Origin of the sequence: Micromonospora sp. RTP1Z1 (assembly GCF_033804685.1) — a bacterium.
Lineage (GTDB): Bacteria > Actinomycetota > Actinomycetes > Mycobacteriales > Micromonosporaceae > Micromonospora.
The window spans coordinates 1-57,671 of sequence record NZ_JAPFQV010000040.1 but is presented as its reverse complement, the minus strand read 5'-3'; the positions used below and the strand labels follow the sequence as shown (position 1 = coordinate 57,671).

The window sequence follows — 57,671 nt, the reverse complement described above, 5'->3', positions numbered from 1 at the left end:
ACGTCGACCTGCTGATCCGGGGCATGTGCACGCTGCGGCCCGGGGTGCCGGGGCTGTCGGAGAACGTCCGGGTCCGCTCGATCCTCGGCCGGTTCCTGGAGCACTCGCGGATCTTCCGGTTCGGCAACAACGGCGACGCCGAGTTCTGGATGGGCTCGGCCGACCTGATGCACCGCAACCTGGATCGCCGGGTGGAGGCGCTGGTGCAGGTGAGCGACCCGGTCGCCCGGGCCGAGCTGGACCACGTGCTGACCACCGCGATGAGCCCGGAGGTGGAGGCGTTCGAGCTGGCGGGGGACGGCACCTGGACCCGGCGTACCGGCACCGACGACGCACCCCTGACGCACCTGCAGGAGTTGCTGCTGCAACGGGTCGGCGGGACGGCTGGCTGAGCGGGCCACGGCGGGCACCGGCCGGGCTTACGGTGGGCGGATGACGGACGAGGAGCCGGTGGGCATCCGGGCGGCCGGCGGGGTCGCCTGGCGGCCGGGTGCCCGTGGCGTCGAGGTCTGCCTCGTGCACCGGCCCCGGTACGGCGACTGGTCGCTGCCCAAGGGCAAGCTGGAGTCCGGCGAGCACCCGCTCCTGGCGGCGGTCCGCGAGATGGCCGAGGAGACCGATGTCCGGGCGGTGCCGCAGGTCCGGCTGCCTACCGTCCGCTACCGCAGCGAGGGCCGTCCCAAGCGGGTGGACCACTGGTCTATGCGGGCGGTGACCGCCGGCGGTTTCCAGCCGGACACCGAGGTCGACGAGGTGCGCTGGCTCCCCGTCGACGAGGCGATACGCCTGGTCAGCTACCCGCACGACGCCGAGGTGCTCGCCGCGTTCGCGGCGCTGCCGCCGGTGACGGCCACGGTGCTGCTGGTCCGGCACGCGCACGCCGGCAAGCGGGGCACCTGGTCCGGGCCGGACACCGGCCGGCCGCTGGACGCCACCGGGTGGGCCCAGGCGCAGGCGCTGGCCGGGCTGGTGGCCCTGGTCCGCCCGGTACGCCTGCTGTCCGCCTCGGCCCGCCGCTGCCTGCAGACCCTGGATCCGGCCGCCGCTCTGCTGGACCTGCCGATCGAGGTGGTCGGCGACTTCGACGAGCCGAAACCCGGCCAGCAGCCGGAAGAGTGCGCGCTGGCCGCCGCCGCGTGCCTCGCCGCGCTGGCCGCCGCCGGGGAGCCGGTGGCGGTGTGCAGCCAGGGCAGGGTGCTGCCGGCGGCCCTGGAACGGCTGGCCGGGCGGGCGGGCGACTTCACCACCCCGAAGGGCGGCGGGTGGCTGCTCGCCTTCACCGGTGACCGCCTGCTCGCCGCCGACCGGCTCTGAGCCGCCCCGGCCGCCTGGCGGGACCGGCGGCGCGGTCAGGGCAGGGTCAGGGTGACCGCGACCGGGAGGTGGTCGCTGGCCGTACCGCCGCCTTTTTTCGGAACCGACGGGGGTGTTCGGCACGGCGATTGTGCGTGCGGCCCGGGTCGTCGGTCAACGGGGGCGCTGCGGTCGTACGCGAAAAGGGCGCCCACCACGACGGTGGGCGCCCTCCGGGTCGGAGCCGGTCAGCGCCGGGCGGCCGCCTTCTTGGCCGGCGCCTTCTTCGCGGGCGCCTTCGCGGGCGCCTTCTTGGCCGCCGTGCTCTTGGCGGCGGTGGTCCTCTTGGCCGCGGGCGCCTTCTTGGCCGCGGGCGCCTTCTTCGCCGCGGGCGCCTTCTTGGCCGCGGGCGCCTTCTTGGCCGCGGCCTTGGTCGCCGCGGCGGTCTTCTTCGCCGGGGCGGCCTTCTTGGTGGCTGCGGTGGTCTTGGCGGCCTTCGCCGCGGTGGTCTTCTTGGCGGCGGCAGCCGTGGTGGTCTTCTTCGCGGCGGTCACCTTGGCCCCGGCCGCCTTCGCGGCGGTGGTCTTGGCGGCGGCCGCGGCGGTCTTCTTGGCGGCGGCCGTGGCCTTCGGCGCCTTGCCGCTGGCCACCATCTCCTTGAAGCCGGCGCCCGGGCGGAAGGTCGGTACGGAGGTCTTCTTGACCTTCACCGCCTCACCGGTCCGCGGGTTACGCGCTGTTCGGGCGCCCCGGACGCGCTTTTCGAACGCTCCGAATCCGGTGATCGCCACCTTCTCGCCCTTGGTGACCGCCGCCTGGACCTCAGCGAGAACCGCGTCGAGCGCGGTCGACGCCGTCTTCCGGTCCCCCAGGCGAACGGCGAGCGCCTCGATGAGCTCGGCCTTGTTCACGACTTCCTCCCGACGATTGTGCAACTGACTCGACGCGAGCCATTCTGCGCGCACGGTATGCCCGATGCTGCCTGGACACAAACATTCGGTGGAAAAAAGCCCTTGCGTCGTAACGGATTCGCCCCTACCGGCCGGGCCGGTAGGGGCGAAAACCGATGTGGGGTCCGGCGTACGGCTATGCCACCGACGGCAGGAACGACGGCCGGGACGCCTCGAAGGCACTGATCTCGGCCGAGTGCCGGAGGGTGAGTCCAATGTCATCCAAGCCCTCGATCAGCCGCCAGCGACTGTGGTCGTCCAGGGGGAACGCCCAGGTGGCGTCCCCGGCCCGGACCTGGCGGGCGGTGAGGTCGACGGTGATCGGGGTGGTCGGGTCGGATTCCACCAGACCCCAGAGTTCCTCGACGGCTTTCAATTCCAGCTCCACCGGAAGGAGTCCTTCCTTGAGCGCGTTGCCGCGGAAGATGTCACCGAAGCGGGGAGAGATCACGGCGCGGAAGCCCCAGTCCCGCAGCGCCCAGACGGCGTGCTCCCGGGAGGAGCCGGTGCCGAACTCGGGACCGGCGATGAGAATCGACGCACCGGAATGGGCGGGATCGTTGAGCACGAATGCTCGGTCCTCCCGCCACGCGTTGAAGAGCCCGTCCGCGAAACCGGTCCGGGTCACCCGCTTGAGGTACACGGCGGGGATGATCTGGTCGGTGTCCACGTTGGAGCGGCGCAGCGGCACGGCGGTGCCGGTGTGGGTGGTGAACTTGTCCATCGCGAGCAGCTGCCCTTCTACAGGTCGGCGGGGGCGGCCAGCCGGCCGACCACGGCGGTGGCGGCGGCGACCGGCGGGGACACCAGGTGGGTACGCCCGCCCCGGCCCTGGCGGCCCTCGAAGTTGCGGTTGGAGGTGGAGGCCGAGCGCTGGCCCGGCGACAGGGTGTCCGGGTTCATCCCGAGGCACATGGAGCAGCCGGCGAAGCGCCACTCGGCGCCGGCGTCGGCGAAGACCTTGTCCAGCCCCTCCGCCTCGGCCGCCTCCCGCACCGCGGCCGAGCCGGGGACCACCAGCATCCGTACGCCGTCGGCGACCCGGTGCCCGCGCAGTACGTCGGCGGCGGCGCGCAGGTCCTCCAGCCGACCGTTCGTGCAGGAGCCGACGAAGACCACGTCCACCGCCAGGTCGCGCAGCGGGGTGCCCGCCTTGAGGTCCATGTACTCCAGCGCCCGCCGGGCGGCGGCCCGCTCGGACTCGGTGACGAACTCCTCCGGGTCCGGCACGGCGGCGCCCAGGGGCGCACCCTGCCCGGGGTTGGTGCCCCAGGTGACGAAGGGGGTGATCCGGCTCGCGTCCAGGGTCACCTCGGCGTCGAAGGTCGCGCCCTCGTCGGTGGGCAGCGTCCGCCAGTAGTCGACCGCCGCGTCCCAGTCCGCGCCCTGCGGCGCGTTCGGCCGCCCCTTCAGGTACCCGAAGGTGGTCTCGTCCGGCGCGATCATGCCGGCCTTGGCGCCCCACTCGATGGACATGTTGGCGATCGTCATCCGCCCCTCCATGGAGAGGTTCCGGATCGCCTCGCCCCGGTACTCCACGATGTGGCCCCGCCCACCGCCGGTGCCGACCTGGGTGATCAGCGCGAGCACGAGGTCCTTGGCCGTCACGCCCGGGGCGAGCTGGCCGGTCACGGTCACCGCCATCGTCTTCGGCCGGGCCTGCGGCAGCGTCTGGGTGGCCAGCACGTGCTCCACCTCGCTGGTGCCGATGCCGAAGGCGAGCGCGCCGAACGCGCCGTGGGTGGCGGTGTGCGAGTCGCCGCAGACGATCGTCATGCCGGGCTGGGTGAGGCCGAGCTGCGGGCCGATGACGTGCACGATGCCCTGGTTCTCGTCGCCCAGCGGGTGCAGCCGTACGCCGAACTCGGCGCAGTTGCGGCGCAGCGTCTCGATCTGGGTGCGGGAGGTGGGGTCCGCGATGGTGAGCAGGTCGCCGCGCCGCTCGCGGAACGCCGGGTCGGCGTACCCGGTCGGGGTGTTGTGGTCCTCGGTCGCGATCGTCAGGTCGATACGACGGACCGGGCGGCCGGTCAGCCGCAGCCCGTCGAAGGCCTGCGGACTGGTGACCTCGTGCAGGAGGTGCAGGTCGATGAAGAGCAGATCCGGCTCGCCGGCGGCGGATCGTACGACGTGCGCGGCCCAGACCTTCTCGGCCAGGGTCCTCGGCTCAGGAGTGACTCCCACCATCTGGACATCCTAAATTCTGGGAGGTAAGTTTCGGCTTGTGGGACACAGTATGAGCGGTGTCGGCGTTCTCGACAAGGCGGTGGTCATCCTGGCCGCCTGTGTCGACGGCGCCAGCCTCGCCGAACTCGTTGAACGGACCAAGCTGCCCCGGGCCACCGCGCACCGGCTGGCACAGGCGTTGGAGATCCACCGGATGCTGGTCCGGGACACCCAGGGGCGCTGGCGCCCGGGGCCCCGGCTCGGGGAGCTGGCCAACGCCGCGCCGGACGTGCTGCTGACCGCGGCGGAGCCGCTGCTCTCCGCGCTGCGCGACGCCACCGGGGAGAGCGCGCAGCTCTACCTGCGCCGGGCCGACGAGCGGATCTGCGTGGCCGCCGCCGAACGGGCCAGCGGCCTGCGGGACACCGTGCCGGTCGGCTCGGTGCTGCCGATGACGGCGGGCTCGGCGGCGCAGATCCTGCTCGCCTGGGAGCCGCCGGAGGCGGTGATGCCGCTGCTGCCCCGCTCGAAGTTCACCGGCCGCACCCTGGCCGAGGTACGCCGCCGCGGCTGGGCGCAGAGCGTCGCCGAGCGGGAGGCCGGTGTGGCGAGCGTCTCGGCCCCGATCCGCGACCGCACCGGCCGGGTGATCGCCGCGGTCAGCATCTCCGGCCCCATCGAGCGCCTCGGCCGCCGCCCCGGTGAACGCCACGCCATGGCCGTCGTACGAGCCGGCCAACGCCTCTCCGGCCTCTGACCCCCACCCCCGCACCCCTGGGATATTCAGGGCCGGGCGGGAGGCGAGGGGTTGGTAAGGCGAACGGCCCGCCTCGCGGAGCGAGACGGGCCGTTCGAGCTGTAGCCCCGACCGGATTCGAACCGGCGCTACCGCCTTGAGAGGGCGGCGTCCTGGGCCACTAGACGACGGGGCCAGGCACTTTTCCTGCTTTACCGCGCTGACGAGCAGCGCGGCAGTAGTCTAGCCGCACCGGATCCCCGCGGCGAAGACGGGGTGGACAGCCGCGACCACGGGAAGACGGGGGATCCGAGCCACAGCCAGCCCGGACATGAAGAAGCCCGCCCCACCGAGATGGGACGGGCTGTCAACGCTGTAGCCCCGACCGGATTCGAACCGGCGCTACCGCCTTGAGAGGGCGGCGTCCTGGGCCACTAGACGACGGGGCCAGAACTTTTTGCTTCCTCGCTCTGGTGGCGAGGAAGCTGCACTCTATCAGAGCTCGACCGCTGCCCCTCGCGAGGAGGAACGGAGCGGAACTCCGCCAGAATCCAGCGACCCGGGATTCTCGCGAACCCACGGCTGCGCTGGGGTACCAGGACTCGAACCTAGACTAACTGAACCAGAATCAGTCGGGCTGCCAATTACCCCATACCCCATTGGCCCCTTGCGGCGCCGGGAGTGAACTTTACCCTCCCGGTGCCGACAGGCCAAATCCAACCCCCCGAACCGCACGTGACCTGCGAAAACGAGGCGTCGGACGGATCAGACGACGGGCACCACCGGGTTGGTGAGCTCGCCGATCCCCTCGATCCGCACGGTGACCGTATCCCCCTCGGTGAGCGGGCTAACCCCCGCCGGGGTGCCGGTCAGCACCACGTCGCCGGGGAGCAGCGTCATCACGTGCGAGATGTACGACACCAGGGCCGGCACGTCGAAGACCATGTCCTTGGTCCGACCGAGCTGGCGTACCTCCATCTCCTCCGGGTCGCGGCCCACCTCACACCGGATCTCCAGATCGGAGACGTCCAGCCCGGTGGTGATCCACGGACCGATCGGGCAGAACGAGTCGAAGCCCTTGGCCCGCGTCCACTGCCCGTCCGAGCGTTGCAGGTCCCGGGCGGTGACGTCGTTGGCGCAGGTGTACCCGAAGATCGCCCGCTCGGCGGCGGCCCGGTCGGCCCGGCGCGCGCCCGGGGCGCCGATCACCACGGCCAGCTCCGCCTCGTGTTCGACCTGCTTGGAGAAAATCGGCAGCCGGATCGCGTCGCGCGGCCCGATCACCGACGTGGACGGCTTCAGGAAGAGCAGCGGCTCCTTGGGCACCTCGCTGCCGTGCTCGGCGGCGTGCTCGGCGTAGTTGCGGCCCACGCACACCACCTTGCTGGGCAGGATCGGCGAGAGCAGCCGGACGTCGGAGAGCGCCCACCGGGCGCCGGAGAACTGGACCTGGCCGAACGGGTGCCCCTCGATCTCGGCGATGGTCAGGCCCTGCAGCCCGACCCCCGACTCGCCCTCGACGACCCCGAACGACATTCCCTTGGCATGAGCAAAACGAGCGATACGCACCCGGCCAATCTATCCCCGACCACGGGCGCGGCACGCCCGCGTGCGACCACCGGCACGTTGCCGGGCCCAACCGGAGCGGCCGGCGGCAGGGTATGCGGTCGGCCCGCCGGCCGGGCGGGAATGCCGACTTCGTACCCGCCCGGCGGTCCCGGCCCCATAGCTTCGGGTCCGGAGGTGCGTTCGTATGCCTGCATCGAGACGACACCACAGAGCCCTCGCAGTGTTCGTGAACTGCCTCGGCGTCCTCGCCGCCGCGCCGGCGCTGACCGGCACGGCACCCCGAGCGGCGGCCGCACCCGGCGCGCCGCCACCCCGGGCGGTGGCGCAGGTCGCGCCGGCCGCCACCGGGACACCCGCGGTGCCGGCCGGCACCGGGATCCCCGCGGCGCCGCCCGCGGTGGCGCCGACCTCGGCGGCGCCGGTCCCGCAGTCGATGCCACCGGTCACCGTGCGGGTGGCGCCGGCCGGCACGCCGATGCCGGCGTACCGGATCGAGGTGCGCAACGGCGGGAGCAGCATGGTCGAGACGACGGTACGGCAGGAGCTGCCGGCCGGGACGTCCGCGACCACCGTCACCGGCGGTGGCCGGGCCAGCCGCCTGACCGGGGCGTCCACCGCCGGCGAGGTGACCTGGCGGCTCCGCCTGCCGGCGCGGAGCACCACCACGCTGAACACCGCGCTCTCCATGACCGCGCCCGGCCGCCCGGTCACCGCGCCGGCCTGCGCGTACGGCACCGACGGCACCCGGCCGTACGACTGCTCGACCGCCACCTGGAGCGCGGCCCCGGTACCGGCTGCGAAGGTGACCGCGGCGCCCGTCTGGCGCCGGCCGCCGGTGCTGCTCGCGGCGCTGGCCGCGGTCCTGGTCGTCACCGCCGGCGTGCTCTGGTGGTGGTGGCAGCGCCGCCGGCAGCGCTCCGCGACGCCGGTCGGCACTCCGCCGGGCGGCACCGCGCCGACCAGGACCGCGGCGCCGGCTGGCGACCCGGCGGACGGCGGGAAGCTCTACACCCGCGCGGCGCTGCCCGCGCCGGCGGGGGCACGGCGCCGCAGACCGCCGATCTGGCTGGTGGTGGGGGTGGCGGCGGTGGTGCTGGCCGGCGTGGTGGGCGCGGCGGCCTGGACGGCCACCCAGCGGGTCGCCGCGATCGACACCACCAAGCAGCCGACCAGCGGCGCCTGGATGGGCCGGAGCGTCACCGGCACGGTGGGCGTGCCGCTGCGCGAGTCGGCGTTCGAGTTCACCGTCTACCGGGTCGCCTGCGCGGCAACCGGCCAACTGCCGGCCGCCGTCTCCGGGGGCCGGCAGTGCCAGGCCACCGTCGGGGTGCGCAACCTCACCCCGGAGCAGCAGACCTGGCACGGGCAGCTGCAGCGGGCGTACCTGGCGGGGGGCAACTGGGTCAGCACCGACGAGACCGCCACCCGGGTCGCCAACCTGGGGCGGGACGTCTTCGCCCAGCCGGTCGCCGGGGGCAGCCGGGTGGTGCTGCCGCTGGTCTTCACGGTCGACGGCAGCCAGCCGCCGAAGCAGTTGGAGCTGCGCAGCGGGGTCTTCTCCGCCGGGGTCCGGGTGGACGTGCCCTGACCGGCGGCCGGGCGGCGGTCGTACCCTGGGGTCCGTGACCGCCGCCCTCGCCCCCGCCGCCGCGCTCGACGTGGCCGACTGGCAGGCCCGTCGGCGCGCCCACGAGCAGCGGGTGGACGCCTGGCTCGCCCCGCACCTGGCCCGCCGGCGCACCGGGGTGAAGCACCCGGTGGAGGACTTCCTCTTCACGTACTACTCGCACCGCCCCGCCCAGCTGCGCCGCTGGCACCCGGGCGCCGGGGTGGTGCTGCGCGACGCGGACCCGGCCCAGTTCGGCCGGGACTACCGGGCCACCGCCGCCGGCCTCACCCTCGACACCGATCGGGTACGCGCGCGGCGTGCCGAGTCGGTCGACTGGATCCGTACGCTGCTCGCGGCGACCGCCGGCCGGCCGGCGCACCTCGGCTGCTTCGGCATGCACGAGTGGGCGATGGTCTACCGGCAGACCCAGGACGAGGTACGCCACAACGCCTGGCCGCTCCGGCTGAGCCCGGCTGCGACCGCCGCCGTCGTCGAGGAGCGGGGCGTGCGGTGCAGCCACTTCGACGCGTACCGGTTCTTCACCGCGCCGGCCCGGCCGTTGAACCTGCTCACCCCGACCCGGGAGAGCCAGCACGCGCTGGAGCAGCCGGGCTGCCTGCACGCCAACATGGACCTCTACAAGTGGGCGTACAAGCTCTCCCCGCTGGTGCCGGGCGAGCTGGTCGCCGACTGCTTCGCGCTGGCCCGGGAGATCCGCACGCTGGACATGCGGGCCAGCCCGTACGACCTCGCCTACCTCGGGTATCCGCCGGTGCGGGTGGAGACCCCGGACGGCCGGGCCGAGTACGCCGCCGCGCAGCGCGGTGTCGCCGACCGGGCCGGCACACTGCGGGCGCGGCTGCTGGCCGCCCTCGACTGAGCGACTGGGCCGGTCAGCCGGCCCGCGTCCCCCGCGGCCGTAGAGCCGGCGGGCGCGCGGGTTGAAGGCGACGACGGGACCGCCCGCACGCCATTTTTCCGGTCAGTCGCCGTCGACGCGGCGGTCGCGTTTGCGCTGGGCCTGACGCTTCTTGTCGGTCAGCCGCCGCTCCTTGGCGCGCCGGGACGGGCGGGTGGGGCGGCGCGACTTCGGCGGCGGTGCGATCGCCTCCCGCAGCAGGGCGACCATCCGCTCCCGGGCCGCCTCCCGGTTCGCCAACTGCGCCCGGTGCTCGCTGGCGGCGATGGTCAGCACGCCGTCGACCAGCCGGCCGGCCAGCCGTTGCAGCGCCCGGTCCCGCAGCGGCTCGGGCAGGCTGGGCGAGGCGGCCAGGTCGAAACTGAGCTCTACCCGCGAGTCGGTGGTGTTGACGCCCTGCCCGCCCGGGCCGGAGGAACGGGAGAATCGCTCCCGCAGCTCGCCGCCGGGGACCACCACCCGGTCGGTCACCCGCAGTCCGTCGTCCACCCCCCGAGGCTATCGTCCGGCGGGTCGGGTCGGGGCGGGGGTCAGGGTCGGCGTGGGAGTCGGGCCGGCCCGCTCGTGGTCCGAGCTCGTGGCCGCGTACGCCGCGGCGCCCACCAGCAGCAGCGCGATCACCCCGACCTTGGTGAAGACCGCACGGATCGCCAGCCAGGCGGTCCGCCGGGCACCGGGAACCGTGCTCTTGATGACCTTGTAGTCCGTCCACCCGCGCTTCGCGCGGGCGTACGCCGCGCCGACTCCGCATCCGATCAGCAGGCCCACCAGCAGGAGGGCCGCGATGACAGCTTGCTCCACCCACGCCAGTATCCATACTCAGCGTAATATTTCCATGCCCCGATGGTCGCCCGCCGGGTATCCGACAGTTCTCCCGATCCGGGTGCGCGCTCCGCAGGCAGGGCCGCGGGGCCGGTCAGCCGCCCCGGCCGATGATGGTGTCGGCGGTCTGCTGGACCTGGTCGATCGGGATGGCGAACCCGATGCCGATCGAGCCGTTGCCGTCGATGGTGGCGATGGCCGTGTTCACCCCGACCACCTCACCGCGGGCGTTGACCAGCGGGCCACCGGAGTTGCCGGGGTTGATCGACGCGTCGGTCTGCACCGCGGTGTGCCGGCCCGAGCCGATCCGCACCTGCCGGTTCAACGCGCTGACGATGCCGGCGGTCACCGTGCCGGCCAACCCCAGCGGGGAACCCACCGCGAGCACCGGCTCGCCGACCCGGACGGAGTTCGGCTTCGCCAGCGGCAGCGGCGTCAGCCCCGCCGACGCGGGCACCTTCAGCACGGCCAGGTCGCTGCTCGGCTCCCGCCCGATCACCTCGGCGGTGAACCGTCGGCCGTCCGGCAGCTCCACCGTCACCGGCCCACCGCCACCCCTGGCCAGGATGTGGTCGTTGGTGACGATGTGCTGCTGGTCGTCGATCGCGAAGCCTGAGCCGGTCGCGGACGACCCCGAGGCCCCGCCGACCATCACCGAGACCACCCCCGGCACGGTCTTCTGGGCGGCGGTGACCAGCTCCGCCGGGACCGGCGCCGCCGAGGCCGCGGCGGGCCCGGGCGCGTCCCGGCCGGCGACCCACCCGCCGGCCGCCGCACCGCAGATGCTGGAGAGGGCCACCACCGCCAGCGCGGTCAGCCACCGGCCGGGCCGGCGCCGCCCCGGATCCCGGTCCGATCCCGGTACGTCCCAGCGTCCGCGCCCTTCCGGATCGAGGTCCGGGGAGATGAACCAGGGACCGCGTGGCTCCCCCAGTCCGGGCTGCACTGTCATCCGTGCGCTCCTCACGTGTCGTGCGGCATCAGGTGCGGTCAGCACGTGTCCGTGCCGCGGTCAGGGCAGGCGCGAGAACCACCGCAGCGATCCGGCCGCGGCGCCCATGGCGAAGACCAGTCCCAGGCCGATGAAGCGGGCGGAGATGTCCTGCCGCTCCTTGCGGTAGCCGACCGAGGTGCCGATGTCCTCGTAGACGGCGCGCAGCTCGGCGGTGGTCGACGCCTCGTGGAAGCCGCCGCCGGTCTCGTCGGCGACCGCCTTGAGGGTCTGTCCGTCCACCGGCACCTGGATCGCCCGGCCGCCCCGGTCGACGGAGCCGGACGGGGTGCCGAACGAGATGGTGTGCACCGGCACCTTGACCGCGACCGCCTGCGCGGCCGCCTCCATCGGGTCCATGCCGGAGGTGTTGGCCCCGTCGGAGAGCAGGATGATCCGGGCCGGCGGGGGATCCTTGGCCGCGTTGCTGTCCAGGCTCTTCACCGCCCCCAGCGAGGTGCTGATCGCCTCCCCGATCGCGGTGCCCTGAACCCCGGTGATCCCCTCGTTCAGCCGCTCGATCCCCTCGTGCAACGCCTCCCGGTCGGTGCCCGGCGGCACCAGCACCGCCGCGCTGCCGGCGAAGGCGACCAGCCCCACGTTGAACTCGTCCGGCAGGCCGTCGACGAAGCGCCGGGCGGCCTCCTTCGCCGCGCTCAGCCGGTCGGGGTCGACGTCGTTGGCGAGCATCGAGGTGGAGACGTCCACCGCGACCATCACCGTGGCCCGCTCCCGGGGCACCCGCACCTCGGCGCTGGGCCGGGCGAAGCCGACCACCAGCAGCGCCAGCATGGCGAGGAACAGCCCCGCCGGGACGTGCCGGCGCCAGGCCGGCCGCTGCGGGGCGACCCGGTCCAGCAGGCGCAGGTTGGTGAAGCGGACGGCGTACCGGCTTCGGCGGCGCTGCATCACCAGGTAGCCCGCCACCAGGGCGAGCACCCCCAGCAGCAGCCAGAGCCGGGCGGGCGACTGCCAGTTCACGCGGCACCTCCCCGGGCCGCGGCCGGCACGGCGGCCAGCCGACGCTGGGAATGCACGTGCCGGACGATGTCGACGCTCCAGTCCCGGTCCGTACGCAGCGCCAGGTGGGTCGCCCCGGACCGGCGCAGCGCGGCGCGTACCTGATCGCGCTGGGCGGCGGCGGCCTCGGCGTACCGCTCCCGCAGGGCCCGGTCGCCGGTCCACACCTCGCGTCGCCGGCCGGTCTCCGGGTCGACCAGGGTGATCAGGCCGACGTCCGGCAGCTCCAGCTCGCGCGGGTCGGTCACCTCGACGGCGAGCACCTGGTGCCGGACGGCCAGCCGACGCAGGGCCGCCTCCCAGGGCGGGGTGCCGGCCGGGTCGTCGGGCAGCCCGTCGAGGAAGTCGGAGACGACCACGACCAGCCCGCGCCGGTTCGCCGCCCGCTGCACGCCGTCGAGCCCGTCGATCAGCGTGGGCGGCACGAGCGGAGCCGTCTCCTCGTCGTACCCGCCGGCGCGCGGGGCGGCCAGCAGCGCACGCAGCAGCCCGAACAGGTGGGTACGGCCGCTGCGGGCCGGGAACCGGCGCAGGCCGTCCGGGCCGAGCACCTGCGCGCCGAGGCGGTTGCCGACGCCGGCGGTGAGGAAGCCGACCGCGGCGACGGCGGCCACCGCGAGTTCGCGCTTGTCCAGCGCGGCGGTGCCGTACTCCATGCTGGGACTGGCATCCACCAGCAACCAGGTGGTCAGCTCCCGGTCGGCGTCGACCTCGCGCACGTGCGGGACGGTGGTCCGGGCGGTGACCGCCCAGTCCATCCGACGGACCTCGTCCTCGCCGGGGCGGTACTCCCGGCTGCCGGCGATCTCGCTGCCCGGACCGGGCAGCAGGCCATGGTGCTGCCCGTGCAGCAGCCCGTTGAGCCGGCGGGTCACGGTCAGTTCCAGCCGGCGCAGCCGCTGGTCGGGAGTGAGGTCGGCCAGGCCGGGTTCGGCCGGTAGGGGCGGGAGGGGGCGGCGCCTCATGCCGCCGCCAGGTCGGGCGCCACCTCGGGGTGACCGGCGGCGACCCGGGGTGGCGGCACCGCCTCGACCAGCCGGCGCACCACCGCCTCGGCGGGGACCCCGTCGGCGACCGCGTCGAAGGAGAGCACCAGCCGGTGGGAGAGCACGTCCACCGCCAACTCCCGGACGTCCTCCGGCAGCACGTACTCGCGGCCACGCAGCAGCGCCTGGGCCCGGGCGGCGGCGACCAGGCCGAGGGTGGCCCGGGGACTCGCCCCGTACGCCACCAGCGGTGCGAGCTCGGGCAGGCCGAACCGGCCGGGGTCCCGGGTCGCCAGGATCAGCCGGACGACGTACTCGGCCAGCGCGTGGTGCACGAAGACGTGGCCGGCGCGCCGCTGCAGCTCGCGCAGCCGGTCCGGGTCGAGCACCTGCCGGGGGGTGGGCCGGTCGGCGCTCATCCGGTAGAGAATGGCCAGCTCGTCGGCGTCGCTCGGGTAGTCGACGACGACCTTCATCAGGAACCGGTCGCGTTGCGCCTCGGGGAGCTGGTAGACGCCCTCCGACTCGATCGGGTTCTGGGTGGCGAGCACCAGGAACGGGTCGGGGACCGGCCAGCTCCGCCCGCCGATCGAGACCTGCCGCTCGGCCATCGCCTCCAGCAGCGCCGACTGCACCTTGGCCGGGGCCCGGTTGATCTCGTCAGCGAGGACGAGGTTGGCCATGATCGGACCGAGTTCGACGTCGAAGGTCTCGGTGGAGGCGCGGTAGATGCGGGTGCCGACGATGTCCGAGGGGACCAGGTCGGGGGTGAACTGGATCCGGGAGAAGGTGCCACCGACGACCCGGGCGAGGGTCTGGGCGGCGAGCGTCTTCGCCACGCCCGGCACTCCCTCGAGGAGGCAGTGCCCGTTGGCGATGAGGGCCGTGAGCAGGCGTTCGACGAGGCGATCCTGCCCGACGATCACGCGTTTGACCTCGAAGAGGGTCTGGTCCAGCTCGACGCCGCTCGCATCGGCATCGACCGGGCTGGGCACGCTGGCCAGGGTGTCCGAGATGTCCGTCACGGTGCTTGCTTCCCGGCCGGCGGTGGGGCAAACGTCGGATTATCAGCCCCTCGGCGACCCTTCGTCGCCCGGATCGGGGCAAACTCCCCCGCCCGGTCGGTAACCGCGCGGGCGGTACGCCCCGACGCAGGGCGTCCCATACGGCGCTGGCCCCCGCCGGGGCGGGGGGCAGCACGATGGGTGCGTCGCTCAGTTGGCGACGACCAGGTGCAAGGCCGGTACGGTGGACGCGGTGACCACGGGGACGCGTCAGGGACGGATCGAACGGCGAGGCCACCGGGTGGCGACGGCGGCGTGCTGGCTCGGCGTCGTGCCCGGGGCGGCCTGGGCGGCGCTCCGGCTCGCCGGGCTGGAACGGGGACCACTCGTACAGGCGGTCGCCTTCACCCCGTACGTCGCCGTCGGGGCGCTGGCCCCGCTCGTGCTGGCACTCGCCCTGCGGCGCCGCTGGCCCGCGGTGGTCGCGGCCGTCGCGGCGCTGGCGTTGATCGGCGTGGTGGCGCCCCGCGCCTTCGCCGCCGGCCAGCCGGGGGCCGACGGCCCCACCCTGCGGCTGCTCACCGCCAACCTGCTCAAGGGCGGCGCCGACCCGCGCACCCTGGTCGACCTGGTCCGCGCGCACCGGGTCGACGTGCTGACCGTGCAGGAGTTCACCCCGCAGATCGCGGCCGAGCTGGACCGGCGGGGGCTGGCCGAGCTGCTGCCCTACCGGCAGCTCAACCCCGAGGTGGGCACCACCGGCTCAGGTATCTACGCCCGCTTCCCGCTCGCCGAGGTGGGGGTGCGCCGCAACCAGGGCTTCTTCTTCACCCAGGCCTACGGGACCCTCGCCGTACCGGGCGCGCCGCCGCTGCGGGTCGAGTCGGCGCACCCGGCCGCCCCGTACGCCGTCGAGGTGGTCCCGGACTGGTGGACCGACCTGCGGGCGCAGCCACCGGCCACCCCGCACGGCCGGCTGAGCGTCCTGGCCGGCGACTTCAACGCCACGCTGGACCACGCCCCGCTGCGCGCCCTGATCGCCACCGGGTACGCCGACGCCGCCGATCAGGCCGGTGCCGGCCTGGCCGGCACCTGGGGCCCCTACGACGGCGACCCGATCCCGCCGGTCACCATCGACCACGTCCTGGTCGACCACCGCATCGCCGTCCGGTCGGTCACCGTCCACGATGTCCCCGGCAGCGACCACCGCGCCGTCCTCGCCGAGATCCGCCTGCCCGCCGCCTGACCGGCGTCACACCCGCGCGCGGTCCAGCCCGTAGGTGAGGGCGTCGACCAGGGCGTGCCAGGACGCCTCGACCACGTTCGGGTGGACGCCCACCGTGGTCCAGTCGCGGCCGGCGCCGGCGGTCTCCACCAGCACCCGGGTCACCGCGCCGGTGCCGTGGCTGCCCTCCAGGATGCGGACCTTGTAGTCGGCCAGCTCGAACTCGCGCAGCTCCGGGTAGTGCCGGGCCAGCCCGACCCGCAGCGCCTCGTCCAGGGCGTTGACCGGGCCGTTCCCCTCGGCGGTGGCGATCACCCGCTCACCCCGGACCCGGATCTTCACGGTGGCCTCGGAGATGACCGCGCCGTCCTCCCGGTGCTCCACCAGGACCCGATAGGACTCCAGGGCGAACGGCCGGGGCACGGCCCGGTCCGGCAGCTCGGAGCGGACCAGCAGCTCGAACGAGGCGTCGGCCGCCTCGAACGACCAGCCGCCGGCCTCCAGCTCCTTGACCCGGCTGGTGACCCGGGACAGCGCCTCCGGATGGCCGGCCAGGTCCACGCCCAGCTCGCGGCTCTTGAGCTCGACGCTGGCCCGGCCGGCCATCTCGGTCACCAGGATCCGCATGTCGTTGCCCACCACCGACGGGTCCACATGGTTGTAGAGCAACGGGTCGACCTTGATCGCGCTCGCGTGCAGCCCCGCCTTGTGGGCGAAGGCGGCGGCCCCGGCGTACGCCTGATGGGTGTCGGGGGCGATGTTGGCGATCTCGGCGATGGCGTGCGAGACGCGCACCATCTGTTCCAGGCAGCCCGCCGGTAGGACGGGCAGCCCGAGCTTGAGCTGGAGGTTGGCCACGACCGCGAAGATGTCGGCGTTGCCGGGGCGCTCGCCGTACCCGTTGGCGGTGCCCTGGAAGTGCCGCACCCCGGCCTCGACGGCGGCGATGGTGTTGGCCACCGCGCAGGCGGTGTCGTTCTGGCAGTGGATGCCGAGCAGCTCCGGGTCGACCCCGGTGCGCGCGGTGAGGTCGGCGATGGCGGCGGTGATCTGGGACGGCAGCATCCCGCCGTTGGTGTCGCAGAGCACCATCCGCTCGGCGCCGGCCGCCAGCGCCGTCTCCACCACCGCGGCGGTGTACGCCGGGTCGTGCCGGTAGCCGTCGAAGAAGTGCTCGCCGTCGACGAAGACCCGGCGCCCCTCGGCCACCAGGTGGGTGACCGTGTCGTGGATCATCGCCAGGTTCTCGGCGGCGGTGGTGCGCAGCGCCCGCTGCACGTGCCGCAGGTCCGCCTTGGCCACCAGGGCGACCGCCGGGGTCCGCGCGTCCAGCAGGCCACGCACCTGCGGGTCGGCGTCGACGGCGACCCCGGCCTTGCGGGTGGCGCCGAAGGCGACCAGGATCGCGTGCCGCAGCTCCAGCTCGGTGCGGGCGCGCCGGAAGAACTCGGTGTCCTTCGGCACGGCGCCCGGCCAGCCGCCCTCGATGAAGCCGACCCCGAAGTCGTCGAGCAGGCGGGCCACCGCCAGCTTGTCGACCACCGAGTAGCTGAGCCCCTCGCGCTGGGCGCCGTCGCGCAGCGTCGTGTCGTACACCTGGAAGGTCATGGAAGTCCTCTTCTCGAACCACGGGGGCAACAAAAAGACCCCCCGCGGGATGCAGGAGGTCTGCGCGCTCGGCGAGAGGGAAGGCCGGCGCGCTAGCTGCCAATAATCAGGACGGAGCTGGTCACGATCGGTACTTTGCCACCCCGGCCGTGGTTTTGGGAGGCACAATCCACATATCGGGACCCCGTGATCGACTTCACAAGTCGTCCGACCGCCACCAGGCAAAAACATCGCTGCGGAAGTATCTGGAACCGATCCAGTTACCGGCCTCGCGCCGCTGACAAGCCGCTGCCAAGGAGGACCCGTGCTCACTGTCGGTGACCGCTTCCCCGAGTACGAACTCACCGCCTGTGTGTCGCTCGACGCCGACAAGGCGTTCGAGACGATCAACCACAAGTCCCACCAGGGCAACTGGCGGGTGGTCTTCTTCTGGCCGAAGGACTTCACCTTCATCTGCCCGACGGAGATCGCCGAGTTCGGCCGGCTCAACGGCGAATTCGCCGACCGGGACGCCCAGGTGCTCGGCGTCTCCGTGGACAACGAGTTCGTCCACTACGCCTGGCGCAAGGACCACCCGGACCTGCGCGAGCTGCCCTTCCCGATGCTCAGCGACATCAAGCGCGAGCTGACCGCCGACTGCGGGGTGCTCGGCGAGGACGGCGTCGCCCAGCGGGCCACCTTCATCGTCGACCCGGACAACGAGATCCAGTTCGCCATGGTGACCGCCGGCTCGGTCGGCCGGAACGTCTCCGAGGTGCTGCGGGTGCTCGACGCCCTGCAGACCGACGAGCTCTGCCCGTGCAACTGGAACAAGGGCGGCGCGACCCTGGACGCCACCACGCTGCTCGCGGGCGCCGGTGCCTGACGTGGGTCTGGACGCGGTCAAGGCGGCGCTGCCCGAGTACGCCAAGGACATCAAGCTCAACCTCGGCTCGACGGTCGGCGCCTCCACGCTGACCCCGCTGCAGGCCTGGGGCACCGCCCTGGCCTGCGCGGTGGCGGCCCGCAACCCGGTGGTGCTGCGGGAGATCGCCGCCGAGGCGGCCACGCAGCTCAAGCCGGAGGCGATCGAGGCGGCCAAGGGCGCCGCCACGATCATGGCGATGAACAACGTCTACTACCGGGCCAAGCACCTGATCGGCGACGAGCAGTACGCCTCGATGCCGGCCCGGCTGCGGATGCAGATCATCGCCCGGCCCGGCGTGGAGAAGGCCGACTTCGAGCTCTGGTGCCTCGCCGTCTCGGCGATCACTGGCTGCGGGGTCTGCCTGGAGTCGCACGAGAAGACCCTGCGCGGCACCGGGTTCACCCGGGAGCAGGTGCACGAGGGGCTGCGGATCGCCGCCGTCGTGCACGCCGCCGCGGTGGCCCTCGACGCGGAGGCCGCGCTCGGCTGAGTCGTACGCCGACGGGGGTTGGAAAACCGACAGGTGGGTAGAAGTTCCTGTGCCAGCGGAAAACGCACTTTCCACGACGACTACGACAGTCGGGACAGGAGTTCTCTCATGGACAGGCTTGATCCGCACACCACGCACGGCACCACCGACCCGATGATCGCCGGCGGCGCGCCGGCCGGCGCGTTCGACCCGTGGCGCTACCGCGACGAGGCCGGCGTGGCCAGCGCCGACCTGGTGGGTTACAAGGTCGAGGCGACCGACGGGAGTATCGGCAAGATCGACAGCGCCAGCCACGTGGTCGACGACAGCTACCTGGTGGTGGACACCGGGCCGTGGATCTTCGGCAAGAAGGTCATGCTGCCGGCCGGCACCGTGAGCCACGTCGACCACGACGAGCGCAAGGTCTACGTGGACCGGGAGAAGGACCAGATCAAGGCCGCCCCGGAGTACGACGAGTCGAGCCACGCCGACCCGGCCTACCGGGACAAGCTCGGCGGCTACTACGGCGAGAACTACTCCGCGCTGCCGCCGGACGGCCCGGCGCGGGTCTGACGATTCGGCAGCCCGGTCCGACGATCGGGCAGAACGGCCGGTGGGGCGACGCCCCACCGGCCGTTACCGTGTCAAGGGTGGACGCCACCGAGATCAGCCGGAGCCTGTTCCCCGCCCTCTTCAACTTCCGCGACGTCGGCGGACACACCGGCCACGACGGACGTACCGTCCGCCGGGGCCGGCTCTACCGCTCCGACTCGCTGCACCGCATCGACGAGACCGACCGGGAGGCGTTCACCGCCCTCGGTATCCGGACCGTCATCGACTTGCGCCGTCCGGCCGAGGTGGAGCGGGACGGCCGGGTGCCCGCGTACGACGGGCTCACCTACCGGCACATCCACCCGGAGCACCGGGACTGGGCCGAGATCCGGTACGACCCGGGGCAGAGCCTCGCCCGCTACCTCGCCGACCTGTACGCCGACCTGGCCGAGACCGGCACCGCCGGGCTGGCCGAGGCGGTCGGCCTGATCGCCGACAGCGCCAACGCGCCGGTCGTGGTGCACTGCGTCGCCGGCAAGGACCGGACCGGCATCGTCTGCGCCCTCACCCTCGCCGTGCTCGGCGTCGCCGACGTCGACGTGGCCACCGACTACGCGCTGAGCACCGAGGCGTCGGCGCGGTTCAGCGCCTGGGTCGCCGCCACCACCCCGGCGGCCGAGGAGCTGCCCCCGCCGTTCCTCGCCTCCCCCGCCGAGGCGATGATGCTCTTCCTCACCGAGCTGCGCGCGGGGTACGGCTCGATGGAGGGCTACCTGCGCCACGCCGGGGTCACCGACCCGCAGCTCGCCGCGCTCCGCGACCACCTGCTCGACTGAACGCCGACGCGGCGTCGGCGCCCGCCGGGCCGAGGAGAGGCGAACTGCCAGCGCGACTGCCCGGGTGAGGGAACGCGAGCTACCGGCGCGCCCGCCGGGCCCAGGGGAATGCGAACGGCCGGCACCGTCATCGACGGTGCCGGCCGTTGCGGAATCCGTGCCGGTGGGCGGGGTTCGGTCAGAGCACCCGCTGCACCCAGCCGTGCGGATCCTCGACCCGGCCACGCTGGATGTCCACCAGCTGCTGCCGCAGCGCCATGGTGGACCGACCCGGCTCGCCGCCCCCGACGAGAAACTCGCCGTCCGGGAAGCGCACCTGACCGATCGGGGTGATCACCGCGGCGGTGCCGCAGGCGAAGACCTCGCGCAGCCGCCCGCTGGCCGCGTCCGCCTGCCAGTCGGCGAAGGTGATCGGCCGCTCCTCGATCCGGTGCCCGGCCGCAGCGGCCAGGGTGAGGATCGTGTTGCGGGTGATGCCCGGCAGGATGGTGCCGGTCAGCGGCGGGGTGACCAGGGTGTTGTCGTCGTAGACGAAGAAGACGTTCATGCCGCCCAGCTCGTCGATGAACCGGCGCTCGACCGCGTCCAGGAAGACCACCTGGTCGCAGCCCGCTTCGATCGCCTCCGCCTGGGCGACCAGCGAGGCGGCGTAGTTGCCGCCGCACTTCGCGGCGCCGGTCCCGCCCGGGGCGGCCCGGGTGTAGTCCGGGGAGACCCAGACCGTGATCGGCTTGACCCCGCCGGAGAAGTACGCCCCGGCCGGCGAGGCGATGACGACGTACAGGTACTCGTTGGCCGGCCGGACGCCGAGGAAGACCTCGCTGGCGAACATGAACGGCCGCAGGTAGAGGCTGGCGTCCTCGTGCTCCGGGATCCAGTCCCGGTCGATCTCCACCAGCCGGCGCAGCGACTCGACGAACGTCTCCTGCGGCAGCTCGGGCATCGCCAGCCGCTGCGCGGAGGCGGCGAAGCGGGCCGCGTTGGCCTCCGGGCGGAACATCGTCACCGCGCCCTCGGCGGTCCGGTACGCCTTGAGCCCCTCGAAGATCTCCTGCGCGTAGTGCAGCACCGCGCTCGCGGGATCCATCGGGATCGGCCCTCGCGCCTCGACCCGGGCGTCGTACCAGCCCTTCCCGTCGACGTACCGGATCGTCACCATGTGGTCGGTGAAGACCCGGCCGAAGCCGGGATTGGCCAGCAGGGCGGCCCGATCGGCGGCGGATACCGGCGCGGGATTCGGACGGATCTCGAAATCGAGCTTGTCACCACCGCTCATCGCGCTGACCTCCCTGGGGGTTGACGACATGCGGAAACCGCACGCCGGATCTGGTGCCAGAAACTTACCCCGAACGGTCGTTCAGCGGATAGCTCTGCCCCGGCAGATCGAGCGCGCCGAATGGCGGGCGCGAGCGTGGTGGCGCCGCCGCGAACGAGGTCGCGGGTGGGCCTGGAGCGGGTCTGGCAGCCCGGATCCGGGCCGGCGGACGGCCCGGTCAGGCTACGGCGTACCCGGCGAGCCGGTCGCCGACCTCGTCGGTGCGCAGCGGTACGCCCGGGGTCCGGCCGGCCAGCTCGGCGCCGACCGCGGCGGTGACCCGGGCCGCGGCGTCGGCGTGGCCGAGCTGGTCGAGCAGGAGCGCGGCGGAGAGCACCGCGGCCACCGGGTCGGCCACGCCCTTGCCGGCGATGTCCGGCGCGGAGCCGTGCACCGGCTCGAACATGGAGGGGTAGCGCCCCTCCGGGTTGATGCTGCCGCTGGCCGCCAGGCCGATGCCGCCGGTGACCGCGGCGGCGATGTCGGTGAGGATGTCGCCGAAGAGGTTGTCGGTGACCACCACGTCGTACCGCTGGGGCTGGGTGACCAGGAACATCGCGGCGGCGTCGACGTGCTGGTACTCGGTGGTGACGTCGGGGTGCTCGGCGGCGACCGCGGCGAAGGCGCGGGCCCAGAGCGAACCGGCGTGGGTGAGCACGTTGGTCTTGTGCACCAGGGTGACCTTGCGCCGCTCGCGGCGGCCGGCCCGGGCGAAGGCGTCCCGGATCACCCGCTCCACCCCGTGCCGGGTGTTCAGGCTCTCCTCGGTGGCCACCTCCGCCGGGGTGTCCCGGTGCAGCGAGCCGCCGGCGCCGGCGTACAGGCCCTCGGTGCCCTCCCGGACGACAACCAGGTCGACCTCGCCGGGCTTGACGGTGGCCAGCGGTCCGGACACCCCCGGCCAGAGCCGGGACGGGCGCAGGTTGACGTACTGGTCGAAGGCGAACCGGAGCTTGAGCAGCAGCCCCCGCTCCAGCACCCCCGGCGGGACGGTCGGGTCGCCGACCGCGCCCAGCAGGATGGCGTCGTGCCCGGCCAGCTCGGCCAGCACGGAGTCGGGCAGCACCTCGCCGGTGCGCTGGTAGCGTGCGGCGCCGAGGTCGTACTCGGTGGCCTCGACCCCGGGGAGCACGGCGTCGATGACCTTGCGGGCCTGCGCGACCACCTCGGGTCCGATCCCGTCCCCGGCCACCACCGCGATCCGTGCCACCTGGCGCTCCTCACCTCGTCGTTTCTCGTGAACGGTACGTCGCCGTCCCGTCTCCCGGTACGCGTCTTCCAGCATGCGGGACAGCGGAATGCTCAGCAGGCTCCCAGGTGGCATTCATGGTGCGGTCATCTCCACTGCCTAGGGTCGGTGGGGAACGGGTCACGGGGGCCCGTGACCGGCTTCGCCGCGGCGCTGCGGCGTCGTCAGCGAAGGAGCGGGTGAGATGCGGATCGACGAGCAACCACGGACCCGGTGGGTCGACGAGCAACCACGGACCCGGTGGGTCGACGAGCAACCACGGACCCGGTGGGTCGACCAGGGCGCGTTCCGCAGCCGCCGTCCCGACCTGCGGCTCGGCACCCGCAGCAACCGGCTGGACCGGGCCGGCGGGACCGCCGTCGACCGGATCGCCGTCCAGCACACCGTCCGCACCTCCACCGCCGAGTACTCGCTGCTGCTCAACGCGCCCGAATGGCTCGGCCGCCGGACCGTCGGGGAGGCACTCCGGGACGCCGTGGCCGAGCTGCGCGCCGTCGACCTCACCTACGGGCCGACCCGGCCGGACAGCCTGGTCTCCCGGCTGCGGCGCGGCGAGATCACCCCCGAGTCGTACCCGCCGCTGGCCGACCTGGTGGACCGCTGCGCCGCGATGCGCGCGGCCACCGACGGCTGGTTCGACGCCTGGGCGGTGCCCGGCGGCTTCGACCCGGGCGGCCTGCTCGGCGGCTGGGCGGTGGAGCGGGCCGCGGCCCGGCTGCGCGCCGCCGGCATCCACGACTACGCCGTGCTCAGCGGCGCCGACCTGGTGGTACGCGGCCACGCCGCGCACGGCGGCCCGTGGCGCGTGGCGGTGCACCACCCGACCGACGCCCGCCGGGCCCCGCTGGTGCTGGAGATGACCGCCGGGGCGGTGGGCACCTCCGGGGTCACCGGTCGCCGGGGCCACGTGGTGGATCCGCACACCGGTGAGCCCGCCGAACAACTGGTCGCCGCCACCGTCGTCGGTCCGGACCTCGCCGTGGCCGACGCCTACGCCACCGCGCTCTACGCCGCCGGCCCGGCCGGGCTGGCCTGGTTCCGCAACGGCGCGGACTACCGGGCGCTCTTCGCCCACCGCCGCCACTGACCCGCCCCGGCGCTCCCCTGGCCCCGATCGGCCGTTCTCGCATCACGGCCGCGCGAGGTGTGCAGGTTGCCGGTGGCGGGTGGCGGGTGGCGGGTGGCTCGGCGCGGGGTCGCGGGCTGCGCCGCGATCGGCCCCCACGGTCGCGGCAACGACCGTGGGGGTCGGTCAGCGACGAGTGCGCGTGGCTCGCGCAATCGAGGGGTGCGGACCGGTGGGCCGGACGTCCAACCACGTCACCCGAAGACGGGGCGACGCCGCGACTCAGCCAGCAACCGCACCGGTACGCTAGCGAATCGACGCAACTCGAGGCAAGAGTCTCCACAGCGGACCGTCACCACCCCCGGATCGACAGTCCACGACCGGCCTGCGGTGGGGCAGGGGTGACGACGGGGACCCGGGATGGCACGCTGTCCGCCGTGAGTTTCGATCTGAGCGTGTGGGCCCTGCCGGAAGGGGCCACGCCCGCCGAGGTGCGGGCAGCGGTGCAGCGGTGCCGCGAGGGGCGGCACGGCGACCGCCACCCCGATCCCAGGGTGGTCCGCTTCTACCGGGGGATCACCGCCGCCTATCCCGATCGGCCGGCCGGGCCGGGCAGTCCGTGGGAGGTGTCCCCGTTGCACGCGGCCGCCGACCATGTGGAGCTGAACCTCGTCCCGACCTGCGAGGACCAGGTGCTGCTCGACATCGAGCGGCTGGCCGGCGAGCACGACCTGATGCTCTTCGACGCGCAGGACGGCTCGGTCTACCCACCCCCCGCCCGCGTCGCCCCCTGACCCGAGGGCGGGCACGACGAGGGGCCCGGCCTGACGGCCGGGCCCCCGATCTGTCGTGTGTGGACTACTCGTCGCGCAGGTCGGCGGCGCTGGCCGCGACCGCGCCGATCGAGTCGGCCGCCGAGCTGATCAGGTCCGCGCCGAGCGCCTGGTCGACGGTGAGCGTCATCAGCGTCTCGCCGCCGGCCTCCCGGCGGGCCACCTGCATCGCGGCGATGTTGACCCCGGCCCGGCCGAGCAGGGTGCCGACGGTGCCGACCACGCCCGGCCGGTCGACGTAGCGCAGGAAGACCAGGATGCCCTCGGCGCCGATCTCCACGTCGAAACCGTCCACCTCCGTCAGCTTGATGACGTCCCGGGTGCCGGTCTGGGTCACCGTGCCGGAGACGCTGACCGTACGGCCGTCCGGCAGCGCGCCACGGACCGTCACCAGGTTGGGGTGGTCGACCGTCTCGGCCTGCGTGGTGAGGGTGACCTCGACGCCACGCTCGGCGGCCAGGTGCGGCGCGTTGACGTAGGTGACCTGCTCCTCGACCACCGAGCTGAACAGCCCCTTGGTGGCGGCGAGCTTGAGCACCGAGACGTCGTGGTTGACGATCTCGCCGCGTACCTCGACGGTGACGCTGGCGGCCACCCCGCCGGCCACCGCGGTGAAGGCCCGGCCGAGCTTCTCGGCCAGCGGCAGCAGCGGGCGGACGTCCTCGGCGACCACGCCGCCGGCCTGCACGTTCACCGCGTCCGGCACGAACTCGCCCTGCAGCGCCAGCTTCACGCTCCTGGCCACCGCGAGACCGGCCTTGTCCTGCGCCTCGTGGGTGGAGGCGCCCAGGTGCGGGGTGGCCACCACGTTGTCGAAGGCGAACAGCGGCGAGGAGGTGCAGGGCTCCTTGGCGTACACGTCGACGCCGGCGCCGGCGACCCGGCCCTCGGCGATCGCGTCGGCCAGGGCCTGCTCGTCGACCAGGCCGCCGCGGGCGGCGTTGACGATCCGGACGCCCGGCTTGACGATCGCCAGCTCCTTCTCGCCGATCAGGCCCACGGTCTCCGGGGTCTTGGGCAGGTGGATGGAGATGAAGTCGGCCTCGCGCAGCAGCTCCTCCAGCCCGACCAGGCGGACCCCGAGCTGCGCGGCGCGGGCCGGCTGGATGTAGGGGTCGTACGCGATCAGCCGGGTACCGAACGCGGCGATCCGCTGCGCGAAGAGCACGCCGATGCGGCCGAGGCCGACCACGCCGACGGTCTTGCCCTGCAGCTCGACGCCGGTGTACCTGGACCGCTTCCACTCCCCCGCCTTCAGCGCGGCGCTGGCCGCGGCGGTGTTCCGCGCGACGGCGAGCAGCAGCGCGACGGCCTGCTCGGCGGCGGAGACGATGTTGGAGGTGGGGGCGTTGACGACCATGACGCCCCGCGCGGTGGCGGCCGGCACCTCGACGTTGTCCAGGCCGACGCCCGCCCGGGCGACCACCTTCAGGCGCGGCGCGGCGGCGATCGCCTCGGCGTCGATCTGGGTCGCGCTGCGCACGATCACCGCGTCGGCCTCGGAGAGCGCGGAGAGCAGGGCCGGGCGGTCGGTGCCGTCGACGTGGCGGACGTCGAAGTCGTGCGCGAGCACCTCGATGGCGGCGGGAGCGAGTTCTTCGGCGATCAGTACGACAGGATTCATCGGTCCTCGTAGATGTCGTCAGAGCGGTCGGCTGCGGCGGAGGGACGCCGCGCTGCGCCCTTGGTGAGCCGTGCCATGGCCGTCGGTGCCGGCTACACACCTACCTGGGATCGTAGGGCGCGGGCCGGCCGGCGTGTCCGGGACGGCGGGGTGAGTGCCCTCACAAACCCGACATGTCCCGGGGCTGAACAGGGGTGGAATGCACAGTGGTGACGCGTCCGACGCCGGGGAGAGCGCCGGACGCGTCACCACGTCCCGGAACGCCTCAGGCGGTCTCGGTGAGGGGCCGGTCGACCCAGCTCATCATGGCGCGCAGCTTCTGGCCGGTCTCCTCGATCGGGTGCGCCGCGCCCTCGGCCCGCCACTTGGCGAAGTTCGGCCGGCCGGCCTCGTCCTCGGCCACCCATTCGCGGGCGAACTCACCGGACTGGATCTCGCCGAGGATCTTGCGCATCTCCTCCTTGACCCGGGAGTCGATGACCCGCGGGCCGCGGGAGAGGTCGCCGTACTCGGCGGTGTCGGAGACGCTGTAGCGCATCCGGGCGATGCCGCCCTCGTACATCAGGTCGACGATCAGCTTCAGCTCGTGCAGGCACTCGAAGTAGGCCACCTCGGGGGCGTAGCCGGCCTCGGTGAGCACCTCGAAACCGGTCTGCACCAGCGCCGCCGCGCCGCCGCAGAGCACCGCCTGCTCGCCGAAGAGGTCGGTCTCGGTCTCCTCGGTGAAGGTGGTCCGGATAACGCCGGCCCGGGTGCCGCCGATGCCCTTGGCATAGGAGAGGGCGAGCTGGAACGCGGTGCCGCTGGCGTCCTGCTCGACGGCGACCAGGCAGGGCACGCCCTTGCCGTCGACGTACTGGCGCCGGACCAGATGACCGGGGCCCTTCGGGGCGACCATCGCCACGTCCACGTCGGCCGGCGGGGTGATCAGGCCGTACCGGATGTTGAAGCCGTGGCCGAAGAAGATCGCCTTACCGGGGGCCAGGTTCGGGGCGATCGCGTCGGTATAGAGGGCCCGCTGCGCGGTGTCCGGCGCCAGGATCATGATGACGTCGGCCTCGGCCGCCGCCTCGGCCGGCGTGAGCACGCGCAGGCCCTGCTCCTCGGCCTTCGGCCGGCTCTTCGAACCGGTGGGCAGGCCGATCACCACGTCGACGCCGGAGTCGCGCAGCGACAGCGCGTGGGCGTGGCCCTGGCTGCCGTACCCGATCACGGCGACCTTGCGGCCCTGGATCAGGCCCAGGTCGGCGTCGTCGTCGTAGTACACCTCAACGCTCATTGAGTTCCCTTTCGTACGGCGGTCCGCAGCGGGCCCGTCGTGGACTTGTGTGGTGGTCAGGCGGCGCGCAGCGCGGGCCCGGCGGTGATGGAGCGCGAGCCGCGTCCGATCGCCACCGTGCCGGACTGAACCATCTCCTTGATGCCGAACGGTTCGAGGTCGCGCAGCAACGCGTCGAGCTTGTCGGGGGTGCCGGTGGCCTCGATGGTCAGCGTGTCCGGCGCGACGTCGACCACCCGGGCACGGAACAGGTTGGCCGTCTCCAGCACCTGCGCCCGGGCGTTGCGGTCCGCGCGGACCTTGACCAACAGCAGCTCCCGGGCGACCGAGACCTGCGGGTCCAGCTCGACGATCTTGAGTACGTTCACCAGCTTGTTGAGCTGCTTGGTGACCTGCTCCAGCGGGGACGACTCGGCGTTGACCACGATGGTGATCCGGGAGACGTCCGGGTTCTCGGTCTCGCCCACCGCGAGGCTGTCGATGTTGAAGCCGCGCCGGGAGAACAGGCCGGAGACCCGGGCCAGGACACCCGGCTTGTTCTCCACCAGCACGGACAGGGTGTGCAGGGTCATGGCTGTGCCTTCCTCGTCATGCCCTCACGGCCCTCGCTACGCTCGGTGCGATCGGTCATGACTACAGCTCGTCCTCGTCGAAGGCGGGGCGGACGCCCCGGGCGAACATGATCTCGTCGTTGCCGGTGCCGGCGGCGACCATCGGCCAGACCATGGCGTCCTTGCCGACCACGAAGTCGATCACCACAGGGGCGTCGTTGATCGCCATGGCCGCCTCGATGGTCTTGTCCACGTCGGCGGCGTTCTCGCAGCGCAGCCCGACGCAGCCGAGCGCCTCGGCGAGCTTCACGAAGTCCGGGATGCGGTGCTTGTGGGTCCCCAGCTCGGTGTTGGAGTAGCGCTCGCCGTAGAAGAGCGTCTGCCACTGCCGGACCATGCCCAGGTTGCCGTTGTTGATCACGGCGATCTTGACCGGAATGCCCTCCAGCGCGCAGGTGGCCAGCTCCTGGTTGGTCATCTGGAAGCAGCCGTCGCCGTCCACCGCCCAGACCACCGTGTCCGGCTTGCCGACCTTGGCGCCCATCGCCGCCGGGACGGCGTACCCCATGGTGCCGAGGCCCCCGGAGTTGAGCCAGGTGTACGGCTTCTCGTACGAGATGAACTGGCTGGCCCACATCTGGTGCTGCCCGACGCCGGCCACGAAGATCGTGTCCGGACCGGCGATCTCGCCCAGCCGCTTGATCACGTACTGCGGGGAGAGGGTGCCGTCGGCCGACTCCTCGTAACCGAGCGGGTAGCGGTTGCGCAGGTCGTCGAGCTGGGTCCACCAGTCGTCGAGGTCGGCGGCCGGCCGGGCCGCCTGCTCGGCGGTGACCGCGGCGATCAGCTCGTCGATCACGTGCCGGGCGTCGCCGACGATCGGCACGTCCGCGTGCCGGTTCTTGCCGATCTCGGCCGGGTCGATGTCGGCGTGCACGACGGTCGCGTCCGGCGCGAACGAGTCCAGCTTGCCGGTGACCCGGTCGTCGAAGCGGGCCCCGAGCGCCACGATCAGGTCGGCCTTCTGCAGGCCGTAGACCGCGGCGACGGTGCCGTGCATGCCCGGCATGCCGAGGTGCTGCCGGTGCGAGTCGGGGAACGCGCCGAGCGCCATCAGCGTGGTGACCACCGGGATGCCGGTCAGCTCCGCCAGCCGGCGCAGCCCGTCGGTGGCGCCGGCCTTGAGCACGCCGCCACCGACGTAGAGCACCGGGCGGCGGGCGCCGGTCATCAACCGGGCCGCCTCCCGGATCTGCTTGCCGTGCGGGTGCAGCGTCGGCCGGTAGCCGGGCAGATCCAGGGTGGGCGGCCAGGCGAAGGTGGTCGGCGCCTGGAGGACGTCCTTGGGGATGTCCACCAGGACCGGGCCGGGCCGGCCGGTCGAGGCCAGGTGGAACGCCTCGGCCAGGACCTGCGGGATCTCCTCGGCGGTCTGCACCAGGAAGTTGTGCTTGGTGATCGGCAGGGTGATGCCCTGGATGTCCGCCTCCTGGAAGGCGTCCGTGCCGATCGAGGGGCGCGCGACCTGGCCGGTGATCGCCACCATCGGCACCGAGTCCATGTACGCGTCGGCGATCGGGGTGACCAGGTTGGTCGCGCCCGGGCCGGAGGTGGCGATGCAGACGCCGACCTTCCCGGTCGCCTGGGCGTAGCCGGTGGCGGCGTGACCGGCGCCCTGCTCGTGCCGGACCAGGATGTGCCGGACGGTGGAGTCGTAGAGCGGGTCGTACGCCGGCAGGATCGCACCGCCCGGAATGCCGAAGACGACGTCGACGCCGAGCGCCTCGAGCGACCGCACCAGCGATCCGGCGCCGGAGAGCTGCGCCGGGACGGACTGCCGTACCGCCGGGGCGACCGGGGCGGCCCCGCTGCGGGGGGCGGGGGCGTGGTCGGCGTCGCTCGCCGGCTCGGAGGCCGGGCGGGCTCGCCGGACGGAGTTGGCGAGGGTCTCTGGCGTGGGTCTCGTCATGGCGGTTCAGGCCTTCGGCTGGAGTGGGTGAGGCTCTTTCACACAGTGCAACGCGGGCGGGGCCCGCCCCGACGGGGTCCGACGGCAATAAAAACGGCCCTCGTGCAGATGCACGGGGCCAGCGCACTCTCGATGAGGGAGAGTGCGCTCAGGTAAGTACTCGCAGCGACCGGTTCGACGACATGCGGCTAAGCCTGACGCATCTCACGCGATGAGTCAACTGATCCCACATTTTGGTTAACGGACGTGGGCGTGTCGTACCCGAACGTGGCGTTGGCGGCCCCTCCCACCTGCGGGAAACCCTCCTGCGAAGGGCGCGGCGCGGGCACCGCCGGCGTCGGCGCCGGCGGGTTCGACCGCAGCCGAGGCAGCAGCGGCGACGGGGCCGGGCGGGGCGGGGCGGGCGGCGGGCCGGGGGGCAGCGGCGCGGGACGGGCGCCCGGCGAGGTCGCCGCCTCCAGCATCGCCTCCAGGTGCTCGGCCGGCACGCCCCAGCCGAAGAGCGCCCCCTGCCCGAACCGGCAGCCCGCGGCGACCACCGCGGCTAGCTCGGTCGGGTTGGTGACACCCTCGGCGATCACCTCGAGCCCGAGCTGGTGACCGAGGCGCATGACGATGTCGACCATCGGCGCGAACGCCGGCCCCTCCCGGCCGACCGGACGCACCGGCTCGTGCTCGGCGACCAGACTGTGGTCGATCTTGAGGATGTCGATCGGCAGCCGACGCAGCTGCCCCAGCGAGGAGTAGCCGGCGCCGAAGTCGTCCAGCGCGATCCGGACGCCGGTGAGCCGCAGCGCGGTCAACCGCCGGATCAACTCGTCGAGGTCGGTGGCGACGGCGTGCTCGGTGACCTCCAGCACCAGGCGCTGCGGCGGCACGTGGTGCGCGCGCAGCGCGTCGGCGACCTGGACGACGTACTCCGGGGCGTGCAGCTCGCGCGGGGACACGTTCACCGAGACCCAGACGTCGTGGCCGTCGGCCAGCCAGCGGGACAGCTGGTAGCAGGCCTGGTGCAGCACCCACGCGCCCAGCTTGGCGATCATCCCGCACTCCTCGGCGAGCGGGATGAACTCGTCCGGGCCGACGTTGCCCAGCCCCGGGTGGTGCCAGCGGAGCAGCGCCTCGGCGCCGACCGGACGCACCGAGGGCAGCGACGCCACCGGCTGGAACGCCAGCCGCAGCTCGTCGCGCTCGATCGCGCCGCGCAGCTCGTGCTCGAGCGTGGTGCGCCGGCGCAGCAGCTGGTCGTACGCGGCGTCGTACCGCTCGATCCGGTTCTTGCCCCGCTGCTTGGCGTACCGCAGGGCCAGGTCGGCGTTGCGCAGCAGCAGCTCCACGTCCGGCTCGCCGCAGTTCCCGGCCACCCCGATGCTGACCGAGAGGAAGACCGGCCCCTCGGGCTGCTCGTACGGCCGGCCCAGCACCCCGAGCAGCCGCTCGGCGACCCGGTCGGCGTCGGTCGCGCCGTGCATCAGCACTGCGAACTCGTCGCCACCGAGCCGGGCGGCCAGGTCGCCCGGGCGCAGGTTGCCTCGCAGCCGCCGGCCCACCTCGGCGAGCACCGCGTCGCCGACGTCGTGGCCGCGCATGTCGTTGACGTTCTTGAAGCCGTCCAGGTCGAGGCCGAGCAGCACGCACGGCACGTCGGCCTCCACGCAACGGTGCAGCGCCCGCAGCAGCCCGCGCCGGTTGGCCAGGCCGGTCAGCGGATCGGTGTGCGCCAGCTCGCGGAAGTGCGCCTCCCGCTCGGCCAGCCGGCTGGCGTAGCCGCGCACGTCGTTGAGGGCGAGGTACTGCCGGGCCACCAGCGCGAAGCCCTCGACGCTGCCGGCGACGATGCCGAACGCGTCGAACCGGCCGCCCTGGAAGAGGTGGTACATCGCCGAGGCGGCCATGGCGAACATGGGCACGAAGGCGTACTCGCCGTCCCGGCGGATCAGGTCGACGTCCACCTGACCGGGCGGGTCGACCCGGTACACGGCCAGGGCGGTGGCCATCAGCCCCGCCGCCTGCACCGCCGCGCCGGTCAGCGCCATCCCCGGGCCGGCCTGGCAGAGCCCGGCGGCGAGGCCGAGCCCGCCGCAGGAGGCCGCGGTGACACCGGCGCCGAGCAGGGCGAGCCGGCGCCGGGGCGCGGCGGCCCGCAGCACCATGATCATGGTCAGTCCGGCGGTGAACGCGGCGGTCACCGTGGCCAGCACGATCGGCACGCAGGCCAACGGGGTAATCACGCCGAGCAGCCGGGTCGGTTCGGTGAAGACCACCCAGCCGACGAACCAGAGCGCGCTCGCCATGATCAGGCCGTCGAGGAGCAGCCGGGCGGTGGCGGGCCCGGCCGCGGCCGTCCCGGGCAGTCGGAGCAGGGCGGCGCCGAGGGCGAGCCCGCCCAGCGCCGTGCCGACCGAGACCAGGGTCGCCCAGCCGGTGCGCTGTCCCTGCTGGTGGGCCCAGTGCTCGCTGTCGGCGAGCGTGGCGGTGACCCCGACGAGGAGGGCGAGCAGCGCGATCCCGGCCGCGGCGGCGAGCAGTACGTGGGCCTGGCGGTGGGGTCCGACCCGACGGCGGGCCGACGCGGTCAGCAGCGCGGTGGCGACGGCAGCGACGAGCCCGCTCAGCACCGCGACGGCGACCATGCCCGGGGGGAAGTGCACGACCTCAACTGTGCCGGATAGGCGCGCTCCGTGGGGCACCGGGTGCGCAACTGTTGGGACACGGCGCGCGCGCCCACGGGGTCGGCGCGGGGTGGGTGTCAGACTGGTAGGCATGCCTGAGCTGCGGTCGAGGACCTCCACCCACGGTCGGACGATGGCCGGCGCCCGGGCCCTCTGGCGGGCCACCGGGATGACCGACGACGACTTCGGCAAGCCGATCGTCGCCATCGCCAACAGCTTCACCCAGTTCGTACCCGGTCACGTGCACCTCAAGGACATGGGCGGCCTGGTCGCCGACGCGGTGGCCGAGGCCGGCGGGGTGGGTCGTGAGTTCAACACCATCGCCGTGGACGACGGCATCGCCATGGGCCACGGCGGGATGCTCTACTCGCTGCCCAGCCGCGAGCTGATCGCCGACGCGGTGGAGTACATGGTCAACGCGCACTGCGCGGACGTCCTGGTCTGCATCTCGAACTGCGACAAGATCACCCCGGGGATGCTGCTGGCCGCGCTGCGGCTGAACATCCCGACCGTGTTCGTCTCCGGCGGCCCGATGGAGGCCGGCAAGACGACGGCGATCGAGGGGATCGTGCACTCCAAGATCGACCTGATCGACGCGATGATCGCCTCCTCCAACGAGGCGGTCACCGACGACCAGCTCGGCGAGATCGAACGCTCCGCCTGCCCGACCTGCGGCTCCTGCTCCGGCATGTTCACCGCCAACTCGATGAACTGCCTGACCGAGGCGATCGGCCTGGCGCTGCCGGGCAACGGGTCGACGCTGGCCACCCACGCCGCGCGCCGGTCGCTCTTCGTCGAGGCCGGCCGCACCGCCGTGGAGATCGCCAAGCGCTGGTACGACGGCGACGACGCCTCCGTGCTGCCCCGCGCGGTCGCCAGCCGCGCCGCCTTCGAGAACGCGGTCGCCCTGGACGTGGCGATGGGCGGGTCGACCAACACGATCCTGCACCTGCTCGCCGCCGCCCGCGAGGCGGAGATGGACTTCTCGGTGGCCGACATCGACGCGATCTCCCGCCGGGTGCCCTGCCTGGCCAAGGTCGCGCCGAACTCCCCCCAGTACCACATGGAGGACGTGCACCGGGCCGGCGGCATCCCGGCCATCCTCGGCGAGCTGGAGCGCGCCGGCCTGCTCCACCGGGACGTGCACGCGGTGCACTCCCCCTCGCTCACCCAGTGGCTCGCGGACTGGGACGTCCGGGGCGGGTCGCCGACGCCGGAGGCGGTGGAGCTGTTCCACGCCGCCCCGGGCGGGGTGCGCACCACCGAGCCGTTCTCCACCACCAACCGCTGGTCGTCGCTGGACACCGACGCGGCCGGCGGCTGCGTGCGGGACCGGGAGCACGCCTACAGCGCGGACGGCGGGCTGGCCATCCTGCACGGCAACCTGGCCCCGGACGGCTGTGTGGTGAAGACCGCCGGGGTGCCCGAGGAGTGCCTGACGTTCCGCGGCCCGGCGAAGGTCTACGAGTCCCAGGACGACGCGGTGTCGGCGATCCTGGCAAAGCAGGTGATCGCCGGCGACGTGGTGGTGATCCGGTACGAGGGCCCGAAGGGCGGCCCGGGCATGCAGGAGATGCTCTACCCGACCTCGTTCCTGAAGGGTCGGGGGCTGGGCCGGTCCTGCGCACTGCTCACCGACGGCCGGTTCTCCGGCGGCACCTCCGGGCTGTCGATCGGGCACGTCTCCCCGGAGGCGGCCTCGGGCGGGCTGATCGCGCTGGTCCGCGAGGGCGACGAGATCGTCATCGACATCCCCGGCCGGTCGATCGAGCTGAACGTCCCCGAGGACGTGCTCCAGGCCCGCCGGGTCGCCGAGGAGAAGCGGGACCGCCCGTACACCCCGGTGGACCGGCAACGGCCGGTGTCCGCGGCGCTGCGCGCGTACGCCTCGATGGCCACCTCGGCCAGCGACGGCGCGTACCGGCGGGTGCCGGAGTAGCGACCCCCACGTCGCGCCCCGACGCCGGTAGGGTCCGGCATCGGGGAGGCGATCATGAGCTACGCACGACTGGTCCGACCGGTCATCGACCGGGTGTACGTCGGCGCCCGCTGGGCGGCGCGGGCCCGGATGGAGGAGTTCTACGCCGATCGGGGCGCGAGCCTCGGCCTCGAGAACAGCTTCTTCTCAGGAGTGCTGGCCCGGCCGATGCCGGCGGAGGCGCTGGTCGACGCCCTGGTCTACACCGACGGGGACATGACCGCCGAGCTGGCCGAGGGCGTGGTCGTCATTGACGATGACGGTAACTGGCGGCTGACCGAGCGCGGCCGGGAGCTGGCCCTCTTCGCACAGCGGGCGACCGCCGAGGCCGCCGCGGAACTCTGGACCTCCGGGCCGAGCCTGCTTCCCGGGCTGTCGTCGCTGCCCCGGTTGGCCGATCTGGTCGGTCGGGTGCTGGAGCGCGGGCTGGCGAGCGGCGGGCCCGCGTTCCGGGCGATGGTCCCGGTGTACGAGCCGGACGACGCCTCGCCCGCCATGCGGCTGGTCACTCGGCTAGGCGGGCTGCGCCATCACCGGGCCGACGCGCACCGGGCCGCCTGGCGGGCCGCCGGGCTGACCGTCGAGCAGATCATGGCGCTGCCGGACGGGCCGGAGCGCCAGGCGATCGAGGCCGAGACCGACCGCCTCGACGAGCCGGCCTACGCGGTGCTCTCGGCGGCCGAGCGCCTCGAACTCCTCGCCGGCCTCGGCGCCCTGCCGAGCTGACGACCCGCTGCCGTCCGGATCTCGGCGTGACACCAGCCCGCCGACGGTCCCGACGGGGAGGGACCGGCCGGGACCGGATCAGGCGGTGGCGGCTGTCGCGGGGGCATCAGCTCCGGCCAGCGCAACGGTCCGGGCGTGCCGGATCGCGGCCGGGGTGTCCGGGAAGACCAGCCCGTCGCGGCGCAGCTCGTCGGCGACCCCCAGGGTGCTGAGCACCTGGTCGTGGCCGGGGGTGATGCCGGAGAGCAGGACGGTGATGCCGCGTCCTCGCAGCCGGCGAATCGCGTCACCGAGGACGTGGGCGCCGGTGGCGTCCATGGTCGTCACCCTGGACATCCGCAGGATCACCACCCGGACGTCGGCGACCTCGGAGAGCTCCAGCAGGAAGGTGTGCGCGGCGGCGAAGAAGAGCGGCCCGTCCAGCCGGTAGGCCACGATGTGCTCGGCCAGCAGGGCGTGTTCCGCGGCGCTGTGCTCGCCCTGGTCGAGGGGCACCTGTTCCAACCGGGCGCTGCGGGCGACCGCACGCAGCGCGAGGACGACGGCGACGGCCAGGCCGACCGCCACCGCGGTCACCAGGTCCCAGATCACGGTGACGGCGAAGGTGAGCACCAGCACGACCGCGTCGCCGCGGGTGGCCCGGGCGAGCGCCCAGAGGGAGCAGGCCTCCACCATCCGGACGGTGGTGGCCAGCAGCACGCCGGCCAGCGCGGCGAGGGGAATCCGGCCGACCAGCGGCGCGGCGGCCAGCACGATCGCCGCGAGGGCGACGGCGTGGGTGAGGGCGGCCAGCTTCGAGGCCGCCCCGGAGCGGACGTTCACCGCCGTCCGGGCGATGGCGGCGGTCGCCGGGATGCCGCCGAAGAGCGGGGAGGCGAGGTTGGCCAGCCCCTGGCCGAAGAGTTCCCGGTCCGGGTCGTGCCGCTGGCCGACGGTCATCCCGTCGGCAACGGTGGCCGACAGCAGGCTCTCCAGCGCGGCGAGGGCCGCGACCGCGAGCGCGCTGGGCAGCAGCACGCTGACCGCGTTCAGGTCGAGGAAACCCAGCGACGGCGCGGGCAGGCCCTGCGGCAGCGCGCCGATCCGAGCCAGGTCGACCGGGGCGAGCTCGGCGAGGACGGTCGCGGCGGCTACCCCGAGCAGCGAGAACGGCAGCCCGGGACGCCACCGGGCGCCCAGCAGCATCAGCGCCGCGACGGCGAGGGCCACCGCGAGGGCCACCGGCTTCGGGTGTACGACAAAATGGGCGACCGCGTCCGCGGCCACCGCCCAGACCTTGTCGCCGTGGGCGTCGGTCACGCCCAGCGCGGCGGGCACCTGTTGCAGGGCGATCACCACCGCGATGCCGGCGGTGAAGCCCTCGATCACCGGGCTGGGCAGGTAGCGGACGTACCGACCGAGGCGGGCCAGGGCGAGGGCGATCAGCACCAGCCCGGCCAGCGCGCCGACCATCAGCACCCCGGTGGGGCCGAAGCGCTGCACCACCGGCACCAGCACCACGGTCATCGCCCCGGTCGGGCCGGAGACCTGGAGGTTGGAGCCGCCGAAGACGGCGGCCACGGCGCCGGCGACCACGGCGGTGACCAGCCCGGCCTGGGCGCCCAGCCCGGAGCTGACGCCGAACGCCAGGGCCAGCGGCAGCGCCACCACGGCAACGGTCAGACCGGCGAGCAGGTCCCGGCGGGGCGAGCGGCGTACCGCCGCCCAGTCGGCCCGGCCGGGAAGCAGCCCGAGCACCCGCTCCCGGACGACAGAGGCGGCTGCGCTCACCGGCCGGTTCCGGAGGCGCGCAGTTCGTCGAGGAGGGCGCCCCGGTCGGTGAGGACCGCGCCGAGGATGCGCCGTCCGGCGGCCAGCAGGTCGGCCACGTCGGGGGTGCTGAGCGCGTACATGACCAGCGGGCCGTCGCGGTGGGAGGTCACCATGCCGGCACGACGCAGCACGGCGAGCTGCTGGGAGAGGTTGGACGCCTCGACGTCGATCGCCGCGAGCAGGTCGCGGACCGGCTTCGGGCCGTCCTGGAGCAGTTCGAGGACCCGGATCCGGACCGGATGCCCGAGGGTGCGAAACAGCTCGGCCTTGGCCTGGTACAGCGGCACCGACATGAACACCCTCCCCCTCGCCCTGAAGACTTTAGCACTTGAAGAATTCTGCAAATCAACAGGGGCGAAGGTCGCTGTCCGCGGTGTTCGCCGGTGAGAGGTCGCTACGGAATGTGATCAGCCGGCAGGAGCCCCGGCCGCGGCGCGGAGCTCGGGCCGGGGGCGACGAGGCGCGGAAGCCCGGACGGGGCGGCCGGCCCACCGCAGGGGTGTTACGTCGGGCGGCCGCCACACGCGGCACTCCGCGCGAACGGTGTCCAGGTCGTGCGTGCCGGGGCTGACCCAGATCAGCGCCCCGCGCACGTCGGCCAGGGCCGCCGCGTCGCAGGACATCTGGTGCACCGCCGAGATCCAGGTGAACCGGGTTAGCATTTCCTGGACGACCGGGCTCAGCGGAACGCCGACGGGAACTCCTCGAACCACGCCTCCACCCGCTCGGCGGTAGCCGGCCGGGCCAACGCGAAGCCCTGGCCGTACCGGCAGCCGGCCCGGCGCGCCCCGGCCACCTGGGCGTCGGACTCCAGCCCCTCGACCACCACGTCCACGCCCAGCCGGTCGCCGAGGCTGACCACCACGTCGATCAGCGGGCGCTGACCGTCGCCGGCCGCTCCGACCAGGTGCGGGCCGACCTTGAGCAGGTCGATCGGGAGCCGGCGGAGCTGGGCCAGCGAGGCGTGCTCGGCCCGGAAGTCGTCCAGCGCCGTCCGCACGCCCAACGACCGGAGCGCGGCCAGCCGGGCCACCACGGTGGGCAGCTCGGCGGCGACGGCCGGCTCCGCCACCTCGACCACCAGCCGGTCCGCCGGCACGCCGTACGCGGCCAGCGCGGTGGCGGTACGCGGCACGAAGTCCGGCGCGGCCAACTCCCGGGCCCCGACGTTCACCGACATCCAGAGTTCCCGGCCGCCGTCGGACCACTCGGCGAGCTGCCGGCAGGCCCGATCGAGCACCCATCGGCCCACCTCACCGACGAGGTCCAGGTCCTCCGCGACCGGCAGCAGCTCGGCGGGGAGCACCGTGCCCAGCACCGGGCTGCGCCAGCGCAGCAACGCCTCGGTGCCCACCGGCAGCCGGTCCGCGAGGGCCAGCACCGGCTGGTAGACCAGGTCCAGCTCGCCCCGCGCGACCGCCCCAGGCAGCTCGCGTTCCAGGTCCAGCCGGCGGACCAGCTGCTCCTCCAGGTAGGCGTCGTACCACTCGACCCGGTCCCGGCCGAGCTGCACCGCCCGGCGGCGGGCCAGGTCCGCCTGGCGCAGCACATCCTCCGGGTCACCTCCGGCGGTCTCCGCCAGCCCGACGCAGGCCTGCAGGCGGGCCGCCCCACCGGGCAGCGGGTACGACGCGGTCAGCGCGGCGAGCAGCCGGACGGCCAGCGCGTACGCCAGCACCGGCCCGACGTCGGTGAGCACCGCGAACTCGTCGCCGGTCAAGCGGGCCACCACGTCACCGCGCCCGCAGCCGGCCCGGAGCCGGCCGGCGACCTCGACCAGCACCTCGTCGCCCACCGCGTGGCCGGACCCGTCGTTGACCATGCCGAGGCCGTGCAGGTCGACGACGAGCAGCGCCCCGGGGGGCGAGCCCGGGTCGCGGCGGGCCAGCTCGCTCAACAGCTCCCGGCGGTTGGCCAGTCCGGTGAGCTGGTTGGTGGCGGTGAGCCGGCGCACCGACCGGGCCAGGTGGTCACGCTCGTCGAGGTCGCCAACGAGCTCCCGCAGCCGCGCCTCCCGGGCGGTGAGCCGCTCGGCGTGCCGGCGGTGGTCCGCGGCGGTCAGCAGGTCCTGGAGGATCATCGGCGGGATCACCGCCAGCCCGAGCGCGATCGCCGGAGCGGTGAACTCCCCCACCGCCCAGAGGTGGTGGCCGGCGGCGAGCGCGGCGATGCCGGCCGGGGCGGTCACGCGGGGCCAGGCCGGCCCGTCGGAGGGAAGGCGGTCCCGGCCCGCCGCGCGCCGGACCCCCGCGGCGGTGAGCAGCGCGCCCGCCACGAGCAGCGGCACCACGGCGAGGAGTGCGCGTTCCGGTGCCCCGTAGGCCAGCAGCACCACCAGACCGGCCAGCCCGGACAGGGTGGCCGCCGCTCCGGACAGGCAGAGCGCCGGGCCCGGGCGGCGCCGGTCGGCCAGCGCGGCGACCACCAGCACCGCCAACCCGGCAGCGCCCCCGACGCTCGCGGTCCGGGCCGCCGCCGGCACCTCGCCCGGCGGCAGCAGCACCCAGCCGGCGAAGACCAGGCTGACGCCGAGGCCGAGCACGTCCACGGTCCGGCGGAGCCGTTGCGGGCCGGCGACCCGGGAGCGCCCGGGCAGTCGGAGCAGGCCGACGGCGTGGAGCGCGGCGACGACGGCCAGCCCGGCCAGCACGACCGGCGGCCGGTGGGCCGCGTCGGTCAGCGGCAGCACGGCGACGGTGAGCCCGGCCGCCAGCACCGCCGCGTCGAGGATCGCGACCACCCGCCGGGACGACGCGACCCGGCGGGCGCGTCGTCCGGGCGGCGGGCTCGGGTCGGTCGTCACCGGCGGGCGGGTGTCGACGCAGACCGGCGGGTGGGTGGGGCCACCGGGCGACGCGCCGGCGTCCGGGGGCGGGGCCGGCGCGGGCGGGGCGCCCCGGGTGCCGGCCAGCCAGGAGAGCCGGACGCAGGCCACGGCGGAGCCGGCGGCGACGGCGAGCGCCAGGGCCGCCGACGGCGGGACGAGGCCGGTGGCACCGGCCAGGACGAGCAGCGCGCCGACCGCCAGCACACCGAGGTCGGGCGGCGACGGTTGGCGACGGTGATCGCCGGAGGGGTACGCGACGGGCACGGCGGTCGCCTTCGTGAGGGGGCACGGGGCGGTGCGTTGCGGAACGACGTGCGGGGTGTGTCGGCGGTACGGGTCGGACGTTGGGGCGGACCGGCGGCGCCGGGCGGCAACCCCGCGTGACCACGCGAACAAACGATTCCCAAGGTGGCCGGTTACGGGCTCATCGCAGTGACGCCCGTCACCTCGACCTCGCCCCAACCCGCCTCGCCGCCCGGACGGAGCCCGGCCGGGCCGAGGTGCGATCATCGGGGGGTGAGTCGCCCCGACACCGTCCGCTTCCGGCCCAACCAGGCGATCCTGGTCGCCGCGATCGTCGCGTCCATCGGCGCCCTGCCGCTGGCCACCGCCCGTTGGTGGCTGCTCTGGGTGCTGCTGATCCCGCTGGCCGTCGCGGTCTGGGCGTGGCGGTCGGGCACCGAGGCCGACCCGCAGGAGCTGCGGCTACGGGCGCTCACCGGCCAGCGCCGGATCGGCTGGGAACGGGTCGCGGAGCTGACCGGCGACGAACGCGGCCGGGCGATCGTCCGGCTCGACGACGGCGAGCGCCTGGTGCTGCCCGCAGTCCGCGCCGCCGACCTGCCCCGGCTCATCTCCGCCACCGGGCAGGAACTGCCCGACAGCACCCGCTGAGCCGGCCCGTCAGTAGCCGTCCACGACCCGGTTGGCCAGCGGCTCCCCGGCCGCGAACCGGCGCAGCTGCTGCCCCACCAGCCGGTACGCCCGCGGCAGGAGGCCACGCACCGAGCCGGCGACGTGCGGGGTGAGCAGCACGTTCGGCAGCTCCCACAGAGGATGGTCGGCGGGTAGCGGCTCGGGATCGGTGACGTCCAGCGCGGCCCGAAGCCGACCGGTGGTCAGCTCGGCGACCAGCGCCGACGTCCGGGCCACCGGGCCGCGGGCCGCGTTGACCAGCAGCGCGCCGTCGGACATCGCGGCGAGGAACTTCTCGTCGACCAGCCCCCGGGTCCGCTCGGTCAGCGGCACCAGCAGCACCACCACGTCCGCCTCCGGCAGCAGGCCGGGCAGCTCGTCCACCCCGTGCACCCCCTCGGCTGGCCGGGCGGTGCGGGCGACCAGGGTGAAGGTCACCTCGAACGGGGCCAGTCGGGCCTGGACCGCCGCGCCGATCGAGCCGGCACCGACGATCATCACGCGCTTGCCGGCCAGCTCGTCGGTGGGGGCCACCTCGTCGTACGCCCACTCGCGGCGGCCCTGCGCCCGGGCCAGCGGACCGAAGCCGCGCAGCTGGGACAGGACGGCGGCGACCACCCACTCGGCGGTGGCCGAGTCGTGCACCCCGCGCGCGTCGCAGAGCGTGACCCCGTCGGGCATCCGGCCCACCCAGGCGTCCGCCCCAGCGGAGAGCAGCTGCACCACCTCGAGGTCGGGCAGCTCGGCCAGCAGGGCGCCGGCGGCGGGACCGGCGAGGAACGGCGGCACCCAGAACCGCACGTCGCCCGGGGCTGACGGCAGCCGGGCCGGGTCCTCCATCACGTCCACCGTGGCGCCCGGGGGCAGCTCACCGAGGAGGGCGTGACCGGCGCGGTGCGGGATCCATACCTTCACGACCGCAGACGATAACCGGCGCGCCCACGGCCCGCCCAGCAGTGTCCGGATATGCCGGTCATACCCGGTGATCCGCCCCGCCGGTGCGGGCGACGTGACCATGGCGACTGCGGTGCGACCGAGGTGCCGGACCGCCCCGCCGGGTATAACCGATGGCGGAGCGTCGGCCGGCGTTCCATGCCCGCAGACAGGTGGCCGATGACCGAGGAAACCGTCGACCGTTCGGCTGCGCCCATCCCGGCGCTCACCGATCCGGCCCGGCTGCGGGCACTCGCCGAGACCCGGCTGGACGCCGCGCCTGACGAGGCCTTCGACCGGTTCGCCCGGCTGGTCTGCGACCTGCTCGACGTACCGGTCGCGCTGGTCTCGCTGGTCTCCCCGGAGCGGCAGTTCTTCCCCGGCGCGGTCGGCCTGCCCGAGCCGTGGGCCGGCCGGCGGCAGACCCCGCTCAGCCACTCGTTCTGCCAGCACGTGGTCGACATCGAGGTGCCGATGGTGCTGCCGGACGCCCGGCTCTACCCGCGGGTCCACCGGAACCTGGCCATCGAGGACCTGGGCGTGGTCGCGTACGCCGGCGTCCCGCTGACCGACATGGACGGCCGGGTGCTCGGCTCGCTCTGCGCGATCGACAGCAAGCCCCGGGCCTGGACCGCCGAGCAGCTGCGCACCCTCGCCGACCTGGCCGCCGCCTGCTCCTCCGAGCTGCGGCTGCGGATCGCGCTGGAGGGCGCCGAGCAGGCCCGCCGACGCGCCGAGGAGGCGCACGACCGGCTCGCCATGCTGGCCGGGATGAGCGAGACCCTCGGTGACACGTTGGACATCGCCACCGCGGTCAGCCGGCTCGGGCACGCGATGGTGCCGCTGCTGGCCGACTGGTGCCTGATCACCCTGATCGACCCGGCCGGTACGCCGCGCACCGTCGCGGCGGAGCACCGGGACCCGGGGCGGGCCGCCGACGTGGCACGCTTCGCCGACCTGATGGCCACCAGCCTCGGCCCGGAATCGATCACCCGGTGGGTGCTGCGTACCGGCCGGCCGGTCCTCGGCGGCGCGGCCAGCGTCGCAGAGGTCGCGCGCGGCACCACCGACCCGCGGCTGCCACCGCTGGCGACCCGGCTGGGCTTCTCCTCCCACCTCACCGTGCCGATCACCGGACCCGGCCGGGGCGGCATCATCGGCTGCATCACCCTGGTCTGTGGAGCTCAACGGCGGGCGTTCGACGACGGCGACCTGCAGACCGCGCTGGACATCGGCCGGCGCGCCGGCCAGGCGGTCGGTAACAGCTGGATGTACGGCGAGCAGCGGCACGTCGCCGAGGTGCTGCAGCACAGCATGCTGCCCCACCTGCCCGTGGTCCCGGACATCGAACTCGCGGCCCGTTACCTGGCCGCGGCGGACCGGGTGGAGGTCGGCGGCGACTGGTACGACGCCTTCGTCCAGCCCGACGGCGACCTGATCGCCGCCATCGGCGACGTCGCCGGCCACGACATCGAGGCGGCGGCGACCATGGGCCAGCTCCGCAACCTGGTCCGCGGCGACGCGTACGGCCGCAAGGACGCGGTCGGCGACCTGATGAGCCACCTGGACGGGGCGATCCGCGGGCTGCGCATCCCGACGGTGGCCACCGCCATCCTGGCCCGGGTACGCCCGGCCGGGGCCGGCGGGCTCGCGGTGACCTGGTGCAACGCGGGGCATCCGGCACCGCTGCTGATCCGCGCCGGCGGCGGGGTCGAGGTGCTCGACGAGGCCCGGGAACCGCTGCTCGGCCTGGCCCGCCCGAGCCGCCGGACCAGCCGGGAGCTGCCGCTCGCGTCGGGCGACACGCTGCTGCTCTACACCGACGGACTGATCGAGCGGCGGGACCGCTCGATCGACGAGGGGCTGGCCGAGCTGGTCGACCGGCTCGCCGGCACGGCCACGCTGCCGCTCGGTGACCTGTGCGACCGGCTGCTCGCTGCGGCGCACCGCCGGGAGGACGACGTCGCCCTGCTCGCCCTCCGGGCCCGCTGAACCCGAGCCTCGTGTCCGGACGGTCGGCCGGCCGGCCGGCCGGGCTACGAGTGAACGTTACTGGACACCGCACTAGGCTGGGCCGGGTGAAGGCCCGTCCCCCGTACCCCCGCACCCGCCGCCTCCGGGCGGCGCTCGCGGCGTCCTGCGCCGCGCTGCTGCTGGGCACCGCCGGTTGCGCCTTCGGCGAGCCCGCGCCGGATCCGGCGGGGGAGCCGCCGAACCTCCCGACGCCGTCGGCCACGGCCGGCCCGGGCGGTGCCGGTCAGCAGGTGGTGGCCACGGTGCTGGCGAAGGGGCTGCGGGTGCCGTGGGCCGTGGCGTTCCTGCCCGACGGCGCCGCGCTGGTCACCGAGCGGGACAGCGGACGGATCCTCCAGGTCGGCCCCGGCTCCGGGCCGGAGGGGTTGACCGTCACCGTCGTGCAGACCGTGCCGGACGTGGCCGCCGGCGGCGAGGGCGGGCTGCTGGGCATCGCGGTCTCCCCGTCCTACGCCCGCGACCGCACGGTCTTCGTGTACTACACCACCGCCCGGGACAACCGGATCGCCCGGCTGCAGCTCGGCGGGCGGCCCACGCCGATCCTCACCGGCATCCCGGCCGCCGGGATCCACAACGGCGGCGGGCTCGCCTTCGGCCCGGACGGCAGCCTGTACGCCAGCACCGGTGACGCCGGCCGGCAGGTGAACGCCCAGGACCGGAAGAGCCTCGGCGGCAAGATCCTCCGAATCACCCAGGACGGCAAGCCGGCGGCCGGCAATCCCTTCCCCGGGTCGCCGGTCTGGTCGCTGGGGCACCGCAACGTCCAGGGCTTCGCCTGGGACTCCGTCAAGCGGATGTACGCCGTCGAGTTCGGCCAGAACACCTGGGACGAGATCAACCAGATCACCCGGGGCGGCAACTACGGCTGGCCGCAGGTCGAGGGACGCGCCGGCGACAAGCGGTACGCCGACCCGATCGTGCAGTGGGACACCTCGGATGCCTCCTGCTCGGGCCTCGCGGTGGCCGAGCGGTCGCTGGTCACCGCGTGCCTGCGCGGCCAGCGGCTCTGGCTGGTCGAGCTGACCGACACGGGCACCGTGCTCGGCCAGCCCCGCGAGCTGCTGACCGGGAAGTATGGTCGGTTGCGGGCCGTGGTCACCGCACCGGACGGGTCGCTCTGGGTCACCACCTCGAACCGGGACGGGCGGGGCCAGCCGGCGCCGGAGGACGACCGCATCCTGCGGCTGGTCTTCGCTGGCGGCGGGGCCGGACGCAGCTGACGCGCCGGCTTCTCCCGGGTTTGCCAAGATCCGTCAACGGGCAGGTCAGAATTTCAGCATGGACGGCCAGGAGAACGAGCAGGGCGACACCGGGGGCGAGGGCACCCCGGCGACCGGACGTGCCCGGCGCTGGGCGAGCTGGCCGCGGCGTACCGGACGGTCGGGTCGCAACCGCTGGCTGCGCCGGCTCGGCGTGGCGCTGGCCGTCCTGGCGGTCGCCCTGGGCGGGGTGGTCGCCGGCACGTACGCCGGTGGGCACGTCGGCACCGACATCGGGCCGTTCCGGGCGCAGCTCAACCTGAGTCCGTCGCTGCACGGCGGCACCACCGTCGACGTCCCGCCGCTGGGCGCGCTGCTGCTGAACAGCCACGACGGGCCGACCTACCTCACCGTCCGGCTGGGCGCGCTGGACCAGCGGCGGACCGAGGCGCTGATCGACGACCCGGCGAGCATCAGCCGGGCCAGCCAGTCCGCTGTCACCGACGTCCGGGCCGGGGTGATGCGCCTGGGTTTGAAGACGCTGGGCGCGGCGGTGCTGGCCACCCTGCTGCTGGCGGGGCTGGTCTTCCGCGACACCCGGCGGACGGCCTGGGCCGGCGGGCTGGCCCTGGTGATCACGGCTGGCAGCCTCGGGCTGGCCGGCGCGACCATGCGCCCGCAGGCGATCGAGGAGCCCCGGTACGAGGGGCTGCTGGTCAACGCCCCGGCGATCGTCGGTGACGCGCGTCGGATCGCCAACGACTACACGAAGTACGCCGAGCAGCTCCAGCGGCTGGTGGGCAACGTCAGCCAGCTCTACACCACCGTCTCGGCGCTGCCCGTGTACGAGCCGGCGCCCGGCACCACGCGGGTGCTGCACGTCTCGGACATGCACCTCAACCCGACGGGGTGGCAGCTGATCCGGACGGTGGTGGAGCAGTTCGGCATCGACGTGGTGATCGACACGGGCGACATCACCGACTGGGGCAGCGAGCCGGAGGCGTCCTTCGTCGGCTCGATCGGTCTGCTCAAGAAGCCGTACGTCTACATCCGGGGCAACCACGACTCGGCGAGGACGGCTGCGGCGGTGGCCCAGCAGCCGAACGCGATCGTGTTGGACAACTCGACGACCACGGTGGCCGGGCTGACCGTCGCCGGGATCGGCGACCCCCGGTTCACCCCGGACAAGAACACCTCACCGGCGGGCAGCGGCCTGACGAAGCAGGTGGCCGACCAGGTGATCGGCGCCGGCGAGCAGCTCGCCACCACCGTCACCGGCTCGCCGCGGCCGGTGAACATCGCGCTGGTGCACGACCCGGCGTCGGCCGGGCCGCTCTCCGGCACCTGCCCGCTGGTGCTGGCCGGGCACACCCACGCCCGGCAGGTGTCCAAGCTGCCGCAGGTGCCGGGAAAGCAGCAGACGCAGCTGTTTGTGGAGGGCTCCACCGGCGGGGCGGGGCTGCGCGGGCTGGAGGGCGAGAAGCCGACTCCGCTGTCGATGTCGGTGCTCTACTTCGACCAGCAGAAGCTGCTCCAGGCGTACGACGACATCACCGTGGGCGGAACGGGGCAGGCGCAGGTCAACCTGGAGCGGCACGTGATCAAGGACCCGGCACAGGGCGCCTCCGTGCCGGTCACCCCGACCCCGACCCGCGGCGGGCCTGAGTCGGCCAGCCCGAGCCCGACCCGCTGACCCAGCCGTCCGTGCGTCCCGGCGCCGGATTCCGGGGAGGGATCGGCTACCCCGGCGCGCGTCACTCTCCGCGCCGGTCAACCGGGGCCAGGGGTGTCACCTCGCCGCCTTTGCTCTGCTGCAGCGGAGGCAACAGTCACCCGCGGTCACCGGACGCCGGCGAGAAGCTTTCGCAGCTCGGGAATGATGTTGCCGGGAGTGAAGCAGAGCAAAGGGGCGGGATGTGTCACCTCGGTCGCCGTCCGCCCTTCACCGTCGGTGAGGGTGACGACCGGTGACGCCGGGTGAGTGGCAGACGACGGCGACGGCGACGGCTCAGCGCAGCGACAGGGCCGCCAGTGCGGCGTTGACGATGCTGCCGGGCAGCAGATCGTGCAGCTCGTACAGCTCCTGCACGCTGCCGGACTGGCCGAACTCGTCCACCCCGAGCGGCACCGCCGGGGCGCCGAGGGCCGAACCGAGCCAGGCCATGGCGTGCGAGGCGGCGTCGTGCACGGTCACCACCGGCACCCGGTCGGCGAAGGCCGACCGCAGCGCGCCGGCCACGCTCGGCACGGTCGCCGTCCGGACGCCCTGACGCAGGGTCCGCTGCCAGGCCCGGTAGAGCCGGTCCAGCGAGGTGACGTCGACGACGTGCGCGGCCACCCCCTCCTCCGCCAGCTCCGCCGCCGCGGCGAGGACCTCCGGCAGCACCGCGCCGGAGGCGGCGAGCTGCACCACCGGGGCGTCCGCCAGATGGGGGTACGCCTGGTGCGCGTCCACCAGCCGGTACGCCCCGGCGACCACCTGCCGGCGCAGCACCGCGTCGCCGATCCGGGCCCGGGCGGCCTCGAACGGCGCCTGGTCGATCGGGCGGGTGCTGAGCCGGAAGTAGTACGCCCCGTCCTCCGCCGGCGCGGCGGTGGCGGCCGGCGCGGACCCACCGGCGATCTGGCCGAGCGCGTCGCAGAGCAGCCAGTCCAGGCTGCCCGCGTACGCGGGCTCGAGGAAGGTGACGCCGGGCAGCTCCAGGCCCACCGAGGCGGTGATGGTGGACTGGTGGGCGCCGCCCTCCGGAGCGAGGGTGATGCCGGACGGGGTGCCGGCCACCACGAACCGGGAGCCGGAGTAGGTGCCGTAGAGGAACGCGTCCAGGCCGCGCAGCACGAACGGGTCGTAGACCGTGCCGACCGGCAGCAGCGGCTGCCCCGACAGGTCCCACGACAGGCCGAGCTGGCCCAGCAGCAGGAACAGGTTCATCTCCGAGATGCCCAGCTCGATGTGCTGGCCCGCCGGGCTCTCCGTCCAGCGCAGCATCCGGTCCTCGGTCCAGGAACGCTGCTCGGTGGGGGCGAAGACGCCGGTCTTGTTGATGAACCCGGCGAGGTTGGTGGAGGTGGCCACGTCCGGCGCGGTGGTCACCAGGTAGGGGGCGACGGCGGGATCGCGGGCCAGGTCGACCAGCACCCGGCCGAAGACCTCCTGGGTGGAGACCGGCTTGTTCACGCGTACCTTGGTGGTTTCCGGGACGGTGACCCCGAGCGACCGCTCGCGGGGCGCGCGGGACAGTGCCTCCCGACGCTCGCCGGCCAGGATGCCCGCCGGGGACGCCGGGTCGAGGCGGTCCCACTCGGTCTCCGGCGTGAGGCCCTGCGCGGCGCGCAGCGTGTCGACCTGCTCGGTGCTGAGCAGCGCCGAGTGGTTGCGCGGGTTGCCGGCGATCGGCAGACCCCACCCCTTGACCGTGTACGCGAAGACCACGCTGGGCCGGTCGGTGACCGCGTCGCACTGGGCGTACGCGTCGAGCATCGCCTGCAGGTCGTGCCCGCCCAGGTCGGTGACCAGCGGGCCCAGCTCGTCGTCCGGAACGTCCGCGACGAAGGCGGACACCTCGGCCGGCGCGCCGTCGAGGAACTGCTTGCGCAGGGCCGGCCCGGCCAGCCCGAACAGCGACTGGTACTGCTCGTTCGGCATCCGGTCGATCCAGTCGCGCAGCGCCGCGCCGCCCGGCCGGGCGTACGCCTCGGCGAGCTTGCGGCCGTACTTGACCTCGACGACGTGCCAGCCGGCCGCCTCGAACTGGCCGCGCCACTGGTTGATCCGGATGCCCGGGACAACCCGGTCGAGGGACTGGCGGTTGAAGTCGACCAGCCACATCACGTTGCCCAGGCCGGTGGTCGCCGGGTCGGCGACGGCCTCCCAGATGTTCCCCTCGTCCAGCTCCGCGTCGCCGATCAGCGCCACGAACCGGGAGTGCGGCCGGGCGCCGAAGTGCGCGTCGACGTACCGCCGGGTGACCGCGGCGAACAGCGGCGCGGCCGCGCCGAGGCCGACCGAGCCGGTGGAGAAGTCCACCTCGTCCGGGTCCTTGGTCCGCGACGGGTACGACTGGAGGCCGCCGCGCGCCCGCAGCTTCGGCAGGTACGACCGGTCCAGGTTGCCCAGCAGGTACTGGATGGCGTGGAAGACCGGCGAGGCGTGCGGCTTGACCGCGACCCGGTCCTCGGCGTCCAGGTGGGCGAACCAGAGTGCGGTCATGGCGGTGACCAGCGAGGCGCTGGACGCCTGGTGGCCGCCGACCTTCACCCCGTCGCCGGCGTTCCGGTCGTGGTTGGCGGCGTCCACGATGCGGGTGGCGAGCCAGAGCAGCCGCCGCTGGATGTCGTCGAGGACGTCGAGGTCGTGCTGGTTCACGGTGACTCCATCCGGGCGTCGCCGTTGACGCCCTCGCGAGGGGTGGCGCGGGTCGCGCGCGTACTCGGGGGAAGCGGGAAGGCCGCCGCCGGGTTGCGACGGCGGCCTTCTCCGGGTGGGCTCAGCCCTGGGCGCCGAGGCGCTCCAGGATCAGCTCGCGGACGGTCTTGGCGTCGGCCTGGCCACGGGTGGTCTTCATGACCGCGCCGACCAGCGCGCCGGCCGCGGCGACCTTGCCGCTGCGGATCTTGTCCGCGACGGCCGGGTTGGCGGCGATCGCCTCGTCGACGGCGGCGGTGAGCGCGCCGGTGTCGGAGACGACCTCCAGGTGGCGGTTGGTCATGATCTCGGTCGGCGAGCCCTCGCCGGCCACCACGCCCTCCAGCACGGTACGGGCCAGCTTGTCGTTGAGCTTGCCGGCGTCGACCAGGCCCTGCAGCTCGGCGACCTGCGCCGGGGTGGCACCGATGTCGACCAGTTCCACGCCGGTCTCGTTGGCCCGCCGGGACAGCTCACCCAGCCACCACTTACGGGCGGCGGCCGGGGTGGCGCCGGCGGCGACGGTGGCCTCGATCAGCTCGACCGCGCCGGCGTTGAGCACCGACTGCATGTCCGCCTCGGACAGGCCCCACTGCTCCTGGAGCCGGCGGCGGTGCAGCCGGGGCAGCTCCGGCAGGGCGGCCTTCAGCTCGGCCACCCAGGCGGTGTCCGGGGCGAGCGGAACCAGATCCGGCTCCGGGAAGTACCGGTAGTCGGTGGCGGTCTCCTTGGACCGGCCGGGCCGGGTGTCGCCGGTGTCCTCCTGGAAGTGCCGGGTCTCCTGGGTGATCCGGCCGCCCGCGTCGAGCACCGCGGCCTGCCGCAGGATCTCCGAGCGCACCGCCCGCTCCACCGAGCGCAGCGAGTTGACGTTCTTGGTCTCGGTGCGGGTGCCCCACTCCTCGCCCGGCAGATTGAGGGAGGTGTTGACGTCGCAGCGCAGCGAGCCCTCCTCCATCCGGACGTCGGAAACACCTAGCGAGCGGAGCACGTCGCGCAGCTCGGTCACGTACGCGCGGGCCACCTCGGGCGCGAGCGCGCCGGTGCCGGGAACCGGCCTGGTGACGATCTCGACCAGCGGGATGCCGGCCCGGTTGTAGTCGACCAGCGACTCGGTCGCGCCGTGGATGCGACCGGTGGCGCCACCGACGTGCAGCGTCTTACCGGTGTCCTCCTCCAGGTGCACCCGCTCGATGTCGATCCTCACCAGCTCGCCGTTGACCTCGACGTCCAGGTACCCGTCGAAGCAGAGCGGCTCGTCGTACTGGCTGATCTGGAAGTCCTTCGGCATGTCCGGGTAGAAGTAGTTCTTCCGGGCGAACCGGCACCACTCGGCGATCGAGCAGTTCAGCGCCAGGCCGATCCGGATCGTCGCCTCGATGGCCGCCTTGTTGGCCACCGGCAGCGAGCCGGGCAGGCCCAGGCAGACCGGGCAGACCCGGGTGTTCGGCTCGCCGCCGAAGTCGGTCGGGCAGCCGCAGAACATTTTGGTGTTCGTGCCCAGCTCGACGTGGGTCTCCAGGCCGATCACCGGTTCGTAGCGCGCGACGACCTCGTCGTACGCGGGCAGTGTCGTCGTCATCTGAGCTCCTGCCTCACAGTGCCGGTGGGGTGAAGGTGCCGACCACGGACTCCAGCGCGGCGGCGACCCGGTACATCCGGTCGTCGGCCATCGTCGGGGCCATGATCTGCAGGCCGACCGGGAGCCCGTCGGAGAGGCCGCACGGCACCGAGATGCCCGGGCCGCCGTACAGGTTGGTCGGGATGGTGAACAGGTCGGCCAGGTACATCTGGTACGGGTCCGACGTGCGCGCGCCGATCGGGAACGCCACGAACGGGGTGGTCGGCGAGATCAGCGCGTCGACCTGCTCGAAGGCGGCGGTGAAGTCCCGGGTGATCAGCGTACGGACCTTCTGCGCCTGGCCGTAGTAGGCGTCGTAGTAGCCCGACGAGAGGGCGTACGTGCCGAGCATGATGCGGCGCTTGACCTCGGGGCCGAAGCCGGCCTCCCGGGTCAGCGACATGACCTCCTCCAGCGACCGGTTGCCGTCGTCGCCGACCCGCAGGCCGAACCGGACTCCGTCGAACCGGGCCAGGTTGGAGGAGCACTCGCTCGGCGCGATCAGGTAGTACGCCGGCAGTGCGTACTTGAAGTGCGGGCAGGACACCTCGACGATGTCGGCGCCCAGCTTGGCCAGCGCGTCCACCGACTCGCGGAACGCGGCCATCACGCCCGGCTCAGCGCCCTCGCCGGTGAGCTCCTTGACGATGCCGAGCTTCACGCCGGTCAGGCCGCCGGTGGCGCCGAGCTTCGCGGCGGCCACCACGTCCGGCACCGGCTGCGGGATGGAGGTCGAGTCGCGCGGGTCGTGGCCGCCGATGACCTGGTGCAGCAGCGCGGCGTCCAGCACTGTACGGGCACACGGGCCGGGGGTGTCCAGCGACGAGGAGAACGCCACCAGGCCGTACCGGGAGGTGCCGCCGTAGGTGGGCTTCGCGCCGACGGTGCCGGTGACCGCGCCGGGCTGGCGGATCGAGCCGCCGGTGTCCGAGCCGATCGCCAGCGGCGCCTCGTACGCGGCCAGCGCGGCGGCGCTGCCGCCACCCGAGCCGCCCGGGATCCGGTCCAGGTCCCACGGGTTGTGAGTCGGGCCGTACGCGGAGTATTCGGTGGAGGAGCCCATGGCGAACTCGTCCATGTTGGTCTTGCCGAGCATCACCGTGCCGGCGTCGCGCAGCCGCTGCACGATGGTCGAGTCGTACGGCGGGCGCCAGCCCTCCAGGATCTTCGACCCCACGGTGGTCGGCACGCCCTTGGTGGTGAGCACATCCTTCACCGCGACCGGCACGCCGGCCAGCGGGCCGAGCTCCTCGCCGGCGGCCCGGCGCTCGTCCACCTTCGCGGCGGCGGCCAGCGCACCCTCGGAGTCGACGTGCAGGAAGGCGTGCACCCGGTCGTCGACGGCGGCGATCCGGTCCAGGTGGGCCCGGGTGACCTCGACGGCGGAGGTCTCCCCGCCAGCCACCAGGCCGGCGATCTCCGTCGCGGTCATTCTGGTCAGGTCACTCATGAGGCCACATCCTCGTCCAGGATCCGCGGGACGCGGAACCGCTGCTGATCGGCGTCGGGCGCGCCGGACAGCGCCTCCTCCGGGGTCAGCCCGGGCACCACCACGTCCTCGCGGAGCACGTTGGTCAGCGGCACCGAGTGGGAGGTCGGCGGGATGTCCGCCGCGGCGACCTCACCGACCTGGGCGACCGACTGGAGGATCACGTCGAGCTGGCCGGCGAAGGTGTCCAGCTCCTCCTCCGTGACGGCGAGCCGCGACAGTCGCGCCAGGTGCGCGACCTCCTCGCGGGAGATGGCGGCCATCGGTGCCCCCTTCGTGGCTGTCCTGCTGCGTCTGGTGTGCCGGTCGCGCGCTCGCGGTGGAGATGACGCGCGGTGACCGGAGCGAGTCTATTGTCCTGCGCTCGCGCCGACGCCTCCGACTCCCCCTCCACCCGCCGGCCCGGGCGGCGCTGCCCGTCCGGGTGGCTCGCTCACCGGGCCGGCCGGCGGGGCACCTCCGCGTCCGCGGTCACCGCCGGGCGCACCGGCCGGTACCGGGCCAGCCAGGCGGCCAGTTCCTCGGCCGGCATGGGCCGGGCGTAGAACCAGCCCTGCGCCACGTCGCAACCGGCCGCGTGGAGCAGCCGCCAGGTCCGCTCGTCCTCCACGCCCTCGGCCACCACCCGCAGCCCCAGCGCCGCGGCCAGCTCGATCATCGAGCGGACGATCGCCGCGTCGTCGGGGTCGTCGGCCATCCCGAGCACGAACGACCGGTCCACCTTCACCTCCGACAGCGGCAGCCGACGCAGGTGCTGCAGCGACGAGTAGCCGGTGCCGAAGTCGTCCAGCGCGATCCCCACCCCGATCCGGTGCAGCTGGGAGATGCTGGCCAGCACCCGTCGGGGGTCGGCCATCAGCGCCCCCTCGGTGATCTCCACCTGCAACCGGTCCGGTCGGACGCCGTACCGGGCGAGCCGGTCGGCGATCTGGTCGGCGATCTCCCCGGTGTGCAGGTCGCGGACGCTGACGTTCAAGGCGGCCCGCATGGCGATCCCGGCCGCCGACCACTTGGCCAACTGCTCGACCACGTCGTCCACCACACGGCGGGTGAGCAGCCGCATCACCGCGCTCTGCTCGGCGACCTGGATCAGCTCCCCCGGGTCGACCATGCCACGGCGTGGGTGCCACCAGCGCAGCAGCGCCTCCACCCCGACGACCTCTCCGGTGGCGATGGCGATCTGCGGCTGGTAGTACATGGTGATCTCGCCCGCGTCCCCGGCCGGATCCTCGTCCCGCCCGGGCACGGCACGGTCCCGGGTGGCAGCCACGGTGTCCGTCGGCGCGGCGTCCGTGGGCACGGCAGGCGGCCGCTCGGCATCCGGCGGCGCGGCATCCGGGGCGAAGCCGACAGCCTCCTCCGCCACGGTCGACCGGGCCGCCCGGCGACGGATCGGGTCGGCGCGGGTGACGATCTGGTTGATCAGCTCGTCGTCGTGCCGGACCTCCGGCCGCTCCCGCCGCCGCCGGAAGCGCCACCGCCTCGGCTCGGCGCCGCCGCGCGGCTCGGCGGTGGCACGCCCGCCGACCGCCGCTGGCAGCGCCGCACCGGCGGAGAGCGCGGCCCCGTCGCCGCCGCGCGGCCCTACCGGATCGGGCACCGCCGGCCCCGATTCGAGTACGCGGCGCAGGTCGGCCAGGAGACTCAGCCGCTCCGCGGAGTTGTGGTCGGACTCGGCGGCGTAGACGGCGACGGTGTCGTTGCGGTGCTTGGCGTCGTACATCGCCACGTCGGCGTGGCGCATCAGGGTGGCGAAGTCCTCACCGTGCTCCGGGAAGAGGGCGATGCCGATCGAGCCGCCGACGTCCAGCGGCAGGCCGTCCAGGGAGACCGGCTCGGCGAGCGCGGCGGCCACCCGGTCGGCCAGCGCCCGGGCCTCCTCGGTGCCGGTCAGCCCGGGGACGACGATGGCGAACTCGTCTCCGCCGAGCCGGGCGACGAGGTCACCGTCGCGGACCACGGCGGTGAGCCGGGCGCTCACCTCGACCAGCAGCCGGTCCCCCACCGCGTGCCCGAGGGCGTCGTTGACGTGCTTGAACCGGTCCAGGTCGATGAGCAGCAGGGCGAGGTGCGGGTCGGGCAACCCCCGGGCGGTCCGCTCGGCGTGCAGGTGCACCTGCTCGGCCACCTCGGCCAGCAGCGCCTTGCGGTTGGGCAGCCCGGTGAGCGGATCGAGCGCGGCGAGCTGCTCCTGCTCGGCGGAGAGCCGGGCCATCCGGTAGACCGCGAAGAGCGGCACCAGCACCAGCGGGATCAGCGCCGCGCTGGCCCGGGCGGCGGCGACCAGCACCGGGGCGAGCAGCAGCAGCGAGCCGGTGGAGAGCAGCTCGTATGCCAGGCCGAGCCGGACGCTGGGCCACCAACGGTCCCCGAAGCGCAGCCGGATCGCGCTGCTGACCAGTCCGTAGTTCACCGCGAACCAGGCGGCGGTGGCGCCGCCGACGGCCGCGACATCCGTCCAGTGCAACCGACCGCCGTCGAAGATGGCGCCCGGGCCGAGCCGGATGATCCCGTACGCGGCGCCGAGGGCGCAGGCGTACTGGGCGGCGTTGAAGCTGGTACGCCACGGAGTGTGCCCCATCCGCCAGCCGGAGACGGCCACCGCGACCGCCTGCACGGCGACCGCCGGGCCCAGCCCCCAGCCGAGCAGGATGGCGAAGGTGAAGCAGGTCGACGGGAAGACCGCCGAGGACTGCCGGCGGCCGGGCGGCACGAAGGGACGGGCGTCGCAGGCGACGGCGAGCGCCGCCATGGTCCAGAAGGCCGCCGGCAGGTCGGGCAGCCGTTCGGGCAGCCCGGCCAGCGGCCCGGCCGAGAGCAGCACGGCGAGGGCGATGACCGCGGCGACGAAGCCGAAGAAGGGCGCCACCCGTCCGGGCGGGACGGAGTTACGCGGATCGGCGGCCCCCATCGCACCTCCCGGGATCGGTGGTGGCGCGCTCCGCTCACACGCCGTGCACCAATGAAACGCCCTCGGTCCCGGTTTCCCCGACACGACAGTCACGAATCGGTCGTAGTCGTAATTAAGTTGGTATACGCCGCGAGGCCGCTCGCCCGGCGTCACTCCTCGGTGCGGGCGACCTCCCGGGCCGCGTCCGGGCCGGCCTCCAGCAGCACCCGGAAGCCCTCCTCGTCCAGCACGGCCAGCTTCAGGCTGGCCGCCTTGTCCGCTTTGGAACCCGGGTTGTCGCCGACCACCACGAAGCTGGTCTTCTTGGAGACCGAGCCGGTCACCTTGCCGCCCCGGCTCTGGATCGCCTCCGATGCCTGGTCCCGGCTGAACCCGGCGAGGGTGCCGGTCACCACCACGGTGAGCCCCTCCAGCGGGCGCGGCCCCTCGTCCACCGCCTCCTCGGCCATCCGTACGCCAGCCTCGGCCCACTTGCGCACCACCTCGCGGTGCCAGTCGACGGCGAACCACTCCTTGATGCTGGCGGCGATGGTCGGCCCGACACCGTCCACCGAGGACAGCTCCTCCTCGCCGGCGGCGTCGATGGCGTCGATCGAGCGGAAGTGCCGGGCGAGGGCCTGCGCCGCGGTGGGGCCGACGTGCCGGATGGAGAGCGCGACCAGCACGCGCCACAGCTCGCGCTCCTTCGCCACGGCGAGGTTGTCGAGCAGTTTGATGGCGTTGCTGCCCAGGCTGCCGTCCTTGTTGACGAAGAACGGCGAGCGGGACAGCTGCTCGGCGTCGAGCTGGAACAGGTCGCCCTCGTCGGCGATGATCTGCGCGTCGAGCAGGGCGGCGGCCCCCTTGTAGCCGAGCACCTCGATGTCGAAGGCACCCCGGCCGGCCAGGTGGAAGACCCGCTCCCGGAGCTGGGCCGGGCAGCTGCGGCTGTTGGGGCAGCGGATGTCGATGTCGCCCTCCTTCGCCGGGGCGAGCGGGGTGCCGCAGGCCGGGCAGGTGGTGGGCATGACGAACGGGCGGGCGTCGGCGGGCCGCAGGTCGACCACCGGGCCCAGCACCTCGGGGATGACGTCGCCGGCCTTGCGCAGCACCACCGTGTCGCCGATCAGCACCCCCTTGCGCTCGACCTCGCGGGCGTTGTGCAGGGTGGCCAGGGCGACCGTGGAGCCGGCCACCCGGATCGGTTCCAGCACGGCGAACGGGGTGACCCGGCCGGTCCGCCCGACGTTGACGTCGATGTCGAGCAGCTTGGTGGTCACCTCCTCCGGGGGGTACTTGAAGGCGATCGCCCAGCGGGGCGCCCGGCTGGTCGAGCCGAGCCGGCCCTGGATGGAGACCGGGTCGACCTTGACCACCACGCCGTCGATCTCGTGCTCGACGTCGTGCCGGTGCTGCGCGTAGTAGGCGATGTACTCCGCCACGCCGGTCAGGTCGGGCACCACCCGCCACCGGTCGCTGGTCGGCAGCCCCCACGCCCGCAGCGCCGCGTACGACTCGGACTGGGCCGCCGGTTGGAAGCCCTTGCGGGCGCCGATGCCGTGCACCACCAGGCGCAGCGGCCGGGAGGCGGTGATCCGCGGGTCCTTCTGCCGCAGGCTGCCGGCGGCGGCGTTGCGCGGGTTGGCGAACGGGGCCCTGCCCTGCTCGACCAGGCCGGCGTTGAGGTCGGCGAAGGCGGCGACCGGGAAGTAGATCTCGCCACGCACCTCGAGGAACTCGGGCACGTCGGGGAAGTCGTCGGTGCCGGTCAGCTTCGTCGGCACGTCGCGGATGCTGCGGACGTTGGCGGTGACGTCCTCGCCGGTGCGCCCGTCGCCGCGGGTGGCGGCCCGGACCAGCCGGCCGCGCTCGTAGCTGAGGTTGATCGCCAGGCCGTCGACCTTCAGCTCGCAGAGGTACGGCACCGATCCGCCGGCGTCCCGCTCGACCCGCTCGGCCCAGGCGGCCAGCTCCTCGTCGGCGAAGGCGTTGTCCAGCGAGAGCATCCGCTCGGCGTGGGTGACCGGGGTGAAGTCGGTGGAGAAGGTGCCGCCGACCCGCTGGGTCGGCGAGTCGGGGGTGCGCAGCCCGGGGAACTCCGCCTCCAGCGCCTCCAGCTCGCGCAGCTGCTGGTCGAACTCGGCGTCGGAGACGGTCGGCGCGTCGAGGACGTAGTAGCGGTACTGGTGCTCGGTGAGCTCCTGGCTCAGCGTGGCGTGCCGCTCCCGGACCTCCGGGGTCGGCTCGGCGCCCGCCGCCGCCTCCTGCGCGGGGCTGACCTGCTGGGGAATCGCTTCCTCGGACACCCTGCCGCCTTCGGACACCGCTGTCGACCTCCCGTGATCGTGCTCCCCCCGCACGGTAGCGGTCGGGTCGGACAATCGTCCCGCCACCCGCCCTGACCAGGTTCGTCGGCCCCGCCCCGCCCCCGTCGCGCCGACGGGCGCGGCGGCCGGGGGCGTGCGAGGATCGCCGGGCGGCGGCGGGGTGCGCCCGCCGGCGGGCGAGAGGCAGGGGTACGGATGCCGGAGTGGGTGCTCTGGGCGGCGGCGATCGTGCTGGCCGTCGCGGCCGGCTGGCTGTGGGGCGAGTGGCGCCGCCGGGCCGCCGGGCCGGCGTCCG

Annotated in this window: 46 protein-coding genes and 3 tRNA genes (1 of these 49 running past the window's edge); 18 read left to right on the top strand and 31 right to left on the bottom strand. The window is 73.8% G+C overall.

What is annotated here, in order from left to right; all coding sequences use genetic code 11:
- Both SLP03_RS20210 and SLP03_RS20205 read left to right on the top strand, forming a co-directional pair.
- Nucleotides 1–392, top strand: partial view of an RNA degradosome polyphosphate kinase gene (locus tag SLP03_RS20210; protein WP_319462175.1) — the final stretch only. Its footprint begins 1,927 nt before the window's first position; 392 of the gene's 2,319 nt are visible here — the last part of the coding sequence; the start codon falls outside the window, past its left edge; its stop codon occupies nucleotides 390–392.
- Nucleotides 393–432: 40 nt separating this feature from the next.
- Nucleotides 433–1,314 carry a bifunctional NUDIX hydrolase/histidine phosphatase family protein gene (locus tag SLP03_RS20205; RefSeq protein WP_319462174.1) on the top strand — a complete coding sequence of 294 codons (882 nt, stop codon included), beginning with the start codon at nucleotides 433–435 and terminating at the stop codon, nucleotides 1,312–1,314.
- Between the two features lie 227 nt (nucleotides 1,315–1,541).
- Here the strand turns inward: SLP03_RS20205 and SLP03_RS20200 are convergent, their stop codons facing one another.
- The 3 genes from SLP03_RS20200 to leuC form a co-directional block, all read right to left on the bottom strand.
- Nucleotides 1,542–2,204, bottom strand: coding sequence for an HU family DNA-binding protein (locus SLP03_RS20200; protein WP_319462173.1), 663 nt, complete (start codon nucleotides 2,202–2,204; stop codon nucleotides 1,542–1,544).
- A gap of 175 nt (nucleotides 2,205–2,379) precedes the next feature.
- Complete coding sequence (gene leuD / locus SLP03_RS20195; protein ID WP_319462172.1) at nucleotides 2,380–2,967, bottom strand: 3-isopropylmalate dehydratase small subunit; 588 nt, start codon at nucleotides 2,965–2,967, stop codon at nucleotides 2,380–2,382.
- 17 nt (nucleotides 2,968–2,984) lie between these two features.
- Nucleotides 2,985–4,430 (bottom strand): 3-isopropylmalate dehydratase large subunit, encoded by a 1,446-nt coding sequence (leuC, locus tag SLP03_RS20190; protein ID WP_319462171.1) that lies wholly within the window; start codon nucleotides 4,428–4,430, stop codon nucleotides 2,985–2,987.
- A 49-nt stretch (nucleotides 4,431–4,479) separates the two neighbouring features.
- Here leuC and SLP03_RS20185 point away from each other — a divergent pair, with 49 nt between their 5' ends.
- A complete protein-coding gene (locus tag SLP03_RS20185) occupies nucleotides 4,480–5,166 on the top strand; it encodes an IclR family transcriptional regulator (RefSeq protein WP_281584509.1) in 687 nt (228 codons plus the stop codon).
- A 102-nt stretch (nucleotides 5,167–5,268) separates the two neighbouring features.
- Here SLP03_RS20185 and SLP03_RS20180 read toward each other — a convergent pair.
- The 4 genes from SLP03_RS20180 to SLP03_RS20165 all read right to left on the bottom strand — a co-directional run bounded on the left by SLP03_RS20180 (nucleotide 5,269) and on the right by SLP03_RS20165 (nucleotide 6,714).
- Nucleotides 5,269–5,341 (bottom strand) — tRNA-Glu (locus SLP03_RS20180).
- A gap of 180 nt (nucleotides 5,342–5,521) precedes the next feature.
- Nucleotides 5,522–5,594: transfer RNA gene (locus SLP03_RS20175), tRNA-Glu, on the bottom strand.
- A gap of 138 nt (nucleotides 5,595–5,732) precedes the next feature.
- Nucleotides 5,733–5,804 (bottom strand) — tRNA-Gln (locus SLP03_RS20170).
- 106 nt (nucleotides 5,805–5,910) lie between these two features.
- Nucleotides 5,911–6,714, bottom strand: coding sequence for a fumarylacetoacetate hydrolase family protein (locus SLP03_RS20165; RefSeq protein WP_319462170.1), 804 nt, complete (start codon nucleotides 6,712–6,714; stop codon nucleotides 5,911–5,913).
- A gap of 184 nt (nucleotides 6,715–6,898) precedes the next feature.
- Here SLP03_RS20165 and SLP03_RS20160 point away from each other — a divergent pair, with 184 nt between their 5' ends.
- Both SLP03_RS20160 and SLP03_RS20155 read left to right on the top strand, forming a co-directional pair.
- On the top strand, nucleotides 6,899–8,302 hold the full coding sequence (locus SLP03_RS20160; protein WP_319462169.1) for a hypothetical protein: 1,404 nt from the start codon (nucleotides 6,899–6,901) through the stop codon (nucleotides 8,300–8,302).
- A 34-nt stretch (nucleotides 8,303–8,336) separates the two neighbouring features.
- The gene (locus SLP03_RS20155) at nucleotides 8,337–9,203 is read left to right on the top strand and encodes a 3-methyladenine DNA glycosylase (RefSeq protein WP_319462168.1); all 867 of its coding nucleotides are present in this window, start codon (nucleotides 8,337–8,339) and stop codon (nucleotides 9,201–9,203) included.
- A 102-nt stretch (nucleotides 9,204–9,305) separates the two neighbouring features.
- On the opposite strand, the gene arfB is transcribed toward SLP03_RS20155, so the two are convergent.
- The 6 genes from arfB to SLP03_RS20125 all read right to left on the bottom strand — a co-directional run bounded on the left by arfB (nucleotide 9,306) and on the right by SLP03_RS20125 (nucleotide 14,086).
- Nucleotides 9,306–9,731, bottom strand: coding sequence for an alternative ribosome rescue aminoacyl-tRNA hydrolase ArfB (gene arfB, locus SLP03_RS20150; RefSeq protein WP_319462167.1), 426 nt, complete (start codon nucleotides 9,729–9,731; stop codon nucleotides 9,306–9,308).
- 9 nt (nucleotides 9,732–9,740) lie between these two features.
- Entirely contained in the window at nucleotides 9,741–10,043 is a 303-nt protein-coding gene (locus tag SLP03_RS20145) for a hypothetical protein (protein ID WP_319462166.1), read from the bottom strand.
- A 115-nt stretch (nucleotides 10,044–10,158) separates the two neighbouring features.
- Complete coding sequence (locus SLP03_RS20140; RefSeq protein ID WP_319462165.1) at nucleotides 10,159–11,016, bottom strand: S1C family serine protease; 858 nt, start codon at nucleotides 11,014–11,016, stop codon at nucleotides 10,159–10,161.
- Between the two features lie 60 nt (nucleotides 11,017–11,076).
- Nucleotides 11,077–12,036, bottom strand: coding sequence for a VWA domain-containing protein (locus SLP03_RS20135; protein ID WP_319462164.1), 960 nt, complete (start codon nucleotides 12,034–12,036; stop codon nucleotides 11,077–11,079).
- On the bottom strand, nucleotides 12,033–13,040 hold the full coding sequence (locus tag SLP03_RS20130) for a DUF58 domain-containing protein (protein WP_319462163.1): 1,008 nt from the start codon (nucleotides 13,038–13,040) through the stop codon (nucleotides 12,033–12,035). Before SLP03_RS20130 ends, SLP03_RS20135 begins: the two co-directional genes overlap by 4 nt.
- A complete protein-coding gene (locus SLP03_RS20125) occupies nucleotides 13,037–14,086 on the bottom strand; it encodes a MoxR family ATPase (protein WP_319462162.1) in 1,050 nt (349 codons plus the stop codon). Before SLP03_RS20125 ends, SLP03_RS20130 begins: the two co-directional genes overlap by 4 nt.
- A 232-nt stretch (nucleotides 14,087–14,318) precedes the next feature.
- On the opposite strand from SLP03_RS20125, the gene SLP03_RS20120 reads away from it, so the two are divergent.
- A complete protein-coding gene (locus tag SLP03_RS20120) occupies nucleotides 14,319–15,311 on the top strand; it encodes an endonuclease/exonuclease/phosphatase family protein (protein ID WP_413644567.1) in 993 nt (330 codons plus the stop codon).
- 6 nt (nucleotides 15,312–15,317) lie between these two features.
- On the opposite strand, the gene cimA is transcribed toward SLP03_RS20120, so the two are convergent.
- Nucleotides 15,318–16,898, bottom strand: a complete 1,581-nt coding sequence (gene cimA / locus SLP03_RS20115) for a citramalate synthase (RefSeq protein ID WP_319462161.1) — start codon at nucleotides 16,896–16,898, stop codon at nucleotides 15,318–15,320.
- Nucleotides 16,899–17,202: 304 nt separating this feature from the next.
- Between cimA and SLP03_RS20110 the strand changes: the two genes are divergently transcribed.
- The 4 genes from SLP03_RS20110 (at nucleotide 17,203) to SLP03_RS20095 (ending at nucleotide 19,662) form a co-directional block, all read left to right on the top strand.
- On the top strand, nucleotides 17,203–17,763 hold the full coding sequence (locus tag SLP03_RS20110; RefSeq protein ID WP_319462160.1) for a peroxiredoxin: 561 nt from the start codon (nucleotides 17,203–17,205) through the stop codon (nucleotides 17,761–17,763).
- 1 nt (nucleotide 17,764) lies between these two features.
- A complete protein-coding gene (locus SLP03_RS20105; protein WP_319462159.1) occupies nucleotides 17,765–18,295 on the top strand; it encodes a carboxymuconolactone decarboxylase family protein in 531 nt (176 codons plus the stop codon).
- A 108-nt stretch (nucleotides 18,296–18,403) separates the two neighbouring features.
- On the top strand, nucleotides 18,404–18,847 hold the full coding sequence (locus SLP03_RS20100) for a PRC-barrel domain-containing protein (protein WP_413644564.1): 444 nt from the start codon (nucleotides 18,404–18,406) through the stop codon (nucleotides 18,845–18,847).
- Nucleotides 18,848–18,915: 68 nt separating this feature from the next.
- Nucleotides 18,916–19,662 (top strand): tyrosine-protein phosphatase, encoded by a 747-nt coding sequence (locus tag SLP03_RS20095; protein WP_319462158.1) that lies wholly within the window; start codon nucleotides 18,916–18,918, stop codon nucleotides 19,660–19,662.
- Between the two features lie 178 nt (nucleotides 19,663–19,840).
- On the opposite strand, the gene SLP03_RS20090 is transcribed toward SLP03_RS20095, so the two are convergent.
- Both SLP03_RS20090 and SLP03_RS20085 read right to left on the bottom strand, forming a co-directional pair.
- Nucleotides 19,841–20,938, bottom strand: a complete 1,098-nt coding sequence (locus tag SLP03_RS20090) for a branched-chain amino acid aminotransferase (protein ID WP_319462157.1) — start codon at nucleotides 20,936–20,938, stop codon at nucleotides 19,841–19,843.
- Nucleotides 20,939–21,155: 217 nt separating this feature from the next.
- Nucleotides 21,156–22,187, bottom strand: coding sequence for a 3-isopropylmalate dehydrogenase (locus tag SLP03_RS20085; protein ID WP_319462156.1), 1,032 nt, complete (start codon nucleotides 22,185–22,187; stop codon nucleotides 21,156–21,158).
- Nucleotides 22,188–22,410: 223 nt separating this feature from the next.
- Between SLP03_RS20085 and SLP03_RS20080 the strand changes: the two genes are divergently transcribed.
- On the top strand, nucleotides 22,411–23,313 hold the full coding sequence (locus tag SLP03_RS20080) for an FAD:protein FMN transferase (protein ID WP_319462155.1): 903 nt from the start codon (nucleotides 22,411–22,413) through the stop codon (nucleotides 23,311–23,313).
- Nucleotides 23,314–23,729: 416 nt separating this feature from the next.
- A complete protein-coding gene (locus SLP03_RS20075) occupies nucleotides 23,730–24,086 on the top strand; it encodes a hypothetical protein (protein WP_319462154.1) in 357 nt (118 codons plus the stop codon).
- Between the two features lie 64 nt (nucleotides 24,087–24,150).
- Here the strand turns inward: SLP03_RS20075 and serA are convergent, their stop codons facing one another.
- The 5 genes from serA to SLP03_RS20050 form a co-directional block, all read right to left on the bottom strand.
- Nucleotides 24,151–25,749, bottom strand: coding sequence for a phosphoglycerate dehydrogenase (gene serA / locus SLP03_RS20070; RefSeq protein WP_319462153.1), 1,599 nt, complete (start codon nucleotides 25,747–25,749; stop codon nucleotides 24,151–24,153).
- Between the two features lie 265 nt (nucleotides 25,750–26,014).
- Nucleotides 26,015–27,028 carry a ketol-acid reductoisomerase gene (gene ilvC, locus SLP03_RS20065; protein ID WP_319462152.1) on the bottom strand — a complete coding sequence of 338 codons (1,014 nt, stop codon included), beginning with the start codon at nucleotides 27,026–27,028 and terminating at the stop codon, nucleotides 26,015–26,017.
- 56 nt (nucleotides 27,029–27,084) lie between these two features.
- A complete protein-coding gene (gene ilvN, locus SLP03_RS20060; RefSeq protein ID WP_319462151.1) occupies nucleotides 27,085–27,600 on the bottom strand; it encodes an acetolactate synthase small subunit in 516 nt (171 codons plus the stop codon).
- A 61-nt stretch (nucleotides 27,601–27,661) separates the two neighbouring features.
- Nucleotides 27,662–29,548 (bottom strand): acetolactate synthase large subunit, encoded by a 1,887-nt coding sequence (locus tag SLP03_RS20055; RefSeq protein ID WP_319462150.1) that lies wholly within the window; start codon nucleotides 29,546–29,548, stop codon nucleotides 27,662–27,664.
- A gap of 188 nt (nucleotides 29,549–29,736) precedes the next feature.
- Nucleotides 29,737–32,181: a putative bifunctional diguanylate cyclase/phosphodiesterase gene (locus SLP03_RS20050; protein ID WP_413644570.1), complete on the bottom strand. Its 2,445-nt coding sequence runs from the start codon at nucleotides 32,179–32,181 to the stop codon at nucleotides 29,737–29,739.
- Nucleotides 32,182–32,311: 130 nt separating this feature from the next.
- On the opposite strand from SLP03_RS20050, the gene ilvD reads away from it, so the two are divergent.
- Together ilvD and SLP03_RS20040 are read left to right on the top strand one after the other, a co-directional pair.
- Complete coding sequence (gene ilvD / locus SLP03_RS20045; RefSeq protein ID WP_319462148.1) at nucleotides 32,312–34,159, top strand: dihydroxy-acid dehydratase; 1,848 nt, start codon at nucleotides 32,312–32,314, stop codon at nucleotides 34,157–34,159.
- A 54-nt stretch (nucleotides 34,160–34,213) separates the two neighbouring features.
- Complete coding sequence (locus SLP03_RS20040; protein WP_319462147.1) at nucleotides 34,214–34,924, top strand: hypothetical protein; 711 nt, start codon at nucleotides 34,214–34,216, stop codon at nucleotides 34,922–34,924.
- Nucleotides 34,925–35,002: 78 nt separating this feature from the next.
- On the opposite strand, the gene SLP03_RS20035 is transcribed toward SLP03_RS20040, so the two are convergent.
- The 3 genes from SLP03_RS20035 to SLP03_RS20025 all read right to left on the bottom strand — a co-directional run bounded on the left by SLP03_RS20035 (nucleotide 35,003) and on the right by SLP03_RS20025 (nucleotide 39,827).
- A complete protein-coding gene (locus SLP03_RS20035) occupies nucleotides 35,003–36,694 on the bottom strand; it encodes a SulP family inorganic anion transporter (protein ID WP_319462146.1) in 1,692 nt (563 codons plus the stop codon).
- Nucleotides 36,691–37,029, bottom strand: a complete 339-nt coding sequence (locus SLP03_RS20030) for a metalloregulator ArsR/SmtB family transcription factor (RefSeq protein WP_319462145.1) — start codon at nucleotides 37,027–37,029, stop codon at nucleotides 36,691–36,693. The genes SLP03_RS20035 and SLP03_RS20030 overlap by 4 nt, the downstream gene beginning before the upstream one ends.
- 386 nt (nucleotides 37,030–37,415) lie before the next feature.
- Nucleotides 37,416–39,827 (bottom strand): bifunctional diguanylate cyclase/phosphodiesterase, encoded by a 2,412-nt coding sequence (locus SLP03_RS20025; protein ID WP_319462144.1) that lies wholly within the window; start codon nucleotides 39,825–39,827, stop codon nucleotides 37,416–37,418.
- Between the two features lie 252 nt (nucleotides 39,828–40,079).
- Between SLP03_RS20025 and SLP03_RS20020 the strand changes: the two genes are divergently transcribed.
- On the top strand, nucleotides 40,080–40,457 hold the full coding sequence (locus SLP03_RS20020) for a PH domain-containing protein (RefSeq protein WP_319462143.1): 378 nt from the start codon (nucleotides 40,080–40,082) through the stop codon (nucleotides 40,455–40,457).
- A gap of 9 nt (nucleotides 40,458–40,466) precedes the next feature.
- On the opposite strand, the gene SLP03_RS20015 is transcribed toward SLP03_RS20020, so the two are convergent.
- Nucleotides 40,467–41,393 (bottom strand): 2-hydroxyacid dehydrogenase, encoded by a 927-nt coding sequence (locus SLP03_RS20015; protein WP_319462142.1) that lies wholly within the window; start codon nucleotides 41,391–41,393, stop codon nucleotides 40,467–40,469.
- A 198-nt stretch (nucleotides 41,394–41,591) separates the two neighbouring features.
- Here SLP03_RS20015 and SLP03_RS20010 point away from each other — a divergent pair, with 198 nt between their 5' ends.
- From SLP03_RS20010 to SLP03_RS20000, 3 genes are all read left to right on the top strand, one after another.
- Entirely contained in the window at nucleotides 41,592–43,403 is a 1,812-nt protein-coding gene (locus SLP03_RS20010) for a SpoIIE family protein phosphatase (RefSeq protein WP_319462141.1), read from the top strand.
- Nucleotides 43,404–43,489: 86 nt separating this feature from the next.
- Entirely contained in the window at nucleotides 43,490–44,665 is a 1,176-nt protein-coding gene (locus SLP03_RS20005; RefSeq protein WP_319462140.1) for a PQQ-dependent sugar dehydrogenase, read from the top strand.
- A gap of 58 nt (nucleotides 44,666–44,723) precedes the next feature.
- Nucleotides 44,724–46,337, top strand: coding sequence for a metallophosphoesterase (locus tag SLP03_RS20000; RefSeq protein ID WP_319462139.1), 1,614 nt, complete (start codon nucleotides 44,724–44,726; stop codon nucleotides 46,335–46,337).
- A 315-nt stretch (nucleotides 46,338–46,652) separates the two neighbouring features.
- Here the strand turns inward: SLP03_RS20000 and SLP03_RS19995 are convergent, their stop codons facing one another.
- From SLP03_RS19995 to ligA, 6 genes are all read right to left on the bottom strand, one after another.
- Nucleotides 46,653–49,010 (bottom strand): transketolase-like TK C-terminal-containing protein, encoded by a 2,358-nt coding sequence (locus SLP03_RS19995; protein WP_319462138.1) that lies wholly within the window; start codon nucleotides 49,008–49,010, stop codon nucleotides 46,653–46,655.
- 121 nt (nucleotides 49,011–49,131) lie between these two features.
- Nucleotides 49,132–50,631 carry an Asp-tRNA(Asn)/Glu-tRNA(Gln) amidotransferase subunit GatB gene (gene gatB / locus SLP03_RS19990; protein ID WP_319462137.1) on the bottom strand — a complete coding sequence of 500 codons (1,500 nt, stop codon included), beginning with the start codon at nucleotides 50,629–50,631 and terminating at the stop codon, nucleotides 49,132–49,134.
- A 13-nt stretch (nucleotides 50,632–50,644) separates the two neighbouring features.
- Nucleotides 50,645–52,120, bottom strand: coding sequence for an Asp-tRNA(Asn)/Glu-tRNA(Gln) amidotransferase subunit GatA (gene gatA, locus SLP03_RS19985; protein ID WP_319462136.1), 1,476 nt, complete (start codon nucleotides 52,118–52,120; stop codon nucleotides 50,645–50,647).
- Nucleotides 52,117–52,422 (bottom strand): Asp-tRNA(Asn)/Glu-tRNA(Gln) amidotransferase subunit GatC, encoded by a 306-nt coding sequence (gene gatC / locus SLP03_RS19980; protein WP_319462135.1) that lies wholly within the window; start codon nucleotides 52,420–52,422, stop codon nucleotides 52,117–52,119. The genes gatA and gatC overlap by 4 nt, the downstream gene beginning before the upstream one ends.
- A gap of 170 nt (nucleotides 52,423–52,592) precedes the next feature.
- Nucleotides 52,593–55,070: a putative bifunctional diguanylate cyclase/phosphodiesterase gene (locus SLP03_RS19975; RefSeq protein ID WP_319462134.1), complete on the bottom strand. Its 2,478-nt coding sequence runs from the start codon at nucleotides 55,068–55,070 to the stop codon at nucleotides 52,593–52,595.
- 149 nt (nucleotides 55,071–55,219) lie between these two features.
- On the bottom strand, nucleotides 55,220–57,355 hold the full coding sequence (gene ligA / locus SLP03_RS19970; protein ID WP_319462133.1) for an NAD-dependent DNA ligase LigA: 2,136 nt from the start codon (nucleotides 57,353–57,355) through the stop codon (nucleotides 55,220–55,222).
- Between the last annotated feature and the right edge of the window lie 316 nt (nucleotides 57,356–57,671).

Coding starts and splice junctions, on each gene's coding strand:
- gatA (WP_319462136.1), bottom strand. CDS start 52,120: ATGAGTGACCTGACCAGAATGACCGCGACGGAGATCGCCGGCCTGGTG.
- leuD (WP_319462172.1), bottom strand. CDS start 2,967: ATGGACAAGTTCACCACCCACACCGGCACCGCCGTGCCGCTGCGCCGC.
- SLP03_RS20185 (WP_281584509.1), top strand. CDS start 4,480: ATGAGCGGTGTCGGCGTTCTCGACAAGGCGGTGGTCATCCTGGCCGCC.
- SLP03_RS20140 (WP_319462165.1), bottom strand. CDS start 11,016: ATGACAGTGCAGCCCGGACTGGGGGAGCCACGCGGTCCCTGGTTCATC.
- SLP03_RS20090 (WP_319462157.1), bottom strand. CDS start 20,938: ATGAGCGGTGGTGACAAGCTCGATTTCGAGATCCGTCCGAATCCCGCG.
- SLP03_RS20050 (WP_413644570.1), bottom strand. CDS start 32,181: ATGGTCGCCGTCGCGGTGCTGAGCGGGCTCGTCGCTGCCGTCGCCACC.
- leuC (WP_319462171.1), bottom strand. CDS start 4,430: ATGGTGGGAGTCACTCCTGAGCCGAGGACCCTGGCCGAGAAGGTCTGG.
- SLP03_RS20000 (WP_319462139.1), top strand. CDS start 44,724: ATGGACGGCCAGGAGAACGAGCAGGGCGACACCGGGGGCGAGGGCACC.
- SLP03_RS20160 (WP_319462169.1), top strand. CDS start 6,899: ATGCCTGCATCGAGACGACACCACAGAGCCCTCGCAGTGTTCGTGAAC.
- SLP03_RS20055 (WP_319462150.1), bottom strand. CDS start 29,548: ATGACGAGACCCACGCCAGAGACCCTCGCCAACTCCGTCCGGCGAGCC.
- serA (WP_319462153.1), bottom strand. CDS start 25,749: ATGAATCCTGTCGTACTGATCGCCGAAGAACTCGCTCCCGCCGCCATC.
- ilvD (WP_319462148.1), top strand. CDS start 32,312: ATGCCTGAGCTGCGGTCGAGGACCTCCACCCACGGTCGGACGATGGCC.
- SLP03_RS20205 (WP_319462174.1), top strand. CDS start 433: ATGACGGACGAGGAGCCGGTGGGCATCCGGGCGGCCGGCGGGGTCGCC.
- SLP03_RS20100 (WP_413644564.1), top strand. CDS start 18,404: ATGGACAGGCTTGATCCGCACACCACGCACGGCACCACCGACCCGATG.
- SLP03_RS20080 (WP_319462155.1), top strand. CDS start 22,411: ATGCGGATCGACGAGCAACCACGGACCCGGTGGGTCGACGAGCAACCA.
- gatC (WP_319462135.1), bottom strand. CDS start 52,422: ATGGCCGCCATCTCCCGCGAGGAGGTCGCGCACCTGGCGCGACTGTCG.
- ilvN (WP_319462151.1), bottom strand. CDS start 27,600: ATGACCCTGCACACCCTGTCCGTGCTGGTGGAGAACAAGCCGGGTGTC.
- SLP03_RS20010 (WP_319462141.1), top strand. CDS start 41,592: ATGACCGAGGAAACCGTCGACCGTTCGGCTGCGCCCATCCCGGCGCTC.
- gatB (WP_319462137.1), bottom strand. CDS start 50,631: ATGACGACGACACTGCCCGCGTACGACGAGGTCGTCGCGCGCTACGAA.
- SLP03_RS20130 (WP_319462163.1), bottom strand. CDS start 13,040: ATGAGGCGCCGCCCCCTCCCGCCCCTACCGGCCGAACCCGGCCTGGCC.
- SLP03_RS19975 (WP_319462134.1), bottom strand. CDS start 55,070: ATGGGGGCCGCCGATCCGCGTAACTCCGTCCCGCCCGGACGGGTGGCG.
- SLP03_RS20040 (WP_319462147.1), top strand. CDS start 34,214: ATGAGCTACGCACGACTGGTCCGACCGGTCATCGACCGGGTGTACGTC.
- cimA (WP_319462161.1), bottom strand. CDS start 16,898: ATGACCTTCCAGGTGTACGACACGACGCTGCGCGACGGCGCCCAGCGC.
- ilvC (WP_319462152.1), bottom strand. CDS start 27,028: ATGAGCGTTGAGGTGTACTACGACGACGACGCCGACCTGGGCCTGATC.
- SLP03_RS20030 (WP_319462145.1), bottom strand. CDS start 37,029: ATGTCGGTGCCGCTGTACCAGGCCAAGGCCGAGCTGTTTCGCACCCTC.